The following is a 57,671-nucleotide window of genomic DNA, read 5'->3' on the forward strand; positions in this document are numbered from 1 at the left end:
GGCATCCCCCTCGGTTCGAAGTTGCATATGATAGAGCTTGACCCATGGAGCCCCTGGGGTCATATGCTGGGAGCTCAAGACCTTTAACCGCCATGGCACACTCCTCTGCCCCCTGCTTTCTTGCGAATCTAACCGAACCCTCTGCAAGATCCATTCCTATGCCCTCTCTAAATGCAATCTTCCTGATAAGGGGCTGAAGTACATTAGCGTCCCCAAACCCAATCTTGCCCTCCAAAAAGCCCCGCTCTGATATCTCCATTGCACACGAGATTGTGGCACCTGTAGAAATCGTGTCAAGGCCCAGCAAGTTGCATTCATAGTTGGCCTCAGTTATGGCCTCCAGGTCAAAGATCCCGCACTGCGCACCCAACGCCCAGACAGACTCATATTCTGGTCCCTTGCCAGATCGCCCCGCTGTCTTTGTAACCCGACCACAGGAGATAGGACAATTAAAACAAGCTTCAGGCTTTACGAAGATATTCTCCTTTATACGTTCCCCGGAGATGTTTTCAGCTCTAACGTCGCAGCCTGACTGATTGTTCTTAATCGGGAATAGGCCAAACTCATTGATGATGTTTACTAGCACAGACGTGCCGAACAATCGTAGTGCCTGGCCAGTGATAGGGCCTTGCACAATCTTCCGGAACGCTGATTCAATATAACGTTGGAAACTTTCAGGCTTCGAAACCTCTGCCAACTTGGTTCCTCGCTCTACGACCATCGCCTTGAGGTTCTTGGATCCCCAGACTGCCCCTACGCCGCCCCTCCCAAAAGCCCGATGCTCATCATTCATTATTGAGCTGATTTTGACTAAATTCTCCCCCGCCGGACCGATAGCCAGAACACTTATGCTGTCCCCCTCAGTCGCCCTTAACGCATTGGAGGTCTCTGAGATATCCTTCCCCCAAAGGGTGTCAGCACCCCTCAGCTCAGCCTCATCCGTAGAGATCTTCAGAAAAACAGGGTCCTTAGATCTCCCTGTTATCCAGACGCCATCGAAGCCACAACGCTTTAACTTCACCCCCCAATTCCCCCCGGAGTTCGAGTCGAATATCGTTTCCGTCAAAGGCGAACGAGTAACCAAGGAGAAACGTCCACTGGTAGGAGCCCGACTACCCGTCAGAGGTCCGGTAGCTATGATGGTACTATTATCGGGGCCAATCGGGTCGACGCCCTTTGGATGAGAATCAACAAAGAGCTTAACGCCCACTCCTGTTCCTCCAATATAGTTCTGGGTCAACTCAGCATCTAATCTTTCGACGCCAATTTTTCCTAAGGTGAGATCGACTTTGAGTAGATTAAATCCAGTCTCAGAGCTTGCGTCCATGTTTCACCTACTGATTCTACTTTAAAATAATAAAACTGTTGAATGATCTGAAGCAATACACACCTTAGATAAAGCTAGGCTTTTCAGAAGATTGGTCCGCTCTATTTGAATCATTTGCGAATACCCAACATCTGAAACTATCCGATTTTATTTAAAAAGAGAAAAAACGGTAGGAAAAATCTTACCTTATGCAAGCCAGTGCCTCTTCAAGAGAGACTCTGATCTTAGCCGCGGATTCGTCGTTGATCCCATCGGAGTCGACCAGCCCATCTAGGTCTTCAAAGCAGCCCTCTCCGATCCCGATGAGCTCGCTGATCCCATCAGATTCCATCACTCTCTTGATGTCTTCAAGATAGTAACTCTCCGCCTGTTTCTTACCTACCTCGTCCTTATACTGATTGATGTCCCACTGGAATCCTGGTGCCTTTGCCGCATACTCCTCCTTAGAGACGTCCTCGATTGTCTTCCTAATAACCAACTCCTCGAGGCCCTCCTTCGCCTTCTTAAGTGCCTTCTCCATAGAGCCTAAGTCGTACCTAACCCTCTCTAGCATCTCGCTCCGACTGTTCATGAGGAGCTCCCCTCGGGTCAGATAGCTATCGAAGAGCTTACTGAATATCTCAGACTTTACGCCGCCGGTCCTCAGGAGATCAACCAGTTTGATCTTCATCGAGATGTTCTTTGCCAGATTTTCCATAACCTCTTTGACCACAGGGTCCGGCTCGTACTCTAGCACCGTCACCAGCTCAGCCTCATCGTTTTCTACTATAGGCACTAAGACCTCCTCATCTTCTACAGCTTTGTTCTCTTCAGTTACCCCAATGGTCTCGACAACTGGATCTTCGACCTCCACACTCAAATCGACAATTGGCTCCCTTGCAGCCTCATATTCTACTTGCGGGGTGGAAAGAAGCTCAATATATTCAGGCACCACTGGGCCTTCCTCAACGGAGGTAATATTCTCATCTGCCGGATCAACCGTTATAATGACATCCTCATTGACCACTGTTGGAATCATAGTCTCAGGAATGACCTCGACGTTCTCCTCAGGTGTAACCATGGCTTTAACGAACTCTGGAACAATTTCACTGACATCCTCATTGACCACTGTTGGAATCATAGTCTTAGGAGCGACCTCTACTATCTCATCCGATGTAACCATGGTTTCAATTGACTCCGTAGGCTCAGGGTCAATCTCCACAACCTCATCAACGGCCTCATTTTCAACGACAGCAACGTGCTCTGAAGAGTCCTTCTCCACCGCCGGCTCGCTTTCTACGTTGACCTTATACAGTGGATAACCACAGTTCAGACAATAGAGCGTCTTTGGAACCTCTTCCTTACAGTTAGGACAGAGAAGAACCTCTGGATGTAGATCTGTTTGCAAACAATACCCTCCATTCAAATAATACTGACTGCCTAGAAAATACTCCGAAGGTTCATTTATTAGTTATACACTATCCTTTTACACAAAGAGCTCAAAATCAATACACTTCTTACATAGAAATTAACATAACCTATTAAAAAATCATTATCCCTCATAAAACAATCCCCCAAAAAACACAAAAACCATCAAAACAATTATCACACTTTAAAGAGAAAAAACAAAAAGGACCATTACGAATAATCAATGAAAAAACCCCATACCGCGAGAAACATCCCTACCCGTTAATTTCAAACACTCACTGAACCCATTCGCGCGCGACGGGAATCAGAATACAATCCTATCCTTATGCGAATACACATTAAACCTACGCCCCCGGATGAACCCCACTAACGTGATCCCTGCAGACTCTGCAATCCTGATACCAGACTCCAATGGACCAGACACTGAAGCAATCACTGGTATCCCCATCCTCGTAGCTTTCAACACAATCTCCCCAGATAGCCTCCCAGACGAGACCAACACACAGCTCCGGAAATCCAAGCCCCCGATGACTCCTGCGCCAACCACTTTATCCACAGCATTATGCCTCCCCACATCCTCACTGAAATAAAGCGGATCTCCCTCCAACGAGAATAGCATCGCAGAATGAGTCCCCCCCGTTTTTTTGTACGTTCCGCTTCTCAAGTTGAGCTCTCGCGCCATGAGCCAGATGCCCTCAGCGCCGATCGTCCCCTTCATTGAGGCCGCTGAGAGTCCTAATCCCCTGAGCTTGCTGGGGGAAACCGCGGCCCCACAAGCCGTCGTGATGAGATCAACCTTCCCCATTGTCAGACGCTTGAGGTCCACCTCTTCCCTTAGCTCCACGTAGACTTTTAAGGGTAAGACCTCCACACTAACCAGTTCATCCGTTGATTCGATGATACCCTCCCCCAGGAGATGTCCCACCACCAGCTCCTCTATCATTACGGGGCTAGCCAGCAACGTCCTGAACAGCTCGCCATTGATGAAGATGCAGATAGCTGCATCCGCAGCTATCCTGTCTTCCCTATCCAGAATCTCCCCAGAATCCAACTCAAAACGGCGTATCTTTATCTTGATAGACGATATAGCGTCAACCCCTCTATCTAATGAGGTCTCCCCTAAAAGAGCAGTCACCCGCGCCTAATAATGCCAAGAGACTTTTCAATTAGCTTCATCTTTGCGTCCATCTCACAGATTATGAACTTGTCGATCATCTCTTTAGTAAGCCACCCCCTCTTGGTAACCCAATCAATCATCCTCGCGTTCTTGAATACAACATCACTCATCTTCCGTATCCTCAACGAGTTCTCAAGGGTTTCTCCCATCTCGACTCTCCAAGCTCCATCGAATGCAGAGAGCGATTCCCCCTCAAGAATATGGGAAGCCACCACCTGTCCTGCAATGCTCCCGATCACCAATCCAGTCGGGATTCCCCCACCCACAGTCGGAACGGTATGTCCTCCCGCATCCCCAACCGCGAGTACGTTCCCGACCACCATTTCCGAGATAGGACCACCCACAGGGATACATCCCGCCTTAACCGCCATAGGTTTAGCCCTCCTAAGTTTTGGTGACGCAACAGGATGCTTATCTACTAACCTTCTCTGATAATCTCGGACGTTCAGTCCCCTCTTAACAAAAGGTATCCGAACACCCGTACCTACATTAGCAACATCAGGACCCTTTGGGATAATCCATGCATAAGTCCCGGGTGCGACATCCTCTCCAACATACATATCTACATAATCAGGATCATGTTCGACGTTAACCATCTCATACTGAAATCCGACACCATAATCCATTGGGTTATTTGACAATGGGAGTCCGGCTCTACGGGCCACCAATGAATATGCTCCATCAGCTGCCACGACAACCTTTGACTCTAGCTCGACGAGGCCCGATAGAGTCTTTGCCCTTATCCCTCGTCCCTTTTTGAGTAAGTCTACGACTTTTACAGATGTTGCCACATCCGCCCCTGCCCTCGCCGCCTCATTAGCAAGGTGTTTATCAAAGAGCTTTCTCTCGATCACCACGCCCTCAAACTCGACGCAGATCTCCTTTCTATTTGGGAAAATAAATCTAACATACCTAGTTCGGTTAACAATCACATCCTGAGGCGGATCGAAATATTTGTCTAGATTCTTTGCATCCGGAGTCAGGCGGCGCATCTCATTCAGGGAAGGCACAAACTCCCCACATTTATCTGGTACACCGATCTCCAGTTCTCTCTCTACTAATAAGACATCCAATCCTTTTTCTGCCGCCCCTCTGGCCACAGAGGACCCTGCGGGCCCAGCACCGACCACAATAACATCATACAAGAGCAAAAACCTCCTAACAATCCCCTAATCAACAAACCGCAATTGTCCAGGATGTGGAGTCAAAGGATGACCTCCAGCCTACTTTCAGGGATGAAACTTAAGTAGTATTGATCCATGAGCTGAATGAGAGAGCTTTTGGAATTACCGTCATCTAAACCATCAAGACATTTTATGGCCTCTTTTGCGTAGTCCCTCATCCTATCCATAGATCTTTTGAGCGCCCCCGACTCCTTGTAGATGCGTCGGATCTCCTCGATATCTGCTGACTCATTTTCCCCGAGGTACGGCATCATCAAAGTGCTTATATCTTGCTTGGATATTTCCTCAGATTCTAGGGCGTAGATAAGTGGAAGGGATATGTCTCCATTTAGAAGATCGATCCTCGGCAGATCGCCCTGTTCTACCTCTGCGTATATACCACGGATGTCATCCCTTATCTGATAAGCGTCCCCGAAGTTTCTCCCAAATTCACTGAGTGCCTCATGTTCAACCAATATATCTGTGGAGACAATACCCCCTAGAGCCGCAGCACACTCAAACAAGCTTCCGCTCTTGAGATAGTTGATTTTTAGGTATGTGCTTTCAGCTACCTTTTCCCTCCTGAAGAAGGTTTGGAGGGCCACTCCTTGAACCATTTTGAGGGCGGTCTCTGCGAGCATATGGACCACTTTTAGATTGCCCGTCATACTAGCATATCTTAAACCCAGGCTGAGAAGAGCGTCTCCCGTGAGGACGGCTCTATTAGTGTCGTACTTCATCTGGACCGAGGGGGTGCCCCGCCTGAAAAGGTCCGCATCAATGATATCGTCATGAACCAAAGTGCCGTTATGAATCAACTCAAGGGCGAGGAATGCTTCTCTAGTATCCCTGTAGTCGCCTCCCACGGCTTCAGCGCATAGCATGCATAATATAGGCCGCAGCCGTTTTCCGCCTCCAGTGATAGAATATCTGGAGGGGTCAGCGAGGATTGGATGTATATTTGACAGGTCAAGATCCAGAATTGACTGGTTAACAAATTCTACCTTGTGTCTCAGATCTTCATCGAAATCAAACAAAGTAAATCCCCGGTTCTATTGGTTTTTTCTAAGTCCGTAATTATCCGGCATCCTATCTATTTTAACTTAAGGGTTCGTCGGGGGGGATTTATTCTAATCTTTTTTATTTTGTCCTTAATCCGTTTTTTTATCATGTATCTTTTACCAAATATAGATCTTTGGATATTCCTTACGGAATAATTCTGAAAGGAAATAATTAAATAATGGAATACTGTCTCCCTTGGTATCAAAAGGGGGTATAAACACTCAAAAATTACGTAAAGGGCCTCATCTGCCGGGAATGCGGCGCTGAGTACCCTCAGATTCTAATACACGCTTGCAAGAAATGTTTTGGGCCTCTCGAAGTCTCTTATGATTTTGAAGCAATTAAGATCACCCGGGAAATGATAGCAGCAAGGGATAGGAATCTCTGGAGATATTATGAGTTACTGCCTATCCTAGACAAGTTATCTATCGTCGATATCGGCACGGGATTCTCGACGCTCCATAGATGTGATAATTTAGCCGGTTTGTTAGGGCTGAAAAATATATATGTAAAAGATGATACAGTTAATCCCACTAATTCCTTTAAAGACCGCCCCTCTTCGGTAGCTATCTCTAAAGCGAGAGAATTTGGTGTGGAGGCTGTTGGCTGCCCCTCAACCGGTAATCTGGCCGCTGCAGTAGCTGCTCATGCCGCAAAAGCTGGACTTCCTTGTTACGTCTTCGTTCCAGGAAACACTGAGTCAAACAAGATACTCCAAGCAGCTACTTATGGGGCAAATATCGTGGCTGTAGCTGGGACTTATGATGAGGCAAATCGACTTGCGGCTCAGGTAGCTGAGGAGAGGGGCTGGGCTTTTGCAAATATCAATTTGAGACCTTATTATGTAGAGGGTTCCAAGACCATTGCCTTTGAGGTCTGTGAACAGCTAGGTTGGAGGGCTCCGGATAGCATTATCGTTCCCCTGGGGAGCGGGGCTCTTATGCTTGCGATTAAGCGGGGTTTTGACCAGTTCATGAGGCTGGGACTCATAGAAGAGAAGCGTATCAGGCTTATAGGGGCGCAGGGAGAGGGTTGTGCGCCTATCGTGGATGCGTTCAAGGCGGGTGATGAGGAAATAACTCCGATTGAACACCCAGATACGGTGGCTAAGAGTCTTGCCATAGGAGACCCGGGGGACGGCTATTATGTTCTCAAAGCTATAAGGGAGTCTGGTGGGACGGCCGAGTCAGCCAGTGACGATGAAATTCTAGATGCCATCGATCTCCTTGCATCAACTGAAGGCGTTTTCTCGGAGCCTGCGGGGGGTGTTACGATAGCGGTGTTACAGAAGCTGGTCGCATCCGGTGTGATCAGTGAGGATGAAATCATAGTCTGCTGCGTGACGGGTAATGGATTCAAGTCTGCTGATACCCTTCAAGGCAGGCTAGTGTTCCCCGCAGTGATCCCTCCGTCTCTCAAGGCTTTCCAAGAATCCCATGGGGGGAACGACTAATAGTAGGTGTATCCGTAGAGCTCGCAGGGGAATTGACTCGTATAGCTGGGGAGAAGCGGGTTCTTGTGGAGGCCTGTTTACTGGGTCAGGTGTTAGATACGCTGGCTTCAGGACATGGTGAGGAGTTTAGGGTCCGTTTATTCGATAGTGGAGGGCAACCTAGGCGTTTCATAAATATCTATGTAAATGGGCGAGACTATCGTTTCCTGGATAAGCTAGACACCGTGCTCCATGAGGGTGATGTCGTTGCTCTTCTCCCGGCCGTGAGTGGGGGATAATCCCAGGAATTTTTTTACTTTTAAGTTCTTGATTTGTAAATGTTAAGGATGTATCCAGTGACCTTACGGGGTGAGATAATTGGCTAGGTTCAATATACCGGGGTTCTTAGATGCAGAGATAGAATATTACTCTAGGCAGATCGTTCTTGATAGCATCGGACTTTCGGGGCAAAGGAAACTGAAGAATGCAAAGGTCTGTGTTATTGGCTTGGGTGGGCTAGGGAGCCCCATCGTAATCAAGTTGGCGACAATGGGAGTAGGCCATCTCAGGGTTGTAGACCGAGATATTGTAGCGGCGTCTAATCTTCAGAGGCAGCATCTCTACGGAATGGAAATGTTAGGATATCCCAAGGTGGAGGCGGCTGCTATGAGGGTTAGTGGTCTTAATCCCCACATCGAGGTTGAGCCGATCCCCATGAGTGTGACACCAGGAAATGCAGAGTGGATTGTTAATGGGATGGATGTTGTTGTAGACGGGCTGGACATGATGACTCCACGATACGCTTTGAACCGGGCCTGCGTTAAGTTGGATATCCCTTTTGTGTTTGGTGCGGCTATTACAAATGTTGGAAGTACTTCCACAATTGTTCCCAGAAAGACTCCATGCGTTGAGTGTTTCCAGGGGGGAATCGATGACGATGATTTGCCTACCTGTGCAGTTGCAGGAGTGCATCCGTCGATCCTCAACATCATAGCGAGTATCCAAGTATCTGAAACAGTGAGGTTAATTATGGGGAGGAAACCGAATTTAGCCGGCGCTATAATGTACTGTGATCTGGAAGACCTGTCATTTGAGAGAATTGAACTTGCAAGGGTTTCTTCCTGCCCCGTTTGTGGGTCAAATCCCACCTCTGAACCTGTTCCCCTTAAAAACAACTCATTAGAGGAGATCTGTGGCCGGGATGGGAAACGGGTTTTTGTTTTCTCTCCTGACGAGGACCTATGTATCGATCTGACATCCTTGAATGCAAAGTTAGAGTTATTGAATTTCCATATTACCGTGAAAGCCAAGTTTGGAACGAGTTTTGTAAAAGGGGCGTTGAAGGGGAGCGTGTTGAGCAGCGGGGTGACGGTAATCGAGGGCGTTAACGGGCCCGAGGTTGCAAGAAGGATCAGATCCGAAATCCTATCTATCTAGCCTTTTTCATGGCTGATAGAATAATTAAACCTCCTAGTGCCATTTTATTGCTTTCTGTTGGTCCAACCAAGTTTTCTATGAGGCGTTGGAGATCTTTATTGATTGGGAGGAGCTGATAGGTTTGAAAAAGGATACTCCACGGGTTTTTGTATCCGTGTCTCGTGGCTAAACCCGCGATGAGTGGAACGATATATTTTATGTATAAAGAGAATACTTGCTGAATTATGGGGTTGTCTGGTTTGCCTATGTCAATTATGGTGAGTGACCCCTTGTTTTTTAGGATTCTCCCTATTTCCTCATACATTGTAGGTTTATCTTTTGAGTCTCGCAGGGCATATGATGCCGTAACACATTTCGTGGAGCTGGATCTAATTGGGAGGCGCTCGAATATGCCTCGTATATGATGTGAGCGGTCTTTATATTCGCCCTTTCTAGCGTGTGCGATCATCTTCCGAGAGTAGTCAAGGCAGATGATCTGGCCATCAACGACAGAGTCAAGCATCTTAGTAAAGTTGCCGGGGCCTGATCCTAGTTCAAGGACTACCCCGTTTTGTGGGCCCATTTTTTTAAGGCCTTTGAGCCTGGCTTTGTCATCTTGAAAAAGTGAGATGAGGTGGTTCACTCTGATATAGTCATCGATGATTGCTTCAAGGGCTTCTTCTACCTCGTACCAGATGGACATATCTCCAGGTTCTTCTCTTGTTATTAGCTGATAAGGTTCTCGAGTGTCTCATTTGGATGTACGGGGTCTGTTGAGGTAGAATCTAGGAACGCCTTTTAGCTTGATCCGGCTATGTGAATCCTCAAAATCTGTCTTTTTATGTTGCCTGAAAATTGATCCGTTTTCGACTATGTGAGGCGTTTGAAAAAGGATTTTTCTCTATATATTTTTTGCACCAAACTCTTTTCTTTATTCTACCCTAATCCATATAAGTGCAGTGAATGGTAGGTAGCGCTTTATTAAAGAAGGAAAAGCTGAAAGATGCGTATAATGAGCTATCGTCCAGCTTCGATGAAGTTGCAGGCCCATCTATGATTAGGTTCACTCGCCTCCTCCTGAGGGAAATCAATATACCGGAAAAACCTGTGTGCTTAGATGTAGGATGTGGTACAGGAATCTCGACTTTTGAACTAGCAAAGAAAATTCAAGACGGCGGAAACATCTACGGAATCGACTTTTCAAAGCTCATGATAGTTCAGGCGAAGAATAATGCGGAGAGGCTGGGTCTCGTCGACATCAAATTTTCTACGGGAGACGCCGAGCAACTAGATTTTCCTGACTCAATGTTTGATCTTGTCCTTTCAAATCAGACCCTACCCTTTATTCCCAACAAGCAGAAAGCATTAACGGAAATGCACCGAGTACTGAAGCCCGGAGGAGAAGCTGCATTACTATTTTATGGAGGCTCTGTATACAGGGAGATTCTGAAAATAGCAATGGAGGTCGCAAGCCGCCATCCTGAATATCCCACGTTCATGGAGGCGGTGGTTGAGTTCCGTAACGAACTCATCCAGCTCGAGGATGCTGTTGATCTCTTTGAATCTGCTGGTTTCAAAGACCATATGATATACGGTAGAGACCAAATTCTATTTGTTGATCCATCATTCTGGATGAAGAAAGGAATGTTGTGGGATATGTGGAACTCTGGACTGCCAAAAGATGCAGTCAATAGCATTCAAGATGAGTTGATGGCTGAGTGCAGGAAATTATCAGGTTCTCGTGGGTTTAAACATACTACCTACAATGTTTTAGCTATCGGAGTCAAAGGGAAATAGCCCCTCATCTTTTCTCTATTCTTCAATTAATTCTGATTCTGAGTGGTTTCAAGAAAAAAGGAAATGTAGTTCAAGATCGGGTGCGAGATACGGGCGCATTGTCGTTCCTCTCCCCAAAAGTATGACTTTTTATCTATGCACAGTGCAAGACGATCCTGTAGTTCACGCCGCATAGAATCCCTGTTTTTATGCGTGGAGGATCTTTTTCCATTTACGCGCGATGATCCTCTCCCATCATTCAAATTTATTTAAGCACATTCCCCCCTCCGATCTTATTGGGCTCAAACTTGATATGGAGATGATGAAGCTCTAAGGGCTGGAATTCATATCTGAGTAATCTCCTGGTTGTATTTGTGGTATGGCCAATGTGTCTAATGGTTCCGCTCGCGCTGGTTCTTTTTTTCTTCGTTTTATAAGCCGTAAACTTGTACTTTGATGGAAATGATGGTAATTTGGTTGGGGTGAACTCAAGAAATCCAATTTCAAGGGGTCGTCTCATGTTACTTCTCTTAGGCGGTGTCCTCATGGGTGCCCTATCCTATCCTCTGTTAACCCAGACCGATGAACCTGCTCCGGAGTACGCCTATACCCTCGAAAACACGTTCCCACACGATCCAGAAGCGTTCACCCAAGGCCTCGTGTTTTACGGAGGACGCATCTACGAGGGAACTGGGCTCCGGGGCCATTCCTCAGTACGTATTGTGGAACTTGAGACTGGGGAAATAACTAGGATCCACAAAATGTCCCCCTTTTTCTTCGGTGAGGGTATAACCGTCCACGGGGGCCGGCTCATCCAAATTACTTTGCAGTCCCGAGTAGGCTTCATCTATGACATTAGTAGCCTTGATGTTTTAGGCAGTTTCAAGATAATCTCAGACGGATGGGGTATCACCAGCGACGGCTCTAGCCTTATTCTAAGCGATGGGACCGCCACACTACGTTTCCTCGATCCAGAGACATTCCAGGTAATCCAAACCGTAAAGGTTCAAGACGGCAATAAAGCGGTCACGAAGATAAATGAACTGGAATACATTGACGGGCAGATATTCGCAAACATCTGGCAGACAGACATGATCGCCAGAATCGACCCCCTAAGCGGCTCTGTCCTGGGATGGATCGATCTAGGCTTGCTTAAAGAATTCATCGGTAACGAGACCTCTATCGATGTCCTAAATGGGATAGCCTACGATAGGGAGACGGGACACCTATTCCTCACGGGGAAGTTCTGGCCCCTACTGTTCGAGATTAAGCTCAAGTCATCGAGGTGATCTTACCTCGCATGATAAGCATTTCGTCAAGTTAAATAAACGAAAAAGTAATAGGATTTTTCCCTAGGATACTATTCACGCTTCGTCTACTTGAGGTTCTTCTTGAGTACCTTACCCACCATAGTCATGGGTAACTCGTCTCGGAACTCCACTTCCCTAATCCTCTTGTAAGGTGCTATCTTACCCCTGACAAACTCAATCATCTCCTCTTCAGTCGCCTCGGTCCCCTCCTTGAGCACCAGGAACGCCTTTGGAATCTCTCCGCTCAGATCGTCTGGCTTCCCTACTACCGTTGCGATCTTTACGGCCGGGTGTTTGTAGAGGACTTCCTCAATCTCCCTGGGATAGACGCTATAGCCCCTGAACTTTATGAGATCCTTCTTCCGGTCCACGATGAAGAAGTAGCCTTCCGGGTCCATCCGGGCAATGTCCCCCGTGTGAAGCCAACCGTTCTTCAAAACATCGGCTGTCTCCTCAGGCATGTTCCAATACCCCTTCATCACTTGGGGGCCCTTGATCACCAGCTCTCCGATGTCCCCATAGGGCAGCAGCTCTCCTGTCTTTGTGTCCATGATTCCCGCCTCGGTATCAGGCCAGGCGAAGCCGATGGAGCCAATCTTCACTGTCTCCAAGGTCGGATCTAATGGATTCGCATGAGTCACTGGCGAAGCCTCTGTTAGCCCGTATCCCTCTATCAGGACCCCTCCTGTCAGATCCATGAATTTATTCTGGATCTCCCTGGGAAGCTGCGAGGCTCCAGAGATGCAAAACTTGATGGATGAGAGGTCGTAATTTGATATATCCGGCTGGTTGATTAGGTCGGTGTAAAGAGTGGGGACGCCGCTGAAAATAGTGGCCTTATACTTCTGGATAGCACTTAGCACTTTATTGGCGTCAAACTTGGGAAACAACACCATGGTTGCCGCGGAGGCAATCGCGTTGTTCATAGTCACCGTCATACCATAGATATGATAGAGGGGGATCACGTTGATTTGGATCTCCTCTCGCTCCTGCGCCTTTAACCAGGCGTTGCACATCAGCGCGTTAGAGACTAGGTTATAGTGGGTCAGCATGGCCCCCTTAGGGACCCCCGTGGTGCCCCCGGTGAACTGGAGCAGTGCTAGGTCATCCTTTGGGTTTACCTCGACAGGCTCCGGGCTTGAGGGAGAACCCTTGATCAGATCAAGAAACTGGTGTATATTGGCACCCATCTCCACGTTATAGGTTGGAACTTTCCCTAGCAGAGAACCCAGCACTCCTCTCAAGGAGGGCATATAGTCCTTGATCTTGGTCACGATGATCCTCTCCAGCCCAAGCTCTCCCCTCACGTTCTCCACAGCGGGATATAGCACGTCTAGCACCACCAAGGTTTTGGCCCCGGAGTCATAGATCTGATGGAAAACCTCCCTCTCCTTATAGAGGGGGCTAATGGGAACGACTATGGCCCCTGCCTTTAACGCACCGTAATAACTTATCACGAACTGGGGGATATTGGGGAGCAAAAGGGCCACCTTGGCCCTCCTAATTACCCCCATTTTCTGGAGGGCCGTCGCGAATCTGTCCACCTCCTCCTTGAGCTCACTATATGTGATCCTCTTATCTTGGAAGATAATGGCGATTGCATCAGGGTGCTTTTCCGCTGAATTATCTAAGAAAGTAAAAAGCGGGACCTCGGGATACTCAAGTGTGAACGGGACCCCTTCCGGCCACTTTTCAGGCTTTTCCATTAAATACCCCTTCAACCGTAGAATCTCTAAATTTTCCTATAAAGAATCATCGATTTATAACGGCGGATTAACTCAAAGACTTCAATAAGGGGTGACGGAAGAGTTAAATCGGTTCCTTCGGAGCCTCTCCAAGGTGCATAGTTCTTGAGAAAAGTTGCTGTGATCGGAGTTGGTCATTCGAAGTTCGGGGTCCGGAAGGACGTCAACCTCTCAGAGCTCACCTACGAGGCCGTCAAACCCGCCCTCGAGGACGCCACAGTATCCATACCCGACATCAACTTCGTTTCCTACGCCACCGTCGGGGGGATGTACGAGGAGTCACTCCCTGCCGTAGTCGCCGCGGAGTACAATGGATTTACAGGCGCTGGGCTGGTTCGTTGCGAGGCTGCCTGCGCATCGGGGAGCGCCGCTTTCTACACTTCTTACTTGAACGTAGCCTCTGGTATGTCGGACCTCTCCATGGCCGTTGGAATGGAAAAGATGACAGAGGTGGATACCCCTACCATGATTGAGATGATCGGACGTGCAGGCTCTTATCTCTGGGAGTTCCATAATTTCGGGATGACCTTCCCAGCCTACTATGCACTCTACGCTTCCGCCCACATGGCTAAATATGGGACCACTGAGGAGGACCTCGCCGAGGTCGCAATCAAGGCCCATAGATACGGTGCCATGAACCCCAATGCGCGGTTTCAGAGCGAGACCGACATGGACCAGGTCCTATCCTCATTCCTCGTCGCGTGGCCCCTCAAGCTATATGACTGTAGCCCCATCTGCGATGGCTCTGCCGCTGTTATCCTCGCATCAGAGGAAAAGACTAAGGAGCTGGGCATTGAGACCCCCATCTGGGTTAAAGGGGTGGGTCACTCCTCTGATACCGCGAACCTCAGTAAACGCTCCGACTTCCTAGGACTCAGAGCCAGCGTCACAGCCTCCCAGAAGGCCTATAAGATGGCCGGGATAGGTCCCGGAGACCTTGACGTAGCTAACGTTCATGACTGCTTCACTATCGCCGAGCTCCTTGCATATGAGGACCTAGGCTTAGCCGAGAGAGGCCAAGGAGCAGACCTTCTCCGGGAAGGGGAGACTGAAATTGGGGGCAGGATCCCAGTGAATGTAGACGGGGGACTTAAGGCAAAGGGTCACCCAGTCGGTGCCACCGGCTGTTCCATGATTTATGAACTCACCAAGCAGCTTAGAAACGAGGCCGATACCCGGAACCGGCAGGTCCCTCTCAATAACAACCTAGCCCTTGCCCATAACGTGGGGGGCACGGGCCATTATTGCTATGTCACGATCCTGGAGAGGTGACAAAAGTGTGGAATAGCTGGCCATCGATAAAATCCAAACCACTAAACTTAGAGTTCACTATACCCACCGACAAGATCCATAAGTTCTGGAACTATCTCGAGGCAGGGGAATTTAGGACAACACGCTGCAAGTCATGCGGTTCCCTCACATTTCCTCCCGTAGGAGACTGCCTCAAGTGCACAGACTCGGACATAGAGTGGGTGGAGCTTGATGGCAGGGGAGAAGTGGTGGCATTCACACACGTAATTGCCCGTCCCGTCTCCTTCCAGGAACATCCCCCGTACACTATCGTCATTGTGGATCTTGTTGAATGCCTCAAGGTTCTAGCTTGGATGGAGAGGAGCGAGATCACCGAGGTGAAGGTTGGAATGGACGTCCGTCTGGTGGCTGGGATGACCGTAGACGGGGAGCCTTCCTACTGGTTTGTCCCCAGATAGTCAAAAGTTTTTTTCATTGCATCTTAAAAATATCTCCCAGGATTAATCTAGGGATTAATAGGTCTGTGGCCCAGAAATATGGGCCACGGGATAAGAGCGCTTTTGGTTTTGCCCGCTTAGGGGTTACTCTATTTGACCTAGCCAAGAGGTTATTAAAAAGGCTGTGGACAGTAGAAGCTGGAGTCTCGATAAGTTCGCGGAAAAGAAGATTATACGGAGGAGGCCAAGCGTGAAAACAAAACTTGTCCATTACACCCTAGCACTTAATGTGCCCCACCGCTTTACGTTTGTAAGCTTGTCTTCAGACCCAGAAAGATGTTTTTCTTCCTCTCCATGTCTTTATACATGTAGATTATGAAGACTGCATAGGCTCCACCGATGAGGAGGCTAAGCCCCAGATTCTCTGGTCCCAATCCCTCTATTAGGTATCCTAGGGACAGGAGGAGACTCGTGAAAAGATGAGTAATTATTGTCAGGATATTTGCGGGGACGAGGTCGAAGGACTTTGAATGATACCGGGTTGCATATCCCACTGCTTTAACCGCAAAAGGGATGGTAAGGAAACCGAGCGAGGCATAAATTGGAAGAATTTGATACAACAAAGCCAATGCCAGAGCTCCATATGTCCCTATGAACATCATCATGAATCCGAAAACTGCTCTGTTCCTGCCCAGCCGTACAACTAGGGTGTCCTTTCCTACTGCCTTGTCAGCGACGTAGTCGGGGAACTCGTTAATGTAAAGGACGGCGGCGATAAGGAGCGAGACGGGGATGGATGCCACTAACGGCTCAACCGCCAGAGTCCCAGTCTGAACGTAGTAAGATCCAAGGACCATCAAGACTCCAAAGTTTAACCCGACAACAGCCTCTCCGATACCCCTGCTGGCGAGGTTCAGTGGTGGGGCCGTATAGAAGTAACCCGAGAAGACGCCTATGATGCCCAGGACAAGGATCGTATACCCGATTTTCCAGGATAGAAAAAGCCCTATGCCAGTGGCTAATGCGAAGAGGGCTAAGGCTCCGGAGAGAACTTCAAGGGGTGTTAAGAGCCCCAACTGGATCATTCGACTCCCTCCACTGAAAGGCCTGACGTACTCCCTGTTCACGTTGTCGTTGCCACTTTTATAGTCATAATAGTCATTGATCACGTTGGATCCGGCTTGGACCGCCAGTCCCCCGATTAGGGTCAAGATGAAATAGGTTAGGTTGAATGCGCCATTCCGCATCCAGGCGATGGATGCTCCTAATATGATAGGGACTATGACGGAAACTAGACTCAGGAACCTTAGTGCAGTTGTCCAGTGTCTGAGCTTACTCCTTAGCTGACTGCATTCGTTTGATTCAACCACATTCTCGCTGAATTCAAGCACCGTGGGCGGCTGTCCTTGGACGATTTCCCCAAAGATGCGGTATTTGAGCAGTAGGGGGACCACCTTGATGCAGTCTAATAGGTCCAAGCTTTCTGTCTGTTTTAGATATCCCACTACGGGGGACCTCCCTGCTAGAGCCTTGAAAGCCTCATTTTTCTCAGATCCATCTTTCAAAAGGTAGGCCTTTCCCGTTACCTCGACTTCAGCAGATTCGTTAATGTTCTCCCCTTGATTCAGAATCAAAAGGGATAACGTGGGGTTCTCAGTGATCTGGAGGGTCTTAGGGTCTCCCTTCATAGAGGCGAGATAAATGTTGAAGGATTCATCATTCCAGTAATGCATCATCCTTGACCTGATCTCAGAGCCAGCAGCCGTAGAAACAAAAGCGGTATTCACAACATCCATCGTAGATAAAATTTCATCATGATTATGTAACTCTGTCAAATCCAACACACCAGTAATTATCCACCCAAACCTGTTTAAACTAATAAACTTCGCGCATTTGGATAATGTGAGCTGATGTTAGAATTCGAATGTATGGTAGATTACTGATCGGCTCGCATACAGCATCAAATACACTGAGATCTTAGATGTCGTGAACCATCTGACTATGCACAAAGATTTGGGTTATATGTGGCTGGAGAATAAAACTAATCTGATGAAGGGGCTCGTCCCTCGGGGTAACTTGAACAAGGAAGTAACGGACGTCGTCGGCATCAACCGTCAGCCCCTTTAAAGAGGGTCGGGATGGAATAAAAATCCTCGTTTCCTAAATTATCTCTCAGAGTAGAAGGGGGGTTTCGGAGCCCACTCTCCGTAGTCCCCCTCTCTGAGTAGGGGCTTGTTTGCAGGCCACATTTTGGCGTCAAGGTAGGTGTAGCACTCGGTTCTTACCTGCTGGAGCATGTTGTGGAGCTTTGTCTTCTTCCGATAATCCCTGAGCTCGTCGACGTCGATAGTGGCTCCGATGGTCATCTGACGCCCCTTTGCTGCCTGGGCCAAGGTTCTCCCTAGGTAGTCTACAATCATGCTGAGACCGTACTTTGCCCCGTTGCAGTTTATCCCGTAGAGCATGTTCTCGATGGATCGCATTCTGTTCACTATGGTGTACCAATCATAGGGATCGAACATGAACTGCTGTGGATAGGGGGGAAATATGGTAGGCTTAAGGAGGACCTCTGCCCCGTTAAACGCGAGCTGTCGGGCAACCTCAGGAAAGAACTGATCGTAGCAGATTTGGCAGGCCAGATTTCCCAGCTCCGTTTCTACCACTGGAAACAGGGGGGCCCTGTAGTCGTCGAGAACGTCGTGGGGGCTTGTGGAGAGCTCAAGGGGGATCCAAGGGTTCACTTTGCGGTACTTGAGGATGATCCGGCCCTTAGGGTTCATAATGAAAGCTGTGTTGAAAAAGTAGTTGGGGTGTTCCGGGTCCCTCTCGTGGATTGATGCAGAGACATATGTATTATGCTTTTTCGCCTTCTCTGCGATCTTATCTGTTTCATCCCCAGGCACTAGCACAGCGGTTTTGACCCGTTCCTCCTGGCTTGAGCATTGGGTGTCGAACTCATGCCTCAAGATATTCTCCGGGAGAACAGCGAGCCTGACCGGAAGGATCTGGTCCCAGGTTTCGAGGCTCTCAAAGGTCTCTAGGACATTCTTCAGGTTTTCATTCCCCCGTTTCTTGACGTCGGGAATCTCCTCTGGGTTGATCCTCTTGAACTGGATGATCGCCGCTGTGTATCTGTCAATCAAACAAATTTACCTTCAAGATCTCCGTGAAGCAGAGGACCTCGGTGTCTATGGGTCTTATACCTCCATCATTACTTCACGCTTTACTTTGAATCCCATTTTGATTATAAATCTACGTGCTCTGCTATTCTGTTGCATCTTTATCTCAAATTCTGGCTTGGCTCCTGATGGGAGGGGCCTGGGCAATCTTCTCTTCTAGGGATAAAATATCACTAACGCATCTATATTCTCAACTGAGATCTCCCGCTGGAGCCTAAAGATCTACCTCCTATATCCTGCGCGCGGTGTTCAAACAAATGTCTAAGTGAGGGTATGCTGCTACTTGACTTTCGCGATAATACCAACTTGCTTTTCTATCCCTCCGTGAGATTACAGGACCTTGGCAATAATCTCCGCAATGTCCATGACCTTAACGGAGTGGTCAAGTCCCGACGTCAGCACCGCATCTTCCAGAGTGGATAGGCAGAAGGGACAAGCCGTTGCAATTATCTCTGCCCCCACCTCGACGGCGCCCCTTATCCTCCTCTCAGCAAGTCTTTCCCCTGGTATATCTACCAAAATCCTTCCACCCCCTCCCTCGCAGCAGAGCCCCCTCTCCCTAGATCTATCCAGCTCTAGAAAGTTCAACCCCGGCACGGCCTTCAATACTTTTCGGGGATCTTCATAGATCCCGTTTTGCCTCCCTAGGAAGCACGGGTCGTGGTAAGTAACGGTCTTTTGGAAACTTCTAGAAAACCTGAGCTTCCCTTTGTCAATAAGGGTTGCGAGGAGCTGAGTGTAGTGCTGCGCCTCAAAGCTGGGGTTGCCGTACCTATTCTTGAACATGTTGAAGCAGTGGGGGGAGGTGGTGACCATACTTTTGACGCCGCGCTCCTCAAATAGTTCGGTGTTGTCTTCAACGACCATCTCAAAGAGACCCTTCTCCCCCATCCCGTAGACGGTGTCCCCGCAGCAGGTCTCCTTATCCCCCAAGGTACCATAGTCAACCCCCGCCGAGGAGAATATACTCACAAGGGCCTTTGCTGTCTTCTGACCCCGAGGATCGTAGGCTGGGGTGCATCCTACATAGTAAAGGAACTCGGTTTCCTTCTTGAACTCAGGGACGTCAAGACTTTCCTCCCATTCGGAACGCTTTGCCCTCCCTCTACTCCAGGGGTTCCCATGCTTAAAGACACTCTCCAGTGCGTCCCTCACCGTCGATGAGACCATTCCCCCCTCTACGGCGAGCCCTCGCATCTCCAATATGACCTTATATGGGCTGAGCTCCTTAGGGCATCGGGCCTCGCAGGCGGAGCAGGTGGTGCAGCTCCAGAGGACATCCTCGGGTGGGATCTCAACTCTCCTGTTGAGATTAATCTCCCGCATCAGCTGTCTGATGTTGAGACCCGCCTTAGCAGACACAGGACAGCTCCCTGTGCAGACCCCACATTGTATGCACTTGAAAAGCTTGAACTCATGGATGAATTTCTGGGCTTCCGCCATCTCCTCTAACTCAAGGATGACTTGATTTAATTCTTGTTGCAGGCTTTCACATGAATGTTTTATAGTGTTAGTTACCGAGACCAAAGGATAACGATGGCCGCGGAATCTAAGGTTGGGGTTTACCTCTGCGAGTGCGGGGGAAACATCAGTGATGTTGTGGACGTCGAGGAGATCCGGAACCATGTTAGGGAGTGGGACAATATCGCGGCCATAAGGAAGGATAACTACCTCTGCTCCAAGCCGGCCCAGGAAACAATTCTAGCAGACATCGAGAGGCATGGGCTTGACAGGGTCGTAGTAGCCGCCTGCACTCCCCGGATGCACCTTCATACGTTCCAAGAGGTCCTGAAGAGAGCAGGTCTCAATCCCTACCTCTTAGAGTTCTCCAATATCCGGGAGCAGTGTAGCTGGGTCCATGGACCCCACTTATCCGAGGTGGCTACCCGTAAGGCAGAGCGAATCATACGAGGGAGCTATGAGAGGAGCCTCTACCTGGATCCTCTCGAGGAAACTAGTGAAGGAGCCTCTGAGGAGGTCTTAGTAATAGGGGGGGGCATCGCCGGGATCACTGCTAGCCTCGAGCTCGAGGCGCAGGGCCGGATGGTCCACCTCGTGGAGAGAGAGCCTAGCATCGGGGGGCATGCCGCGAGACTCACCAAGGTCTTTCCTACTATGGATTGTGCTCAGTGTATTATAACCCCCAGGATCGCCGAGGTGGGAAGGAAGGCTAGAATTAACCTCCTCTCCTATTCTGAAGTGCAGTCCGTCTCAGGTCGCCCTGGGAACTACTCTGTCACCGTCCAAAGGAAGCCCCGTGGAGTAGACCCCGAGCTTTGTACAGCATGTTCTATCTGCGCCCGGGTATGCCCTGTAAAGGTCCCTAACGAGTATAACGAGGGGCGATCAGAACGACCCGCGGTATACCTTCAATTCCCTCAGGCGGTACCCTCTATATACACCATCGACTTTAACCACTGCACCAGATGCGGCTTATGCGCCGATAAATGCCCAAGTGACGCCATCCGTCTTGACGACGAGGGCGCCCTCATGACCTTCGAGGTGGGGAGCATCGTATTTGCCACGGGCTTCAGGCAATATCCCGCCGCCGACCTTGCCGAGTACGGCTACGGAGTCTATTCTGACGTCATTACGATGCTTGAGCTGGAGCGCCTCACAAATCTTACTGGACCCACCAGGGGCCGGATGACCCGGTTCAGCAACGGTGAGGATGCCACAAAGATTGCAATGGTGCTCTGCGCGGGATCCCGTGATAAAAACCGGTACATCCCCTACTGCAGCCGGATTTGCTGTATGTATAGCATTAAGCAGGCTATAATGCTCCGGGAAATGCTGGGAAAGGAGGTCTGGGTTTATTATACTGATATCCGCGCTGCAGGCAGGGGCTATGAGGAGCTCTATTGGAGGGCACAGAAGGCGGGGGTCATTTTCGTCAGGGGGAAGGCCAGCGAGGTATGGAGGAACAGCGGCTCAGGGAGGCTAGTGGTTCGAGCAGAGGATACCCTCACCGGAAGAGTCTTGGAGGAGGAGTTTGATACGATAGCCCTCGCCGTCGCGATGATCCCTCCAAAAGGTCTAGAAGAGCTCGCCCAAGCGGCCTCTATCCCTTTAGGGGAAGACGGCTTTGTCCAGGAAAAGCACCCCAAACTCGATCCCATCGAGTCCCTGAAGACCGGGATATATGCGTGCGGATGTTCCTTGGGCCCCAAGGACCTGAGGGATACAGTCACTGACAGCCTCGGAGTGGCTGCCAAAGTTGTTACCTTCCTGGGGAAAGGGAGGGTCTTTGCGAGCCCCGAGAAGGCCTACGTGGACCCGGGAACCTGCGACGGATGCGGCGATTGCGTCCCTGTCTGCCCCGTCGCCGCAATAATCCTTGAGGACAGGAAGGCTGAGATCGATCCCTTCATTTGCAACGGCTGCGGGGGGTGCGTCCCTATCTGCCCACATGAAGCCATCGACTTCAAGAACTCGACGAGGGCTCAGCTCCGGGCTACCCTTAGGGGAGGCCTGATGGATAAGGAGGAGGGAGAGTTGAGGCTCATCGCCTTTGTTGAGAAGACCATCGGGTACACTGGTGTAGACTTCCTTGGCCTCGACAGGGCCCAATATCCCGAGAGCGTAACAGTAGTCCAAGTACCTACCACCGCATTCCTTAGCATAGGCCATATCTTAGATGCCTTCTCCGCAGGAGCTGACGGGGTTATCCTTATTGAGGGAACTAAGGCCATTGACGAGGACTTCATGAAGAAGCGAATAGAAGCGTTTGGGGACGAATTAGAGGACATAGGGGTCGACGGGATGCGCCTTTATTACAGCCTCATTCAGCTCCCAGCCTACAAAAACATTGCCCGAATTTTTGAGAATCACCATTCTACTATTAAAGATCTGGGTCCTCTAAATCTAGATGAGCTTAAGGCTGTAAGATCTCGCCTTGGAATTTAGCTCTTTTATATTGAGAAAGATATACCTCGTTCGGGTGTTTTGATTAGAGATCGTGGTCTGCGTCAAACAGGTCCCGGTCACCGCCGAGGTGGACCTCTTGGTGGACGAATCCGGAAGGAGGATTGATTCCCGTGGCCTCGTCATGGAGATGAACGAGTGGGATGAGTACGCTATTGAGGAAGCTCTTCTCATCAAGGAGAGGATCGGGGGCACTGTTACTGCCATCACCATGGGTCCCATGAGCTCAGACTCTATTCTGAGGCGCTGTCTAGCCAAGGGAGCCGATCACGCCATCCTCCTTAGAGACGAGGCCTTTGAAGGGTCCGATGCCTACGCCACAGCAAAGACCCTCCATGCGGCGATCAGTGGCCTCGAATACGACCTTGTGTTCACCGGGGCCCGATCGGGGGATCACAACTACTCCGCCGTGGGGGGCATCCTTGCAGCACTCCTTGGGGTTGCCCACGCGCAACTGGTAAAGAAGGTCAAAGTCGTGAATAGGTCGCTTATAGTCCACCGGGAGCTAGAGGAGGGCCTCGAAGAGGCCCTTGAGCTGCCTATGCCTGCTCTCCTCGGGATCCAAACAGGGATTAACGAGCCCCGGTACGTCTCCATCATGGGGATCAGGAAAGCAAGGAAGAAAGAGCTCACGGTCATGGACCTCAATAACCTCCGCCTCAATAGGGAAGAGGTCGGGGAGACGGGTTCCTGGCTGAAAGTCCAGCGAATCTACGCGCCCCTCATAGAGAAAGAGACTGAGATCATCACCGGGAGTCCAGAAGATGTAGTAGGGAGGCTTGTCGAGGTTTTCAAGTACAGGGGGCTGATCTAGCTGGTAGGCATTCTCATATTAGCAGAACACAGGAAGGGGTGCCTCAGGGAAATCACCTATGAGCTTCTCGCTAAAGGCATGATGGTCGCCAAATCACGAGGGCTAGAGCTGTCAGTCATACTTCTTGGATCTGGATGCTCAGAGCTCGCAGGTGAACTCGCTTATCACGCGGACAAAGTCATCGTCGTGAACCACCCGAACCTTGCTGAGTTTAACGCCGAGGCGTACAGGAAGGTTCTCGTTAGTTTTATCGCCAATAGGATACCTCGCCTCACCCTTATCGGCCACACCTCCTGCGGCCTAGATCTCGCCCCAGCCCTTGCGATAGAGTTGGGTATCCCTCTTGCTACAGACTGTATTGATCTGAGGCTGGATGGGAGGAGTCTCATCGTCACCCGCCAGGTCTACGGGGGAAAACTGAACATTGAAGGGGTTCTTAAGGAAGCGGATAATTATGTCGCCACCATTCGCCCTGTGACCTTCAAACCAGGGGAGCCCCGGACTCGGCCGGGGGAGATAATTTCTCTGGAATATCCCAAGGATATCAAGCTTGGGACCCGCTTCATAGGCTTCGTGGAACCTCCTCCGGGGGAGGTGGACATCACAGATGCAGAGGTCATTGTTTCTGTTGGAAGGGGCATCAAAGAGGAGAAGAACATCTCTATAGCCAAGAAGCTCGCCGAGGCATTGAAGGGGGAGCTGGGGTGCTCAAGACCAGTAGTGGACAAGGGATGGCTTCCTAAGGAGCGGCAAGTAGGATCCTCTGGAAAGACAGTGAAACCTAAGCTCTACATCGCCTCAGGGATAAGCGGAAGCTTTCAACACATGATGGGAATGAAGAACTCAGAGCTCATCGTCGCAGTTAACAGGGACCCAAAGGCACCCATTTTCAGCATAGCCGACTACGGTGTGGTGGACGACCTTTTCATGGTGCTTCCTGCGCTGACAAAGAAAATATCTAACCTCAAAGGGTCCGAGTAGCCCAGCTATAAAGCCGTTAGGCTGAGGATGGGGATCCTACGTCTCTCTGATCTACCCAGAGGAACTCTCTAATCGCCTGGTCTGCCTCCTCTGAAAATAGCACAAACTCATCCTCATTTTTGTATCCTGTTGGCCTCTCCTGGACCTTTAGAGTGATTTCCTGGGAGACCCCCTTGACTCATGCGTAATACAAAAGCCCATAGTAGATATCCGAGAATAAACTTATTTCTCTCATTAAGTTCTCCCTAGTCTTCATCTCAACGAGAACGTACCCCCTGAGCCCAATCCTATTGATGACATCCGTTGAGTAGCTGATTTTCCTTGCGTTGTTAAAGTCCTGAACTGCTTCTCTAAGTCACTGTAGTAACTTCTCGCCCTTAGCAATTGAAGTTAGATGATCTCTTGAAATTAAACTAATTAACTGACATTGGTTTTTTCAGCTCGTCTGTGTGCCGATTTTCTTGCTCTCCTTTTTCTGGGTCAAAAACCTCCTTGACGCCAGGAGCCCTTTTTTGATGGCCTTCCTCTCTGGGTCCGGGCTGATCCTCTGGAGGATCTGTATGGTGAGCTCATAGAGAATATAGAAGGGGACGCTCATCAGGAGCATGGTGAAGGGAGTAGGGTCTGGTGTTAATATTGCTGTAAGGATTAGGAGCCCCGTAAAGATCCCCTTTCTGTTATTCTTGAGAGTCTCAACCTCTAAGAGGTCCGCCTTCACTAGCAACCAGATGATCACGGGAAAAGTGTAGAAACTCCCAGATCCTAGGATCCCGAAGGCCACCATATCATAGAAATCCTTAACCGCAAAGATTGGGAGAACCCTGCTCTGACTCACAAAATTATACAGCACATTGAACGTCGTGGGGAGGAGGAAGCACCATGCATAGGTGGCTCCCACTCCAAAGAGGAGTAAAACGACAAAGACGAACGAGAAAATCCCCCTCTTTTCGAATTCGTAGAGGGCGGGGTTGACGAACTTGAAAAGTTCCCAGGAGAGGTAGGGCAGAGTGACTAGAAAAGCGATAGTAAAGGCGACAAGGAAATAGATGTAGAATGGGTCGAGCCAGTTAAACGCGATGAGCTCAACTTCCCTGGGAAGCAGGGAATCCTGAATGATCTCAAGGACCCTGCTGATGAGAGGTTGGTAACCAGAGAAGTTTAGCTTAAGGATGCGCGTTAGGTCAGCGGGCGCCGACATTATGACGAAGGTCACTATGGCGAGAGCGGTGAGGGCCCTCCGGAGGCGCGTTGCTAGCTCCTCGAGATGACCCCAGATGGACTGCTTTTGGTTGATGTTCATCTACACTCCGGGGAGGCTAAGCCTCCTTTTTATCAGTAGATTTCACGATGTCCTGAGCGATCTCGGAGACGCTCCTGCCTTCCGTCTCGATGCCCAGCTTCTTGGCCGCCTCGAGAATCGCATCACGGTCCTCATCGTCCTTGTCCTTAACTTTTGCCTTGACATACTTTGCGGGCTCCCTAGTGGCGTCTGTATACTCTCTCACCGCAGAGCCCATAGAGCGGGCCAGCTCGGGGAGCTTCTTCCCGCCAAAGAGCAGGAGAATAATGAAAAGGATAATAATTAGCTCCGAGGGTCCAGTCCTACCAAACGGCATTGTAAATTAACTTCCCTTCAGAGGTATGATAAAAACCTTGCCGATATAAGCTTGCGGTTTATACTTACAAGTTTCCAGACGAGATTTTTCCTATAATAACCGCTAGGTCCGACCAAAATTAATCCAAAACAACTTTCAAAAAATTGTGACTGATTTTTATAAATTGTAAGTGACTAAAGCCTTTTCCTCTAAGATTGAAATATGAAACTCGTTTTTTCGCGATTTGTAGGGGAAAACGATAGGTGAAAAATTTAAAAAGGTCAGTATATGATTAAAGGGGAGTGATTGGCGATGTTATATTTAGGTGATCATGTTGCGTTTTGGATCTTCACAATCACTGAGATCGGGTTTCTTGTCTCTTCCATAGTACTCGCCTGGGTGATAGGTCCAAAGCAACCTAACAAGATTAAGGCAACGATTTTTGAATGCGGACAGGACCCAATTGGAGCTGCAAAGGACTATAAGATTCTCGGGATAACCCGATACTTTGGGTACGCCGTGGTCTTCTTTGCTCTAGACGCCTTCGCCTGGGTGACCTTGACCGCTGCGATGTCCATAAACTTCACCTTTGATACGATTGCCATAGTCTCTGTATACGTATTTATAATCCTAGTAGGGGTCGGCTATTTCCTATCCGAGCTAAAGAAATTGGTGAGATGAATTGACAGAAGATTCCATAGAGCTGAAGAGAGCTCTCGACTGGGTCCCTGGCTCCGGCAGTGTCTATAATATCGTCGATTATCTTGCCGGGTGGGCCCGAAAATACTCTATTTGGCCCATACATTTAGTGACTGGGTGTTGTGGTCCTGAGTTCATGCAGACCTCCGGGGTGGAGTATGACATGGAGCGGCTTGGAATCCTTCCCTTCGCTAGTGTCCGCCAGTGTGACTGCATTATGGTGGTCGGTGTTGTTTCCAGAAAAATGGCTATACGTGTAAAGTACCTTTACGAGCAGATGGGGGAACCAAAATATGTTGTCTCAGTTGGAGCTTGCCCAACGGGAAAGGGGCCTTTCTACGACTCCTATGGGGCCGTCAAAGTCGACGAGTACGTCCCAGTGGATATTTATATACCAGGATGTCCGCCGCGCCCTGAAGCCATAATCCACGGAATGATGCTCCTCCAAGAGAAGATCAAGAACGAAAAGAGGATCGGTGTCAAGGTTGAATGAGGCGGAGCTCGTTGATGCGATATTAACCTCCTATTCTGAGAGCATCAAGTCGGCTTCTGTTCTCCGGACCAGAAGGGTATCTGTTGTCGTAAAGAAGGAGACGATCTTGGAACTGGCTGAGGCTCTGAGGGATGAATATGGCTTTAAAACTCCCTCCGGCGCAGGAGGAGTAGACTACAACAGGGAGAACCGGATGCAGATGGTTTACTACCTGTTTAACCCAGATACTAAGATCACACTAACCTACAAGGTTGACCTACCCAGAGACAACCCGAGTCTCCCTAGCCTTACAGGGGTTTGGGAGGCGATGAGTTTCCATGAGAGAGAGGCCCACGAGATGTTTGGCATAGAGTTCGAGGGCCACGAAAATATGATTCCTCTCCTAATCTCCCCAGATTGGAGAGGGGGTTATCCGCTTAGGAAGGATTTCACGGGGGAGGCGCCTGCGGAGTGAGCGAGCCTGTTATTACTCCCGACATCATGCGGATAAGCTGGGGGCCTCAGCACCCCATGAGTGGCCAGACCCGGCTCATTCTTGATCTAGATGGGGAAAAGATCCACAAGATTACCGCTGACCTAGGCTTTACCCACAGGGGTATAGAAAAGACTCTGGAAAACCGGACCTTCCTTAAAGGAATCGTTCCTATCGAAAGGATGGCGATGATCGATACTCCGAACATCGGCATCGGATATGTCATGGCAACCGAGGAAGTCCTCGGCATTGATGTCCCTGAGAGGGCCAACTGGATCAGGAGTCTCGTCTGCGAGATGTCCCGGATCAGCAGTCACCTTTATGCCTTTGGATTACAGGTCGAAGCTACGGGGTTCTTCCCTGCAGTCTTCCTCTGGACCACCGCGGACAGGGTTCTCTTACTGGACCTCTTAGAGGAGCTCACGGGGGCTCGTTTCAGCTATAACTTTTTCCTCCCTGGTGGAGTGATGAAGGATATCCCAGAGGGATTTACTAACAGAATTATAGAGATCGTCAATTATCTCAGGAGACGATTCACTGACTACTGGGCTGCGATGGTTGAGAACGAGATCTTTGAGAAACGTTGCAAAGGCGTCGGCGTATTGACGCCTAAAGATGCGATCCGATTAGGAGCATGTGGTCCCGTTGTGAGGGGATCGGGTTTACCTATTGACGTTAGGAAGGATGAACCATATGCGGCCTACGGAGACCTAGATTTTGATATTGTCACCGAGTCCGCGTGTGACGTCATGGCCAGGACTAAAGTAAGGTTCCGGGAGATCGGTGAGTCCTTAAAAATTATGGAGCAGATCGCCAATGAGATCCCGGGCGGCCCCATCCGGACCAGATTCCCCCTATTCACACGTTCCCGGCCGGGGGAATCCTATAGTAGGGTTGAGACAAGCCGGGGAGAGATGGGGATCCACATGTTAACCAATGTTGGTATGAATCCCTATAGGGTTAAGATCAACTCCCCGTCTTTGAGACATATGTATGTATTTGAAAGACTGTGTGAGCTGGACCGGATGACCATGGCCGATGTCCCGGTCGTGGTAAACTCGCTTGATATTTGGTACCTAGACGTGGATAGGTGATGATGGTGAATATTATCCAATCTCTTTTGAATTTCGTCGTTGAATTCCTAACCTTCAATGCTAAACCTCTTCTCCAGATCTACGTTTTACCCGGTCTTGCTTTCATTCTATTATTCGGGGTTGTTGCTGTCTGGTTTGAGAGAAAATTTCTCGCCAGAGCAATGCTCAGGGTGGGCCCTTATTACTGCGGTGGACGGTCTGGAGTGTTACAGCTGATTGCGGACTTTGTCAAGTTATTATTGAAGGAAATCATCGTCCCCAAAGACATGAACTTTTTCTTCTTTGCAATTATGCCGGTTTTGATCGCAACGATACCAAGCTTAGCCATCTTATTAATCCCTTTTGATGTGAACTGGGTCCTATGGAATATAGGTGGCTTGGGATTACCCATGTTCTTCGCCATCGCGGGGGTTGCTCCATTGATCCCAGTCTTAGCGGGATGGGCTTCGAATAACAAATACAGTTTCATAGGGGCCTTTAGGGTCGCCTATATGTACATCAGCGCGGAGATCCCTTTGGTTCTATGTGGGGCTGCGGTCGCCATCATGGCTGGTAGCTTTAACCTAGTAAAGATTGTCCAAGCTCAGCAGAATCTGTGGTTTGCGGTGCCCCAATTCATAGGTTTTGTAATCTTTTTCCTTGGCGTCATTATCGAGTCTGAGAGGGCACCTTTCGACATCCCTGTTGCCGAGACGGAAATAGTCTTCGGATGGAGGACAGAGTATAGCGGAATCCTTTTCGGTTTCACTATGTTGGCAGAGTACGTGATGTTCCAGGCTTGGACCCTACTTTTTGTAACTCTCTATCTGGGAGGGTTCAACGGCCCTGTCATCTTCGGCAGTGTTATGCTAAGCCACATTATCTGGATGCTGGTAAAGTTCTCTGTTGTCGTGATTGTCATAATCCTAATCAGATGCGTTTTTCCGAGGTACCGACTAGATCAGATGCTTGAGCTTGGTTGGAAATACCTTACGCCATTGGCGGTGCTCAACCTATTTTTTGTGCTGGCACTAAAACTGTGGGGGATCTACTGATGAAGCTATTCAAAAAAATAATCAAACCGTTCCTTACTGTGGCACCTTATGTGCTCAAGAACAGCCAGACCATCGCATACCCGACGGAGCGTCTCATATTCTCCCAACGGTTCCGTGGACGCCACAAGTTCTACTTCGAACGTTGTATCAGCTGCAACACATGCGTCCGGGTCTGCCCATGCAATTCAATTATTCTCGTCGAGGCGGACGGCCATGAGGGAACGTATCCCCAGATCGACTATCAGACATGTAGTTCCTGTGGGTATTGCGTAGAATTTTGCCCAACGTTCGCCCTTGAGAATACCGATTTTGTGGAATTCTCTGTTAAGAATCGGGCTAACTTAGTTTACTCTCCGGAGATGCTCACTGAGGTCCCCGACCTCAAGGAGGTCCTTCCGAGACTCAAAAGGAGGACAAAGAGGTATATGACGAAGACAGAGGTCAAATACAAGAAGGTGAGCGACGAGTGATAGAACTCCTTCTCGTCCTGGTACTTACAGTTATCAGTGCTGGGCTGTCAGTGACGATGCCCAATATTGTGTATGGAGTCTTCTTCCTATTATGCACCAATGTTGCCCTCGCAATTGCCTATTATATTCTAGGGGCACCCACTGTGGCTCTGTTTCAACTCGCGATCTTTGCAGGAGCTATTGTGGTCTTCTTCATTATCACAGTGATGCTCACAAAGTCTGGCGATATGGAGATAACCGAGGAGGTTGAGGCATGAGTGACCTCTGGGAAAAGTACGGGATGACCATATCCGTTATCATCTTCCTCTCAGGTGTTTTTGCAACCTATATGTTCAACGACGCTCTGAGCTTCCCAGCTTTCGAATACCGATCCTCGGAATCGAGCCTAATTCCTATAGAACCCTATGATGATATCGCAGAGTTGTCTAGTCGTTTCATGTGGGAGAACCGTGCCCTCGACCTTATAGGTCAGGCTTTCGTCATCACGGCTTCAGTGATCTGCTGCTTGACATTGCTTAAGCCAGAGGAGGTTGAGCTTTGATGACCCCCATTAATGCGCTCATTCTCACCACGATTCTGATGATCGTGGTCGGTCTAGGGTGCCTTATGTTCAAGAGGGATATGGTCAGGCTCCTCTTCGGGGTGGAAATCCTATTCAACGCTGCAAACCTGTTTTTTATTGCCTTAGCCACCCAGAACCCGGGCATGATCGATCCCTTTGCTCACTCCGTGGTTAACATGGCCATCGTCCTTGATGGGACAGTAATCGCCGTCGGTCTCACGATGGTGCTCAACGTATACAAACATTACAAAACCATTGACATTAGGAAGCTGAGGCGGTTGAAATGGTAGTAACAGATATGATATCCCAAGGATTCCATCTTCCCTTGCCTTTGGCACTCCTCCTTATCGGAGGCCTAGCCACACCCCTCATCGGTATGGCTGCTGAGAGGATCGGCTTTGCAAAGGTGCGGGAGGCTTGGATGGTGATCGTTTCTGCCGGCTCCCTGAGCTCGGTTTACCTTCTTTATCAAAAGGTCGCCGCAGCCGGGGGAGTTTTGATTGTAGCCATGTGGGGACAGACTCCTCCCCTTGGAGGAATCTTCGAAATAGACATGCTTAGTGTTTTTATGACGGCAAGCATCGGCTTCATAGGGCTCTTGGTTGCCGTATACTCTGTGAGCTACATGGAGAATGAGACTAGGCTCACAGAGTTCTATGCCCTGGTCATATTCATGATGGCCGGCATGACAGGCATTGTGTTGGCAGGGGACCTATTTACCCTGTTCGTTTTCTGGGAGCTGATGGGCCTCTCCAGCTACGTGCTGGTCGCCTTCCTGAAGCGCACCTGGGGGCCAATAGAGGCCGGTTTTAAATATCTCATAATGAGCGCAACAGCAGGAGCCTTCCTTATCCTCAGTATGGCTATCATTTACGGTATGACTGGATCCCTCAACTTCGCGGCCATAGCCAGCACCCTCAGAAACGCCCCGGCCTCACCATGGCTCGTAATCCTCTTTAGCACACTAATCGTAGGGTTTGGCGTAAAATCTGCAATAGTCCCCCTCCATACCTGGCTGCCGGATGCCCACCCAGAGGCCCCCAGCCCTATCAGTGCATTATTGTCCGGAATAGTCATTGAGACGGGTCTATATGCCCTCACTAGAGTCCTGTTTCTAGCATTTAATCCTAGTTTATTCAAATTTCCCATCGCTTTCCTTGCAGTTATCACCATGACCCTAGCCAACGTCATGGCGCTCCGCCAGACTGACCTCAAGCGTCTTCTAGCCTACTCCAGCATCGCTCAGGTTGGATACATGCTCGTCGGTCTGGCCGCAGGGACTGCCTACGGCGTAATGGGACTCCTGCTCCACGTATTCAACCACTCAATAATGAAGGGAATGGCTTTCCTCGCCACGGGATCCCTAGTCCACGAGGCTGGCACCCGGGACATCGAGAGCTTGAGGGGAGTGGGGAAGATGATGCCCTTGACCTCCGTCAGCCTCTTCATCGCGTTACTAGGTCTTGGAGGCGTCCCAGGTACCAACGGCTTTATCAGTAAATACCACCTCTTCAGCGCCGCCTTCGGCTCAGGCCTGGGATGGCTGGGGATTATTGGAGTCCTGAACAGCGCCCTGAGCATGGCATACTACATTAGGGTCATGCAGGTTCTCCTGGGTACGCCCAGAGAGACCTTAAAGGTCCATGAGGCGCCGCTCTTGATGGTGGGCGTGACTGTTATAATGACTCTCATCATAGTCCTCCACGGCATCTGGCCTGCCCACATCATCAACTTTGCGGCTACTGCCTCCGATTCCCTAGTTAATGGGCTCTCCACATTTATCGCGGCGGTGTTAGGCTGATGTTTTACGAAAACACTTTTAATTGGATACAAAAAATGGTAGGAAATATGATGGGAGGACAAATGTGATGAATCCTGTCGCAGCGTTGACTCCACTTGAAACTCTCCTAAAATACCCAGGTCCATGGCTTGCCTGGATCCTCCCCATGATCGGCGCCTTAACTATGCCCCTCTTCGGGAGACTGGGTGATAAGATAAGGGACTACGCGGCCGTTGCTTGGGGCCTAACATCGGTCGTGTCGGCGGCATCCATGATCCCGTGGTTGTTCACTGGCAACTGGCCCGGAGACATCAAATTGACGACTTGGATTACCTTCCCAGGCGGAAATCCCTTATCTGTCGGAGTTTTGGTAGACCCGTTAAGCATAATTATTACCAATGTGGTCGCGTTCATCTCGTTTCTTATCCTTGTCTATTCAACAGAATACATGCAGGGAGACAAGCATCTCACGAGGTTTTGGTTCTTCTTCCTCTATTTCGTCGGGAGCATGCTTCTGCTCGTCCTATCCGATAATCTCATCCAGACTATGCTTGGCTGGGAAGGAGTCGGCATCTGCAGCTATGGCCTTATTGGCTACTACTTTAGGGATGCAAAGAATCGGTGGCTCGGTGGACCACCACCTCACAAGATGTTTCCGCCGTCTCATGCCGGTATGAAGGCATTCGTGGTGACGGGAATCGGGGATGTTTTCATCCTGGGAGCAATATTCGTCATCTTCAACTACGCCGGCACTCTGAACTATGTGGAGCTTATCGAGACCGCACACGTATGGCTACCCCAAATCGCTGCTGTTCCTGGCCTACTCGCCATCACGGCGATCTTTTTCCTCGCTGGCCCCATCGGTAAGTCTGCCCAATTCCCCTTTCATGAATGGCTACCCGAGGCTATGGCAGGTCCCACCTCTGTTTCCGCCCTAATCCATGCGGCCACAATGGTAAAGGCTGGAGTCTACCTCGTCGCTAGGATGTCTCCAATATTCTACTTGGGCACCTGGGAGATGCATATTCCCGAGGCCCAGGTGTTCTTCATAGTAATAGCAATCGTAGGGGCATTCACCACCTTCATGGCTGCCTCTCAGGCACTCGTCTCCGTTGAGTTGAAAAAGATCCTAGCATACTCAACGGTGAGCCAGATCGGCTATATGATGCTGGCCCTCGGAATATCAGGCCTGAGCGAGGGTGCATATGTAGCCGGTATAACGGCGGGGGTCTTCCACCTGATGAGCCACGCCCTTTTCAAGGCAGCTCTCTTTCTTGGCGCCGGATCCGTCATCCATGCGATACATACTATCTACACCTTCAACATGGGTGGTCTCAAAAAATATATGCCCATCACGTTCATCTTGATGATCATCGCGACCGCATCCCTGGCCGGGGTCCCGCCACTGAGCGGGTTCTGGAGCAAGGACGCCGTCTTCATTTCAGCTTTGATCGCCAACACGCCCTTATCGCGGACTTTGCTGGTCGTTGGAGCCATAAGCGCTGCGATGACCTTACTCTATAGTATCAGGTACATGATGATCACTTTCGCCGGCGTCGAGAGCAAACACATTAAGGATATGAAGCATCACGGCCACGAGCCCCACGAGGCTCCGAAGATCATGTGGGTGCCCATTGCCATCCTTGTCGGCCTCGTTTGCGTTGTTGGGCTCTTGGGTTTAATCGGTTTCTTCGTGCCAAGCTTGTCCCCCGAGCTTTTCATTGAGCATCAGATCGATAATATGCTCCATCACATGGAGATACCCCTTCACACCCACCACCTAGAGTTCACGACCACTCTGACCGCCTGGGGCACTTCAGCGGCGATGCTCCTAATAGGTCTAATCCTAGGCTGGATCTTCTATCTTTCAAGGAAAAAGGACTCTTGGGCGTTTGTATCAGGGAATCCCGTCCTCCGTCCCCTTCACACATTCTTCTTCAATCGATGGTACATGAATTCCGCCTACTACGCCGTGTTCGTCTATGGACTTATTGACTTTGCGAAGGTGGTCTATGCAAGCCTTGAGAGCCTGGTCTTCGACAAGATTGGCACTTTCATAAGCGGTTCAATGATTGAATTCGGTAAGGTGCTCAACGTATTTGAGACAAAAGTCTATGTCCCAGGGATAAACCAAGACCTTGTCAACGTCTTCGTGAAGGGCAGCAACACTATGTACGATAACTTGGAAAATCTAATAGACATGGTTTTCAACCGTGCTGTCCCATCCGCTATGACCGGATTCCATAATCGAGTTAAGAAACTCCAGTCCGGAGTCTTATCTCACAACATTATATACATGGTGATCCTATTCCTAGTTCTGATTCTAGGATTCGGATTATCTCTAATGAATGGAGGATAATGAAATGGTAATACCTTACTCCTTAGCTTTGATACTTTTAGTCCCTTTAGTATCTGCACCCATAGTTTACTATCTTGGTAAGCAGATGGGAAAGAAAGTTGGATGGATTGCACTCATCCCATTACTTATCACATTACTATTTGTTACCAACGTTGCTATAAGCATCAAGGACGGTGGATCCTATAACGAGAGTTATGTTTGGGCTCCTGCTTCGGGACTCTCATTCGGTCTGCTAGCTGACGGCTTGAGCATTTGGATGTTACTCACAGTAAATATTCTCGCCTTATTGATTTGCGTTTACTCTGTTCGGTACATGGAGCACATGTTCCAGGAGGAGGAGCACCGCACTGGCGTCTCAACTCCCAACTCGGCCTACTCTTCCTACTACACATTCTACCTTCTATACGCAGTTGGGATGCTCGGCACTGTTTTAACGACGAATTTGATCCAGTTTTACCTGTTCTACGAACTCATGCTTGTGCCCAGCTGGGTCCTCATTAACAACTATGGCTACGGGGAGCGAGAGCGGATCGGAATGATGTACTTCATGTGGACCCATGTAGGTGCAGTAATAATGCTGGCAGGCATCCTCAGCAGCTTCTGGATCACCGGTAGTTTCGAGATCTCGGCCCTCAGCAGTATAGTCGGTAGCCCCCTTGCAGGTTGGATATCCCTCGCAATCCTCTTTGGCTTCTTTACAAAGATGGCGGTTTTTGGTCTCCACATCTGGCTGCCCTACGCCCACGCTGAAGCTCCGACTCCAATAAGCGCTTTGCTGAGTCCAGCAATGATAGGGATTGGTGCCTACGCGGCTGTAAGGCTCGTTATTGCCCCGATGCTCGAGGTTTTCAGTCAATATAAATTGCTATTTTCAGCATGGGCCCTTCTTACCATGGTTTATGGTGGTCTTATGGCTCTAGCTCAGGACGATATAAAGAAGCTCCTTGCATATTCGAGCGTTAGCCAGATGGGCTACATATTCCTCGGACTCAGCAGTGCAACATCCATTGGTCTTACCGGGGCTATCTTCCACTATATCACACATGGCATCTCTAAGGGTATCCTTTTCGCTATTGCTGGAATTCTCATTGTCCAAACGGGGACACGGAGCATTAAAGAACTTGGTGGATTGATAGATCAGATGCCACTTACCGGTGCCCTGTTTATCATTGGCTTCTTCGGTATCTCCGGGATCCCCCCAACGATCGGATTTATGTCAAAATGGACAATCTTCTTGGGTCTCTTTACAGGAGCGCTCGAGCATTCAATTGAGATGATCGTAATATCCGTCATCTCAATCCTCATGACCGTAATTACCCTAGGTTACTCTCTCTGGACTATATGGCGAATTTTCTTCGGTCCCCTCCCAGATCATCTGAAAGAAGTTAAGGAGGCTCCACCAATCATGACAGTTCCCCCTCTAGTCCTTGCAGTTGCGTCTCTGATCCTTGGAATCTTTCCAGGTTTTGTCACAGATTTCCTTGTTCGTGTTTTGGGGGTTTAAATGATGTTTACACCATTATGGATTGCGATACTTGCGCCTATTCTGTTCATGCCAATAGTCTATGCAATCGGCCGAAGAATCGGTAAAAAAGTTAGTTGGATAGCCCTCATCCCTCTCGCTTTTAGCGTGGTCACGTTCATAAACTTCATGCCTACGATCTCTCTAGGGCCTATTGGCGAGTACTTCTTCTGGCTGCCAGGGCTTAGGTTTGGACTACTTCTTGATGGCTTGAGCTTGCCCATTGTCCTTACAGTAGCCATCCTTTCTGCTTTGATCGTCATATATTCTACCGCCTATATGGAGCACAAGGTTCACGAGGAATACCACGAAGATAATAAAAAAGCCTATGCGACCTACTACGCCCTTTACCTCGCTTATGCCACCAGTATGATGGGAGTTGCTCTATCAACTAATCTATTTGAGTTCTACTTTTTCTTTGAGCTGATGATAATTCCCTCCTGGGCTTTGATAAATATATACGGATATGGGGAGAGGGAGAAGATAGCTCTGACTTACCTTCTCTGGTCCATAGTCGGAGCGGTGTTATTTGTCACAGGCGCACTTACCGCCCATGCTGTGCTACATAGTTTCGAGATCTCAGATCTAGCCAAGCTTAACGGTCATCCCCTGTCAACGTTTATTGTTATATCCATGCTCCTAGGTTTCTTTATCAAGATGGCGGCTTTTGGCTTACACATATGGCTGCCCTATGCCCACACAGAGGCACCTACACCCATAAGCGCCCTGCTAAGCCCGGCTATGATCGGCTTGGCCGCATATGCCACAGTCAGGATTCTAGTTCCAATCCAAAGTGCCTTCCAAAGTATTCATTGGATAGTATTGATCTGGGCATTTGTGACTATGGTTTACGGAGGTCTAATGGTTTTAGCCCAGACCGATATAAAGCGGCTCCTTGCCTATTCAAGCATGAGCCAGATGGGCTATCTTATCATCGGCATAGCTAGTAACACACCCCTTGGGATATCTGGGACTATGCTACACTATGTCAGCCACGGATTGGGTAAGGCTGCTCTCTTTTTATCGGCGGGTGCCATAATGCATCAGAGCGGCATCCGCGATATCAGATCACTAGGAGGTCTTGCTGGGAAGATGCCAATTTCGGCCGTTGCTTTTACCATAGGGGTTATGAATATTGCAGGCATACCGCCAACGATAGGATTTATCTCTAAGATGATGGTGTTCATGGGCGCCATAAACCGGGGGTTGGTTACCTCCCCCCTCGATCTGGCAGTAACCTTCGCGGCATTAATTTCAACCGCGCTTACAATAGGATACACAACTTGGACCATACGACGCATTTTCTTTGGCCCAACACCGGAACATCTGAATAATGTAAAAGAGGCTCCAATTACGATGACAGCTCCCTTAATCATAATAAGTGTCCTCTCTGTGGTTCTTGGCATCTATCCTAAAGTCATCCTGGACCCCCTTATTCAGATTGTCCAGGTACTAGTCCCCGGGTAATGAGGAGGATTGAAGAGAAATGATTAATGGTTTGCTGGCGTTTGTGGTTTTCTTACCAATAATATCTGCGCCAATCATCTATGTTCTGAGGAAAAGATTCGGTGAAAGCCTTGATTGGGGGCCGTTCATCATCTTACTCTTCATAACATTGATAACGGCTCCCCTTGTGTTGACGGCTCATAAGCACAACCTCCTTGAAGAATACCTATGGACGACGACACCGGTGAAACTTACGTTTGGACTACTTGGAGATGGGCTGAGCGTTCCAATACTCTTCACAATGATCTTCGTTTTTGCATTCTCCGTGTTATTCTCCATTCCGTATATGAGACGTCGGATGAAAAGAGGGGATATTGTGGAGAGTGATGGTAAATATGCTATTTACTACACCTTTTATTTACTGTATGTGGGGAGCGTTCTAGGGTCTATCCTCTCGACCAACCTCATTGAGTTCTACCTTTTCTTCGAGTGTGCGGTGGTGTTTTCATGGTTCCTTATTTTCATCTTTGGCTATGGTAAACGTGAAAAAATATCTCTGACCTATTTTATCTGGACCAGTGTGGGGGCGCTTTTCCTACTTACAGGGATGTTATTTGCTTACCAGTATATCGGAAGCTTTGAAATCGCTGATCTATGGAGAATATCGGAAAGTCCGATAGGAACTTGGATCGGTTTAGCATTCACCCTAGGGATCCTTGTAAAGATTGGTGCCCTAGGACTCCATGGCTGGCTCCCAAGCACCTATGGAGAGGCCCCTACCCCTGTTAGTGCGGTCCTGGGGGCGACATCCGTTGTGCTAGGGACGTACTCCTTAGCAAGGCTGCTCGTCCCCTTCCGTGAGGTCATGTTCGGGATTAGTGGCTGGCTTGAACTCTGGGCACTACTGACGATTCTCTACGCCGGTGTCATGGCCTTGAGGCAGAGTGACACAAAGGGTTTAGTAGCTTACTTAAGCATGAGCCAGATGAACTATTGCTTTCTAGGCGTTTTTACTTATGTGTTCCACGGTGTCCTTGGGGCTGTTTCATATAGTATCAGCCACGGACTCGCCATTTCCCTGCTCTTTTTGGTATCCGGAGCCATACTGTATAGGACAGGTACACGAAATATGGATGAGCTAGGAGGATTAGCCGAAAAGTTACCCTCATCCATGATCGCAATCCTTGTGGGCTTCCTAACCATTGGAGGTCTTCCACCCTCGGTTGGATTTAAGTCAAAATTTATACTCCTCACTGGCGCCTTTGAGAGAGCTCTTGTTAGCTCCCCTCTCGAATGGATAATTGCGATACTAGCGGCGACAGTAGCTACTATAGTTACAGTCGCTTACGAATTTAAGACAGTATGGAGGGTATTCTACGGCAAGTTACCGAAACAATTCGATGATTTAAGGCAAGAACCCATTCCAATGATCGTAGCTTTATTTGCAATGAGCTCCCTACTCATATTATTCGGCATCTGGCCCATTATCATTACAAAACCACTAGAGGTGTTCTTTGAACATTTACCGTGGGGATAACTGAATGGGTTGAACTAAGATGTTGATAAAATGTGTATATAATGTACATCTGTTTTAACGGTTAAAATAAATAAAACGATTTAACCGATATTGGGACGATTCATGCGCGCGATGAAAAGTATTACAGAAGTTTTTTTAATCAAGAGCCCCTGAGCATCTAAGACATGAGTGTTGCCGTAATAGGACCCCCCTCCTTTATCACCACCTTCGAGTTGATTGGGGCTGCGGGTTTTGAGAGCAGCTCCGGGGATGCTGTAGCGCAGACTTTGGATCGTCTCGTCAACGAGGGTCAATTTCAATTCATAGTAATCCCTGAGCGCTTTGCAATACAGACACGACCCGTCCGGGAGGCTGTTATGAGTAAGGGGGAGATTACGCCTGTCTTCGCCCTCATCCCTGACTTCACGATGGAGACTGGGATGAGAATGGAGGAGCTCCAGGAAGTTGTTTCCCTTGCTATTGGAACACGTTTAGAGCTGTGATGAAATGGGTACGGAAAGTGTATTATCAATAGGAGAGCGCCTCCAGAAACTCTTAGTCAATGCTGAAGTCGAGGCCAAGGCCATGATTACAGAGGCACAGAGCACCACCAACGAGAAGATTACTGCTGCTAATAACGAGGCCTCTAGGAAGAGGGCCATGGCTCAGAGGGGCACCGGGATCGAGGAGCTCCTTAAGGATGAGGAAAAGAAGGCGAAAAAGGAAGCTAAGAAGATCCTTAAGGATTACCAAGTCCAAGCTGAGGCTCTCAAGGACGTTCCGGAAGATAAAGTAAGAGAGGCTATAGAGACGGTGATGAAAGAGGTGCTCCGCCAATGAGCAAATCCACCATGGATCTCGAGGCCAATCTCATCGAAAGAGTTATCGAGCAAAGGAACAAACTCCTAGAGGATGCAGAAAACAAAGTTAGAACGATTAAAAGGTCGGGCGTAGAGGAGGTGGCCCGTATTCTCGCTAACTCTGAGGCGGAGATCCTCAGTATGATCGGCTCTGATCTCAACGCCACGAGAGACAGGATAATTGGGGCAGCCCAACTTGAGGGCAGGAAGGTCATCCTGCTAACCCGCCAGTCCATTCTAGTTGGAATCTTCGATAAAGTTCTAGAGAGGCTCCAAGGTGTGGCAATGGGAGGCGAGGCCACTGTTGACAAAGGTCGGGTCCTCATCTCGCTAATCACAGAGGCTGCCACCGCAATTGGCGGCGAGGAATTCATTATTTCAGCGAACAAGGCTGACCTTGAGTATCTTGAAAAAAACTTAGGTAATATCCATATGGCTTTAAAGAAATCGATAGGTGAGATTAGAATCAGCGTTGACTCGGATCCCCTCAACGTCGTTGGGGGTGTTGTTGTTAGGAATAGCGACGGTAATAAGACCTACCATAACACCTTTGAGGGCAGGCTTGCAAACGTTAGGGCGAGGCTCGAGTCCGAGATCGCCGAAAATCTAGGAGTGCTGTAAATGTCAATTATTGGAACAATCGAGAGAATTAATGGATCCCTCATCGTTGCCCATTTCGACGAGGAGCCAAAGATCGGCGACCTTACCGAGGTCGGGGACCTCAGACTTATGGGAGAGATAGTTAGGCTCAGCGGGGAGACCGCTTATATACAGTGCTTCGAGGCAACTAGCGGTCTCAGACCCGGGGAGCCGGTTGCAGACCTCGGAGTCCCCCTTGTCGCTGAACTCGGTCCTGGCCTTATGGGCCGGATCGTGGACGGCGTGGAGAGGTCAGAGACGGAGCTTTGGGAACTTACGGGGCCCTTTGTCTCCAGAGGGACTAATATCTCGCCCCTCAATAGGGAGGCAAAATGGAGATTTGAGGCTAAGGTCAAACCCGGTGACAAGGTAGAGGGGGGTAATGTCCTTGGGGTTGTCCAGGAGACGGTGTCCTTTGAGCACAGGGTGCTAGTACCCCTTAAACAGTCAGGCACCATCAAATCAATCATGTCGGGGGAGTTCACCGTTACCGACGTCATTGGAGAGATTGCAACCAGCTCAGGCATCGTGCCAATCAAAATGATGCAGACCTGGCCAGTGCGGATCCCTAGACCCATCAAAGAACGTCTCCCTCTGGAGATGCCCCTTATGACTGGTCAAAGGGTCATCGACACCTTTTTCCCCGTGGCGAAAGGCGGTGCAGCTGCAATCCCCGGTGGCTTCGGGACAGGCAAGACGGTTACCCTTCAACAGGTTGCCAAGTGGTCTGACGCTGATATCATAATCTATATCGGGTGCGGGGAGAGGGGAAACGAGATGGCCGACGTAGTTGCCCACTTCCCCGAACTCGAGGATCCCCGAAGCGGAAGCAAGCTCATCGAGAGGACGGTCATCATCGCGAACGTCTCTAATATGCCCGTCTCCGCAAGAGAGGCCAGCATCTATATGGGAGTTACCATCGGAGAGTTCTACAGGGACATGGGTTATGACGTCGCTATTATGGCTGACTCTACGTCACGATGGGCTGAAGCTCTCAGGGATATCTCAGGGCGTCTCGAGGAGATCCCTGCTGAGGCAGGTTTCCCCGCCTACCTCTCGGACCGGATCGCCCAGATTTATGAGAGAACAGGCAGGGGCGTCGTTATGGGGGACGGCAGAAAGTTAGGCAGTCTCACGCTTATAGGGGCCGTATCTCCCCCCGGCGGAGACTTTAGTGAACCCGTGACCACCCATACCCTTAGGTTCATTGGTACCTTCTGGGCTTTGGATACAGACCTAGCTTACAGGCGCCACTTCCCGGCTATCAACTGGCTAAGGAGTTTTACGCGTTACTTGGAAGTTGCTGCTCGATGGTGGGCTAGCCTTGATCCTGGGTGGGAAGAATCAAGGACTCAGGCACTAAGGCTATTAGAGGAGGCCTCGGAGATCGAAGAGACCGCCAGGATAATTGGGGAAAAGGCTCTCCCGGACGAGCAGAGGCTCGTGCTACTACTGGCGGAGATGCTCAGGGAGGGCTTCCTTGTTCAAAGCGCATTTCACGATGTCGACACCTATTGCGAGGCTGAGAAGCAGACTGCCCTACTCAAAGTGTTCATTGAGTTCTACACTAAGGTGGACCCCCTCGTGAAGTCGGGTGTACCCATTGAACAGGTGAGGGAAATGGACATCGTCACCGAACTAATGCGCCTCAAGGAGAGGGCCGGAGTCGAGCCCATAGAGCAAGCGAGTAAGGCGATCCTCAGGCAGAGGGACGCCCTCGCGGAGCGGTATGAGGTGAAACTGTAATGGAAACCGAACAATCAGGGATGATTTACAAGACCACCAGTGAAATCAAGGGCCCGATTCTTATGGTGGAGGGGGTCAAAGGAGTCGCTTTTGATGAGATTGTGAACATCAGGAGACCCACTGGAGAAATAGTGACTGGTTCTGTTTTGGACGTTAGCAGGGACTGGGCAATGGTTCAGTGTTTTGGGGACACCAGCGGGATGGACCTAAACGTCCAGATAAGGTTCACCGGGGAGACTCTAAAGATTCCAATGAGTGAGGAGCTCATCGGCAGGGTCTTCAGCGGCAGCTTCCAGCCCCTAGACGGCATACCTGTCCCACTGAGCACAGACCGGAGAGATGTAAATGGCGGGACCATCAACCCTGCAGCCAGAGATGTCCCTAGCGAGTTCATCCAGACCGGGATCAGCGCCATCGACGGTATGAACAGCCTCGTCCGTGGCCAGAAGCTTCCCATCTTCAGCGAGTCAGGTCTGCCTCACAACGTGATGGCCGCCCAGATCGCACGGCAGGCTACTATCCCCGGCCAAGAGACTGACTTCGCCATTGTCTTTGGGGCCATGGGAATAAAAAATGAGGAAGCAGACTATTTCAGAGCGGAGTTCGAGAAAACCGGGGCTCTGAGCAAGTCCGTTCTCGTTCTCAACCTCGCGGATGACCCACCAATCGAACGTATCGTCACCCCCCGTATCGCCCAGACTATCGCAGAATACCTCGCATTCGACTTGGGGATGCACGTCCTCGTCATCCTAACCGACATGACCAACTACGCGGAGGCACTCCGAACGATCAGCATCGCGAGGGAGGAGGTTCCTACTCGTAAAGGTTATCCAGGCTACCTCTACAGCGACCTCGCTACTATCTACGAAAGGGCGGGCAGGATACAGGGTAGACCAGGCTCTGTAACCCTGATGCCTATACTTTCAATGCCTGCAGGGGATAAGACTCATCCAGTCCCGGACCTTACAGGCTATATCACTGAGGGGCAGCTTATTTTGGAGCGGGAACTTAGCCTCAGAGGAATCTACCCCCCAATGAATCCTCTCCCGAGTCTCAGCAGACTCATGAAAGATGGCATCGGTGAGGAGACCACTCGAGAGGATCACCAGGACGTTTCCAACCAGCTCTACATGGCTTACGCTGAGGGTACAAGAGCCCGCGGTTTAGTCCGAATCGTCGGAGAGGTGGGTCTAAGCGACAGGGAAAGGACGTGGCTAAGATTCGCTGACCGTTTCGAGCAAGAATTCGTGAATCAAGGTCCATACGAGAATAGGAGCATCGAGCAGACCCTGGGAGTAGCCTGGGACTTACTCTCAATTCTCCCCGAGGAGGACCTAATACGCATCAGGGAGAATTATATCACAAAGTACCACCCGGCTCACAAGAGTGAAAAATAGTGTCCGCCACCACTGGAATACGGCCCACTAAGGGCTTCCTCATGGAGATGAAACGGAGGATCGGATTCATCGAAAAGGGCACTGAGTTCCTGAAACTGAAGAGGGATCACCTTGCGAAAGAACTCACATCCTCCATTGACGTTCTAAAGGGGCGGAGGAACAAACTCCTAGAGGAGCTCCAGGTAGCCTACAGGGGTGTTACTGCGGCCTATATCAGCTTAGGTCCAACTGAGGTGACGAGTCAGGCGAGTTCTCTCAAGAGCGGCCTTGAAATAGAGGTTCTCCCTAGAGCTACTATGGGTGTAAGGTACCCATTCATCAAGGTAGACAAAGACCCCCAGATCGCTGGGGAGCTAGACATCACGTTGAATGAGGCAGCAGAGAAGGTAATGGGTATTCTCAAGGACATCATCCAGATCGCAGAATTCGAGGCGAGGGCCGAGAGGATCGCGGACGAGCTGGGAAAGACCAACAGGAAGGTGAACGCATTGGAGAACACCATCATACCGAGATATAAGGCAATCATTAAGTTCATCGAAGACAAGCTCGACGAGGAGGCTTTGGAGGAGCTCGTTAGGATGAAGCTCATTGGAGGTGCGTTAGCGAAACGTCGATGAAAATGGGCCTCCACTATGTAGTGATTAGGAGCCACGCTCTCATAGCTGACCTTTTGGCCCCAGAGGAGATGGGCAAGCTCGCAGAGCAAGGGTCTATCGTGGACTTTATCGAGAAACTCTCGGGGACTATCTACGGCACCATAATAGTCGGGGAGAGGGGCGATCCCTCCATCGCCCTGGAAAAGGAGTTCTATCTCAGGTTCATCGAGAGGATGACTAAAATCGTGGATATCACTCCAAAAAAGATGGGGGCGTTCCTCCAAGCCTACTACTATTTGAGGTTTGAGACCCTCAACCTCAAGAGGATCCTCAGGGGCAAGTTCAGTGAACTCCCTATGGAGACCATCAAAAGTTATCTCGTTCCCATGGAGCCCTACCAAACCCCAGATTATGAGGGGCTGGTGGAGGCAGATAGCATCGAGGAGACCGTGAAGATGCTCCAGGGGACACCCTACGCTGGAATCGAGGCGAGCTTGGAGGTCGCCCGACGGTACGATGCCATTTGGCCCATGGAGCAAGCGCTCAATCAGCTATACGCCATCACCGTGCTTGAGTCTCTGGATTCTCTTTCTAGGACCGATAGATCCCTAGTTAGGAGTATATTGACGTTCGAGGTCAACATCGAGAACCTCCTAAATGCGATTAAGCACAGGAGGCACAGGAAGGATGACTTAGAGGCCAAAAAGATCGAGGAACTCTTTCCTATCACTTTTGACATTGACCTCAAAAAGATCAAGGCCCTAATCCATGCAGAGGATCTCAATGAGGCCATTGATGACCTCGGAGATCCCTATACCAAGATACTCTCCCCAATATACACGGGTGACGTCGCATTGATCAGGGCTAGGGTCCGGAGGTACATCTACGAGATCGTTAGTAATCGCCGAGCCGCGAAGAACTTCGGATTCAATGTGATTATGGCGTACCTGATCTTCAGTGAGCTCGAAAAAGACGACCTCGTCGGGATAGCTTGGGGAATAACTCAGGGGATCACTGCTGACGAAATGACTAAATATCTCTCGGTTTCTGGGCGATGAATCAAGGGGATAATCCCTCTATTTTTTTCTATAATAGAAATAATTCAATATACTAACTGGTTAAAAAAAATAAAAAAGAAAAAAAGGGTGAAATCGTCGCGCCTATCCGCTGCTTAGCAGGATAGCCACGATCAATCCGTAAATGGCCAAACCCTCTCCAAGGGCGATGAAAAGCAGTGACCAGATCGAGAGCTCAGGTCTCTCGGTGATCATCGCCGCGCCTGCCTTTGCAGCCACCATTATAGCTAGTGCTGCAGCAAAGCTAGCGCCAATCATTGTCATCGCTCCTGTCAGGAGAGGCCAAGCCGATTCAGGAATCATGCCACCTTCACCTCCAAAGGTTATCACTAAAACGAAGAGAAGATCTACGACCATCAGGAATGCTCCAAAGGCACTTAGGGCAGTTCCCCAAACGGTGCCTTTTCCCTCAACCTCTGCTGAGGCTCCAATGATTCCTCCCTGCGTAAAACACCATGCGCCCGCCAGCATCGTTACTCCGATCGCGATCACAGGTGGTAATAGGGACACGCTATAATCGTCTCCCCGCATTTCGTTGCGTCTTTAAGGTTCTCATGAACATCAAGTGCATTTTTCCACCTCGTTCTCCTATCAATTACTGCTTATGCATATAACTTTTTTCACACAGAAAGAAAAGAAAAAGTTTTAGTTATTAGACTTTTTTGCGAAACTCATCGCGTAGGGCTTAAAGCGTACTCCTCCACCTTGGAAGAACTTTCCCATAAACTCGTAATAGAGCAGCCTCAGTGACTGTACTGCGCTTGAGACGAACTCAAAGCTCAGTGCGACGACGTTCATAATGACTAGGCCGATTCCCGCAATCCCAAGGGAGTTAGATAGGGCCACTGCGGCGATGGCTAGGCTTGCGTGAGCGAGAGCGAACGCCGCAATCCTGAGGAAGCTGAAGAGGTTAGCTAGTCCCTCGACGAAAGTCAATAAGAGTCCTCCGACCCCCAAGCCTATAGCGTCAACCCCCACCCCGTGCCCGTGGTACACAGAGTGAATCACAGGCTCTATGAAGCTGAGTAACAATCCGACCAGCGCCAGGATGAACCAGGGGCTTCCCATTGCCGCCATGAAGTTCATGCCAATACTGATAAAGTGCATCGCTGTCATATACAGGCCAATTATATAGAGTATCATCCCTAGTCCATGCTCTCCAAGAGCCCCAATCGGATTTCCCTTCTTGATCTCATTGTAAGCACCTAGAATTAGGCCAAAAATAACCTCAATTGTGGCAATCTTGAATACAAGGAGCATCAGAGTCGTGGTTTCGTGCACCGGGTTTGGCATGATAGGATAATGAAACGGTAACACGATGTGGCTAGCGTGGAGCCAGTGAGTGATTCCATGTTCGATCAGGAAGAACGAGTCAAACATAAATCCAAAAATAATTGCCGATAAACCCATTGGCATCATGATACCTCCTAACCTATACATCATCCCCCCTCCAACCTCCTTATTTTTCCGCCAAAGATATACGCCTATCAACAAGAACAAGAGACCCTGGCCGATGTCTCCATACATGAGACCAAACTGGAACGCAAAGACTACTATACTTATGTAGGCTGGGTTCACTTCACTCGCTGAGGGCCATCCTCTAAGATATGTGAGGATCCAAGCGGGCTTTAGGATCGCGGGCATATTTGGCTCCGGATTAGGGATATTTTGATCATCTGAGCTGGGTGAATCTAAGGTGATATACATTTTCTCCCCCACGCTCGCCTCGACATCCTCGATGGCCTGCTCGAGCTCGGTCACTTTATAGTCTGGCACCCAACCTTGAATAACACTGATCACTTTGGTCCGGAGAACGGGAGGTTTCTTATGGGAGAGGATCTTCAGGATCTTGTCGATATATGAGATCCTGCCAATCCCAATGGACTGCTCGCCTTGAATCTTTGCGATTTTGACTGCAGTCTCTTTTTCATAATCCTCCAAGATTACTGCATATTTCCCCTTAAGCTCTTCAACCTTGGAGTTGTGAGCGTCTTCTGCGACTTTTATTTTGTCCTCTTCAGTCTTAATATTATGGCCGTATTTCTCTTCCTGGGTTTTCTTTAGTGCTTCCTCGTATTTTTTGAGGACCTCATTCCGTTTTTTCGGATCCAGCACAAGGAGCACATCTCTATTGTCGAGGATGTCAAATACATCCTCCACCTCAAAAACCAGGAACAGTGCTTCGACCCACTTCCGCCCCTCCTCGGGGCCGAATATAAACAGGAAACTCTTGTTGGGGCCTGCATCCACTTCCTTGAAGAAAATTTTAGGGTATCTTTTGAGATACTCCTTTAGCTTCGGGATGAGTTTGTTTTTAGTGAGGCCTACCGCGAAGCAACTCTTGAACTCTTCCGGTTCTAAGGCTCTCACTGACTCGAGCTTTCCTCTCGCGCCGTTGATCTTTCTGGTTAAAGCATATGCGCTCTCCTTTGCTTCCTCGAACTTTATGGTCTCCTCCGCTATTGAGGACTGTAGCTCAGCAATGATCTCCTCGCGCTGCTGCTGTCGTAACTCTCTGATATCATCGAGTTGCTGTATCAGGCCTTCCAATTCCCCAAGGACACTGTTTATCTCCTCCTCAGGATTGGCGTGGAATCTCCTCAAGTCTTCGTTGCTAGGTAGAACGCTTTCTAATTCTCCCTTACTCAAATCTAGGAGCTTTTGGTAGCTGACATGAACTTTGTCGTAGAGTTCCCTATAATCGACTTGTTGGTCCTCGTCGTAGAGATCCTCAAATCCTGGTCCAGTCGCCTTTTTCAGCTGAGTGACGCGAGCTTTACCCATTGACTCTAGTACTAGGCTCTCGTATTCAGGGGGAGTAATGATAGTAACTTTCTTCATCAAGGCGGTTCACCTATAGAACACCGTTTTTGATAAAAAGGTTTCCTAGCTGCACACAAATGCATGAGGCTCTCAACAACTTGGTCTTTTAACTCCCCTTCGGAAAAACTGTGCAGAAGAAGGTAGGTGACTAGATGGAGACCGCCGTGATTGTGTCTCTCTCAACCCCATTCTAATGAATTTCCTGTAACAGTTTTACAGTTCCTCTTAATCCTGTTCTCCTGTATCCTTCTTTCTTATTGCCGTCAAGCTCTAGCTTCTTCAGGATAGCTATGAGGGCACTAGCCATTGCACGCGCGAAAGTTATGGGAGAAAAGTATATCCTTATTTAGACTCCTTTAATGCAACGGAGATTTCCTGCAGCCCTAATTCGTCGAGAAGCTGTAACGTCATAGGTGCGTCGACCTTTATTGCTCCCTCAATAAGGGTCTCAATGCCACTCTTCGTGGCCAACTGGTCCTGTCTCCAGAGGTAAATTATCTTTTTTGCCAACTCCGTCGGAATCGCGTTCTTCTCCTTAGTGTTCAGCACTATCTCAATAAGTTTTTCCGAGAGGTCCCCATGTAGCGATGAGGGTATTTTTTCAAACTTGGGCTCCATATTATTTCTATATCCTATTTTCAACTGAATTATTTATTGAATTCCTTGTTCCGATCATATGAAAACCCTTTTTTCCCTGATGATTCAAAACAAATATTTAAAATAATTGTGGATTTCTCAGATATCATACTAACCTATTAACTCTATTTAAAATATTTATCATATTTTATGACCTAAATTAACATTTATATATCAATTTTGAGTTATATGGGGAATTCATCAACATGATTATACTTCTCATAAGCTATTTTTATAATATCTATAGAAAAAATTGAATAATATCACTACCCCTTTAAAGTATTGTTAACCTGGTATATCGTGTGAAATGTCCCTCGATGTTATAGACATGAAGATAATCCAAAGTCTAACGGAAGATGCCAGGTCCACATACAAGACCATCGCGGGGGAGGCCGGAGTAAGCGAGGCGACGGTAAAAAATCGCATCGATAAGCTCAAGGAGACAGGCATAATATCCCGGTTCACGACAGTTCTTGACTATTATAAGCTTGGAAGAACCATCAAAGCCTTCATCGGGCTGAAGGTACAACCATCGAAGCTCCAAGACGTCGTGGAGGTCCTTAAGAAAAACTCGGATGTTCATGTTCTCTACAGAACCAGTGGTGACGTAGACCTCCTCCTTGAGGTAATCCTCGAGAAGATGGAGGACTTGAACGCCTTCCTAGAGCGTGAGCTAGTCTACGATGGAATCCTTGGGACCGTAGTCACCATCGTAATCGGTCCCTACAAACGATGTCCCTGGACCTGTATTTAATGCTAGGCCCCCTTTTTCTCTAGAGATTTGTATTGCAAAACCCTCCAAATTGGCTTTATGCCCCCCAATTCTTGCCTTTAAAGTGATCTGTAAACATCCCCTAATTTACTTGGTTGGAACTGCTCATTTCTAAACTTTCCAGGCATTACCTGATTTAGTCAAGATCCTCCAGCTTAGGGTCAAAGTCCCTAAATGATGAACATCCAATTAGCCGAGCTTTATTAGATCTAATTCCCTGAACTCAGGTTTCAGTTCCTTCCTTTTAGTGCTGTGAAGGCGCCCCCGCTCGTTATGACTTGTGCTTGATAAGGAGCGCAAGGATTTCTAGGAGCATTACCTCTCCATTATTTTGACTCTGCTGATCTTCCCCTGTACAGCTTGTATAATTAGTAATACCTTCCCAGATCCATGAAGAAAGTCAGGGACTTGCTATCAACCTCTTCCATGTTCTTGATGAATAAGCTCCTCTATGAATTTTCGTGCGTGCGGTCTTATAGTCAAAAACAGTAAATTTTTCCCACTTCAATCACTAACTGTTTGATGAATATTGCAGCCTAACGAACCGTATTTATACCGAGACCTAAAGTTACAAGGGATGTCCAAGCCCAACTGCGCTGTCTGCGGTAAAAAACTTGAGCCCAACGAGGTCAGGATCAATGAACGGGGCATCATTCGGAGGTCAGCCCTGAAACGATACCTGTGCTTACGCTGTCGCAGAGATGATTACAATCAATATCAGTTATCAATAAATGAACTTATCAAAAAGCGATAATGCTGTTTATTTGAACTACCCTTTTGTATCTATCTTATGAGTCGTCGGGGGGGGACCTATCTCCTTAGTCTTTCTTATTTTCTGGAAGATGCAGTAATCCCTTTTCTTGACATTGTCGCCTTGAATGTTATACTCAAGAGTTTACGCCTTAGACCAGACCGATACTCTTCACCTCAGAAAATGCGGTCAGTTTGATGAATATGACTTTGTCCTTGGCCGGGATAACTCTGGCCAAGGCGTAACTGATAACCCTATTCATTTTCTATCTCGCTTCCAACACTGAGCTGTTTCTTAGGATTTAGGTCTATTAAGGTTCGGATTGAACGACTGGGGGCTTATCGTGTAGGTGCTCGATCTTCTTGATAAGGAAGAAAATAGTGACTGCGTATTGAATGATCAGGAAAAACGTTAATGCTACTACAAGGAGCTTGTTCTTGGGAGCTCTTAACAAGACAATGGGGATAACCGCTATCATCCCTGCCATGGGTAGCAGGAGCACTGATAGGAAGACGATTTTGTTCTTCTTATAGGTCTCGTAGAAGCTAGATTGAGTGCTCATCTTTGAGGGTTCTCCAGAGACCATAGAAAGAGTTACCCGAATAAAAAAATTGGTGCATGACAGAGGGGATTAGACCTTGGCCACGTGCCAAATGGATTCTGAATGTAAAAAGCTATGGCTTTTATTATGGTTCAGTTAAAGGCATCTAGAATCTTTTCTTCTATGATTTCTGACAGCAAAGATAATACCCCCTTCTTGTAATTACCTTCCCGCAACGCGCGTGTTGGCTAACTTGAGTCTGATAGAGTCAAGTCTTCAACTGTCATGTGTAGACATATATGTTGAACAATTAGCCCTATTCATGTCACGTGCTGTTTTTCAACTTTATCTTCCTTAACTCAGCTTCTGCTAGTTGTTCCGCGCGTGAATCAAATGAAAATGGTGAATTATAGTCTAGCTTAGGGGGCAGGTGGAGTCACCGTCAGTTCCTCGTTGATCTCTACCCGATCCCGCAGCGTAACCTCCAAGCCCTTGAGCCTGTTCCTGAGGGTGACTTCTGTGGTCCCTGCTGCGGAGGCGACCTCCTTCTGAATCTTTTTGTCATCCATTTCGATGCAGGCCATGTATAAAGCTGCGGCAGCGATCCCTCTCGGGTCCTTTCCTGACAGGCCCCTTCTCTCTTTGGCCCGCATCAATATATCCACTGCAAACCTCTCGGTGTCCGGCTTCAGGTTGAGTTTTGAGGCGATACCAGAGACAAACTTCATAGGGTCGTCGATAGGCATTTTTAGCTTTAGCTGCCTATGGAGTAGCCTATAGGACCGGGAGACCTCGGAGTGCTCTCGTATGCTGGCCTTGGAGATCCCCTTGAGAGGTCTAGGCACTTTGCGTTGCCGACATGCTGCGTATAAACTAGCCGCGACAAAGGCATCTATGGAGCGGCCGCGGATCAGGTCGGCCTTGAGAGCCTGACGGTAAATGAGGGCTGCACTCTCCTTAACCATTTTGGGTATCGAGAGAACAGTTGAGAGTCTGTCGAGCTCTGCCATGGCGATGCTCAAGTTCCTTCCCCAGGTGTCGTCAAGCTTTGACCGTGTGTCGTATCGCTTAAGCTTCTTCATCATGTTCCTAGTGTCTACTGTGAGCTTGTTTCCACGGGCGTCCCTGCCTCCCTTGAAGCTTGTTGAGAGCCCCATGTCATATATTGTGTATGATCTTGCCATTCCGACCCTAGTTCTAGTCTCCCTTTCGGCGCTAGTAAATGCCCTCCATTCAGGCCCTAGGTCGATAAATTCATCGTTCAATACTAGACCGCATTGACCACAGACCTCCTCTCCGGCTTCTGGGTCTGCGATTATGTTCATGCTACCACACTTTGTACAGCCTCTCATGTTTTTTTTCATTTTTTCACCTTAACTAGCCTTGGAACCGTGATTTTTCTCCGCCAAAATATGATAATATGGATAATTTACCCATACGTAAAATATATATATCTCTCTATGATAAAAACCTTTCGGGAAATAACATGGTCAAACCAAAGGGCAGCACAGGCACCACAAAAATGAAAATCATGGCAATAATCGACTATAACTACGATAATGGCGCAGATTCGTATGGCTACACCATTTGGCAGTCTCTTAAAAACCACTTTCACATTTATCTAACTAACAGCGATGTCAGAAACGTTTATCATCACCTTAGAGAGCTCACAGACCTTGGATACCTTACCAAAGAGGACGAAAAGTTAGATGATCCCTCCAAGAGGTGTTTATACGCCCTTACTGAGGACGGCAAGGGCATCGAGAGCCGTTACTCTCCATATCTAGATATTGTCCGCAGGAGCTCTGGACCGGCAAGGAAATATTAATTCTCGGCCTTCTCTAATGAGCTGGGTAGCGCAAGTAGCTCAAATATTATTGGATCTCCAGGCTTTACATCTCGTAGGATGTCCTTAGGAAGGCTCAGTTCGATGTCTTGTAGGTCCATTGTGACGGTAAGCACCGTTTTCCCCTCCATATCCGCCCTCTCCTTAACAGTGGCGTTGACCTGTGTGAACGGGTGATCCAAGTCGATGGTATTCCTGTTAACGAGAAGCTCGTTGAGGATGAGCTCGATGTGGAGGAACTCCTCGATGAATTGTTGACCCATTTCTGTTAGCTTGAAACCTCCGCCCCCAGACTTCCCCCCTTTGTGGGAGATAACTAGGGGCTGTCCGATTCTCCCCTCGGCTTTTCTGATAAGTCCCCAGGCAAATCTATAGGACATCCCCAACCCCTCTGCCGAGGCCTTGAGGGTACCCAAATCAGAGACCTTCTTTAGCAGCTGGTAGAGTCCCGGACCAAACACCATCCCCTCGTCTGTCTCCAGCCAGAGCTTGAATGAGAGTTTATGCCTGGGGGAGGTCGTCATGGGTCTTCAACAACCTGTGTCATTGTGAGCGGATAGCGTTTTCCCATATATCGGTTAGCTGTTATAATCATTGTCGGAGGAGCTGGAGTGGGATATCTAGGGTTCTACGGTCTCCATGGTTCCATTTGGAATCTCAAATTTAAACTGCATCTCATAAAGCCGTTTATATAGTCCGCCTCTCTTGATGAGTTCCTGGTGGGAGCCCGTCTCTGCTATCCTTCCCTCTTGGATGACAACGATCTTATCCGCTTTTCTAACGGTGCTGAGTCTGTGGGCTATTATGATGGATGTCCTATTTTTGAGGACTATGTCCATGGCACTCTGGATTATTAACTCTGTGTAGGCATCGATGCTGCTTGTAGCCTCGTCCATAATGAGGATACGGGGATTCGCTAAAAGAGCCCTAGCGAGGCTCACTAGCTGCCTCTGGCCTTGGCTGAGGCGGCCACCACGCTCCCTGACCTCAGTTTCATAGCCCTCTGGGAGTCTTTTGATAAACTCATGGGCTCCTACGGCCTTCGTGACCTCGATGACCTCCTCATCTGTTGCTTCGAGTCTTCCGTACTTGATGTTCTCCATGATGCTTCCGGAGAAGAGGTAGGTATCTTGGAGGACGATAGCCATTTGACCCCTAAGAGACTCAATATGGACTCCTCGGATATCCTGACCGCCCACGGTGACTCTGCCCTGCGTTGGGTCATAAAACCTGTAGAGGAGGTTGATTAACGTGGTCTTTCCCACCCCCGTGGGTCCCACAAGGGCAACAGTGGTGTTCGGCTCTATTTCCAGGTCGATGTCTCTGAGAACCGGCTGACCTTCCTCATAGCTGAAAGACAATTTCTCATATACGATCTTTCCCTCAATGGTGTTGGCTTCTACAGCATCCGGAGCGTTAGCCACCGTGATGTCAGAGTCCATGATCCCAAAGACCCGTTCCGCGGCGGCGAGGGCGGACTGAACACTATTCCAAAAGTTGCTTAGGTCCTCAATTGGCCAGAAGAACCTGTTGAGGTATGACATGAATCCGAACAATACTCCCACGCTGAGTGCTCCATTGATCACAGCGCTACCCCCGAACCACAGGACAAGGCAATTACCAATGGCTGTGAAGATGGCAACCACAGGCCAGAACGCCGACATCACCTGCCCTGCTAGGACGTTGGCTTTCATGTTGTCTGTGTTCAACTTTTGGAACTCCATTCTTGTTACTCCTTCTCGACTGAAGCATTGAATCTCTTTCATACCACTGACGCTCTCCTCCAATTTGGCTGAGACGCTGGCGATGGTTCTTCGGGTGGCCCTGTAGACTACTCGGACTTTACGACCCCAAGTGAGGAGGAATCCAATCATAAGGGGAAGTATGGTAAACGTTATAACGCTCAACCGGGCGTCCATCGTTATCATGATTATTATTATCCCCCCCAGGGTGACAAAGTCGGCGATGACGCTGGCCACGCCACTGGTCACGAGCTCCGTAATCCGATCTACGTCATTAATGACCCTGGAGACAAGACTCCCCATCTTCCGTTTCGCGTAGAAATCGAGGCCGAGCTCCTGGAGGTGGCGGAAGATATCCAGTCTCATATCATACCCCAGCTTTGCCCCCAGCCAGTTTATTATGAATCGCTGGATGACTTGCGCTGCAAAAATCAGGAGGTAGACGATAACGAACGCTATGCTTATGAGTGCAAGCCCTCCTGTGTCAAGGTCCGCGATGTATTTGTCTATAGCGAGAGTGAACATGTAAGGAGGGAGCAGATTGATCCCAGTTGATATTATCGTCACTAGGATGAGTAGCACCAGCCTCCTTTTGTGCCTCGTGATGTATTTTAGCATCCTGCTAAATAGGACCCGGTCGGGCACGGTCCTTTTATATTTCTCATCTTCGTCCCCGTGCCCGTGGTGGTGGTGATAGCCCATCTAAGTCCTCCTCCTTTGGGCACCAGAGGACTGAGTCTCGTAAAGCTTCCTATAGATACCGTCTATTTCTAAGAGCTCGTCGTGGGTTCCCTCCTCAGCGATCTCTCCGTCATCAAGGACGATAATATAGTCGGCCTTCCTAATGCTGCTGAGGCGCTGGGTAATAATGAAGGTTGTCCGGTCCTCCAGTAGTTCGTCAATGGCTTGCTGGATTTCGTACTCAGTATGGGTATCAACGCTGCTTGTAGAGTCGTCCATAATGAGAATCTTAGGGTTTTTCAGGAGCGCCCTAGCGATGGCGATTCTTTGCTTCTGGCCTCCAGATAATGTAACCCCTCTCTCTCCAACCCGGGTTTCATAGCCGTCAGGAAGGCTCTCGATAAAGTCGTTGATCTTGGCCCTCTTCGCAGCCTTCCTAATCGAGATGATACTGGCATTCTTAACGCCATAGGCGATATTCTCTCTTAGGGTGGTGGAGAAGATAAAGGGCTCTTGGCGCACGACGCCCATGTTACTCCTCAGGGATTTGATCTTGAAGTCCTGCAAGTCTACGCCGTCCAGATGGATGGATCCTTTGGAGGCATTGTAGAATCGGGGGATGAGATTGATAATACTGCTCTTCCCGGAGCCTGTGGCGCCAAGAATCGCTATTGTCTGCCCAGGTTGGACGGTTAGGTTGATGTTCTTTAAGACCATATTGGTTCCATCGTAGCTGAACCAAACGTCCTTGAATGTTATGCAGCCTTCAATCTCTTGAACGTCGACGGCGTCCTTCCTATCATGTACCTCCACCTCAGCATCAATGATGTCGAAGACTCTGTTTCCCGCGGCGATAGCCCGGACTACCATGGATGTCATGAATCCAATTCTCCTGACAGGCCCCATGAGTTTTGCAAGGTAGAAGTAGAACGCCACAACGCTTCCAACGGTGATGATGCCTGATATGACCTGCCCTCCGCCGTACCAGATAATGAGGACGAAGCCTAGGCTAGAGATGAACGATGCAAGGGGCCCAAAGCGCGCGCGGAACCAGGCCAAATCCATATTAAGGTCGAAGTACTCCATGAGCTCAACGGAAAACTTTTTCTCCTCGAACTCTTCCCTGCTGAATCCTCTCACTACCCTGGTCCCGGCCAAATTTTCTTGGAGGACCGAGGTAATAACCCCGTACTGTTCCCTAAACAGATTCCATAAGGGGCGGACATTTCTTGAAAAGTACGCGGTGGAGAGGAAGACGAACGGGACAACACTCAGAGATAAAAGGGTAAGGGTTGGGTTGATCGAGATCAGGGCGTATAGCACAAGCACTAGGAGGAGAACCGAGGATAAGACCATGCGAACCCCCATTTGGTAAAAGCGTCCCATCATGTTGATATCTCCGGTGGCCCTCGCCATGAGCTGACCTGTCCTTTGCTGATCGTAGAAGCTGAAGCTTTGCTTCAGGAGGCTGTTGTACATATCTTCTCGAATTTTGTAGGTAGCCTCCTGGGCCACTATCGTGGTGGTATACCTTTGCAGGAACGTAAAGAGGCCCGTTATTATTGCAATAACGATCAGGGATAGGCTGAATACGAGGAGGGCTCCAAAAGAAGGATTTGAACCGGAAGCGGCGCTATACCACGAAGCAATGGGGAGTAATATTCTTGAAGGAAATCCGCCAACCCCCCTTTTGAATGCAACTATTTCTCCAGTACTGAGTGCTCTCACCATGTCAATTATGGAGCCAATTATTGCAGGGGAGAGGATATCGAAGACCGTAGTTATGACTATGAGAACAAAAACCACTCTGAGCATCCATGAAACAGCGATATAACCCAAGAGGCGTTTCAGTGTCTCCCTTTGGGTCCTTGTACTGGTCGGAATTCTATCAATTGATCTCCTACCTCCTCCTCTACCGCCGCCTCCTCCACTGCCACGCCGTGCCATATTTTATGTCACTCCTGGAATGTCAGGACTGAGTTCAGCTCATTAAGCGCACTAATGTAATTTTGGTCTTGGGCCAACTTCAGATTGGTTACGAGCTTTACGAGACTGCGATAGATAAATCTCCCAAGCTCATTCGGATTTCCTTGTTTATCTACGGTCTCCTCAAAAGCCCTCT

At 49.0% G+C, this 57,671-nt stretch carries 55 protein-coding genes and 1 pseudogene (1 of these 56 running past the window's edge); 35 read left to right on the plus strand and 21 right to left on the minus strand.

Annotated features, from left to right (window positions below; all coding sequences use genetic code 11):
• From QGG23_05420 to QGG23_05440, 5 genes are all read right to left on the minus strand, one after another.
• Positions 1-1,327 (minus strand): aldehyde ferredoxin oxidoreductase family protein (locus QGG23_05420; protein ID MDP6048865.1); only part of this gene is annotated, 1,327 nt, incomplete at its 3' end.
• 181 nt (positions 1,328-1,508) lie between these two features.
• The gene (locus QGG23_05425; protein ID MDP6048866.1) at positions 1,509-2,714 is read right to left on the minus strand and encodes a hypothetical protein; all 1,206 of its coding nucleotides are present in this window, start codon (positions 2,712-2,714) and stop codon (positions 1,509-1,511) included.
• A 324-nt stretch (positions 2,715-3,038) separates the two neighbouring features.
• Complete coding sequence (gene fdhD, locus QGG23_05430; protein ID MDP6048867.1) at positions 3,039-3,869, minus strand: formate dehydrogenase accessory sulfurtransferase FdhD; 831 nt, start codon at positions 3,867-3,869, stop codon at positions 3,039-3,041.
• Positions 3,866-5,056 (minus strand): NAD(P)/FAD-dependent oxidoreductase, encoded by a 1,191-nt coding sequence (locus QGG23_05435; protein MDP6048868.1) that lies wholly within the window; start codon positions 5,054-5,056, stop codon positions 3,866-3,868. Before QGG23_05435 ends, fdhD begins: the two co-directional genes overlap by 4 nt.
• A gap of 59 nt (positions 5,057-5,115) precedes the next feature.
• The gene (locus QGG23_05440) at positions 5,116-6,111 is read right to left on the minus strand and encodes a polyprenyl synthetase family protein (GenBank protein MDP6048869.1); all 996 of its coding nucleotides are present in this window, start codon (positions 6,109-6,111) and stop codon (positions 5,116-5,118) included.
• A 263-nt stretch (positions 6,112-6,374) separates the two neighbouring features.
• Between QGG23_05440 and QGG23_05445 the strand changes: the two are divergent.
• The 3 genes and pseudogenes from QGG23_05445 (at position 6,375) to QGG23_05455 (ending at position 9,005) form a co-directional block, all read left to right on the plus strand.
• Positions 6,375-7,589, plus strand: a pseudogene (locus tag QGG23_05445) (threonine synthase).
• Entirely contained in the window at positions 7,589-7,867 is a 279-nt protein-coding gene (locus QGG23_05450) for a MoaD/ThiS family protein (protein ID MDP6048870.1), read from the plus strand. The pseudogene QGG23_05445 and the gene QGG23_05450 overlap by 1 nt, the downstream one beginning before the upstream one ends.
• A 79-nt stretch (positions 7,868-7,946) precedes the next feature.
• Entirely contained in the window at positions 7,947-9,005 is a 1,059-nt protein-coding gene (locus QGG23_05455) for a HesA/MoeB/ThiF family protein (protein ID MDP6048871.1), read from the plus strand.
• On the opposite strand, the gene QGG23_05460 is transcribed toward QGG23_05455, so the two are convergent.
• Complete coding sequence (locus tag QGG23_05460; protein MDP6048872.1) at positions 8,998-9,687, minus strand: class I SAM-dependent methyltransferase; 690 nt, start codon at positions 9,685-9,687, stop codon at positions 8,998-9,000. The two genes, QGG23_05455 and QGG23_05460, sit on opposite strands and share 8 nt — an antisense overlap.
• Before the next feature lie 260 nt (positions 9,688-9,947).
• Between QGG23_05460 and QGG23_05465 the strand changes: the two genes are divergently transcribed.
• Positions 9,948-10,781 (plus strand): class I SAM-dependent methyltransferase, encoded by an 834-nt coding sequence (locus tag QGG23_05465; protein ID MDP6048873.1) that lies wholly within the window; start codon positions 9,948-9,950, stop codon positions 10,779-10,781.
• Between the two features lie 497 nt (positions 10,782-11,278).
• The gene (locus QGG23_05470; GenBank protein MDP6048874.1) at positions 11,279-12,049 is read left to right on the plus strand and encodes a glutaminyl-peptide cyclotransferase; all 771 of its coding nucleotides are present in this window, start codon (positions 11,279-11,281) and stop codon (positions 12,047-12,049) included.
• A gap of 86 nt (positions 12,050-12,135) precedes the next feature.
• On the opposite strand, the gene QGG23_05475 is transcribed toward QGG23_05470, so the two are convergent.
• Positions 12,136-13,776: a long-chain fatty acid--CoA ligase gene (locus tag QGG23_05475; GenBank protein MDP6048875.1), complete on the minus strand. Its 1,641-nt coding sequence runs from the start codon at positions 13,774-13,776 to the stop codon at positions 12,136-12,138.
• Between the two features lie 144 nt (positions 13,777-13,920).
• Between QGG23_05475 and QGG23_05480 the strand changes: the two genes are divergently transcribed.
• Together QGG23_05480 and QGG23_05485 are read left to right on the plus strand one after the other, a co-directional pair.
• Positions 13,921-15,087: a thiolase domain-containing protein gene (locus QGG23_05480; GenBank protein MDP6048876.1), complete on the plus strand. Its 1,167-nt coding sequence runs from the start codon at positions 13,921-13,923 to the stop codon at positions 15,085-15,087.
• Positions 15,088-15,092: 5 nt separating this feature from the next.
• Complete coding sequence (locus QGG23_05485) at positions 15,093-15,524, plus strand: Zn-ribbon domain-containing OB-fold protein (protein MDP6048877.1); 432 nt, start codon at positions 15,093-15,095, stop codon at positions 15,522-15,524.
• Positions 15,525-15,805: 281 nt separating this feature from the next.
• Here the strand turns inward: QGG23_05485 and menA are convergent, their stop codons facing one another.
• Entirely contained in the window at positions 15,806-17,347 is a 1,542-nt protein-coding gene (gene menA, locus QGG23_05490) for a 1,4-dihydroxy-2-naphthoate octaprenyltransferase (protein ID MDP6048878.1), read from the minus strand.
• A 157-nt stretch (positions 17,348-17,504) separates the two neighbouring features.
• Between menA and QGG23_05495 the strand changes: the two genes are divergently transcribed.
• Positions 17,505-17,630 (plus strand): hypothetical protein, encoded by a 126-nt coding sequence (locus QGG23_05495; protein MDP6048879.1) that lies wholly within the window; start codon positions 17,505-17,507, stop codon positions 17,628-17,630.
• Between the two features lie 38 nt (positions 17,631-17,668).
• On the opposite strand, the gene QGG23_05500 is transcribed toward QGG23_05495, so the two are convergent.
• Positions 17,669-18,646, minus strand: a complete 978-nt coding sequence (locus tag QGG23_05500) for a nitrilase-related carbon-nitrogen hydrolase (protein MDP6048880.1) — start codon at positions 18,644-18,646, stop codon at positions 17,669-17,671.
• Between the two features lie 366 nt (positions 18,647-19,012).
• Positions 19,013-20,125, minus strand: a complete 1,113-nt coding sequence (locus tag QGG23_05505) for a (Fe-S)-binding protein (protein ID MDP6048881.1) — start codon at positions 20,123-20,125, stop codon at positions 19,013-19,015.
• 93 nt (positions 20,126-20,218) lie between these two features.
• Between QGG23_05505 and QGG23_05510 the strand changes: the two genes are divergently transcribed.
• From QGG23_05510 to QGG23_05520, 3 genes are read left to right on the plus strand one after another with little or no spacing between them, the layout of a single operon-like run.
• Complete coding sequence (locus tag QGG23_05510; protein MDP6048882.1) at positions 20,219-22,588, plus strand: 4Fe-4S binding protein; 2,370 nt, start codon at positions 20,219-20,221, stop codon at positions 22,586-22,588.
• 52 nt (positions 22,589-22,640) lie between these two features.
• Positions 22,641-23,420, plus strand: coding sequence for an electron transfer flavoprotein subunit beta/FixA family protein (locus tag QGG23_05515; GenBank protein MDP6048883.1), 780 nt, complete (start codon positions 22,641-22,643; stop codon positions 23,418-23,420).
• 15 nt (positions 23,421-23,435) lie between these two features.
• Positions 23,436-24,401 carry an electron transfer flavoprotein subunit alpha/FixB family protein gene (locus tag QGG23_05520; protein ID MDP6048884.1) on the plus strand — a complete coding sequence of 322 codons (966 nt, stop codon included), beginning with the start codon at positions 23,436-23,438 and terminating at the stop codon, positions 24,399-24,401.
• A 436-nt stretch (positions 24,402-24,837) separates the two neighbouring features.
• Here the strand turns inward: QGG23_05520 and QGG23_05525 are convergent, their stop codons facing one another.
• Positions 24,838-25,701 (minus strand): twin-arginine translocase subunit TatC, encoded by an 864-nt coding sequence (locus QGG23_05525; GenBank protein ID MDP6048885.1) that lies wholly within the window; start codon positions 25,699-25,701, stop codon positions 24,838-24,840.
• 16 nt (positions 25,702-25,717) lie between these two features.
• The gene (locus QGG23_05530; protein MDP6048886.1) at positions 25,718-26,017 is read right to left on the minus strand and encodes a twin-arginine translocase TatA/TatE family subunit; all 300 of its coding nucleotides are present in this window, start codon (positions 26,015-26,017) and stop codon (positions 25,718-25,720) included.
• Positions 26,018-26,308: 291 nt separating this feature from the next.
• On the opposite strand from QGG23_05530, the gene ndhC reads away from it, so the two are divergent.
• The 21 genes from ndhC (at position 26,309) to QGG23_05635 (ending at position 45,739) form a co-directional block, all read left to right on the plus strand.
• Positions 26,309-26,677: an NADH-quinone oxidoreductase subunit A gene (ndhC, locus tag QGG23_05535; protein ID MDP6048887.1), complete on the plus strand. Its 369-nt coding sequence runs from the start codon at positions 26,309-26,311 to the stop codon at positions 26,675-26,677.
• Position 26,678: 1 nt separating this feature from the next.
• Complete coding sequence (gene nuoB / locus QGG23_05540; protein MDP6048888.1) at positions 26,679-27,188, plus strand: NADH-quinone oxidoreductase subunit NuoB; 510 nt, start codon at positions 26,679-26,681, stop codon at positions 27,186-27,188.
• Positions 27,172-27,642 (plus strand): NADH-quinone oxidoreductase subunit C, encoded by a 471-nt coding sequence (locus QGG23_05545; GenBank protein ID MDP6048889.1) that lies wholly within the window; start codon positions 27,172-27,174, stop codon positions 27,640-27,642. Before nuoB ends, QGG23_05545 begins: the two co-directional genes overlap by 17 nt.
• On the plus strand, positions 27,639-28,754 hold the full coding sequence (locus QGG23_05550) for an NADH-quinone oxidoreductase subunit NuoD (protein MDP6048890.1): 1,116 nt from the start codon (positions 27,639-27,641) through the stop codon (positions 28,752-28,754). Before QGG23_05545 ends, QGG23_05550 begins: the two co-directional genes overlap by 4 nt.
• Positions 28,754-29,788, plus strand: coding sequence for an NADH-quinone oxidoreductase subunit NuoH (gene nuoH / locus QGG23_05555; GenBank protein ID MDP6048891.1), 1,035 nt, complete (start codon positions 28,754-28,756; stop codon positions 29,786-29,788). The genes QGG23_05550 and nuoH overlap by 1 nt, the downstream gene beginning before the upstream one ends.
• Entirely contained in the window at positions 29,788-30,258 is a 471-nt protein-coding gene (locus QGG23_05560; GenBank protein ID MDP6048892.1) for a 4Fe-4S binding protein, read from the plus strand. Before nuoH ends, QGG23_05560 begins: the two co-directional genes overlap by 1 nt.
• Positions 30,255-30,515 carry an NADH-quinone oxidoreductase subunit J gene (locus QGG23_05565; protein MDP6048893.1) on the plus strand — a complete coding sequence of 87 codons (261 nt, stop codon included), beginning with the start codon at positions 30,255-30,257 and terminating at the stop codon, positions 30,513-30,515. The genes QGG23_05560 and QGG23_05565 overlap by 4 nt, the downstream gene beginning before the upstream one ends.
• A complete protein-coding gene (locus tag QGG23_05570) occupies positions 30,512-30,799 on the plus strand; it encodes a hypothetical protein (GenBank protein MDP6048894.1) in 288 nt (95 codons plus the stop codon). Before QGG23_05565 ends, QGG23_05570 begins: the two co-directional genes overlap by 4 nt.
• Positions 30,799-31,110 carry an NADH-quinone oxidoreductase subunit K gene (locus QGG23_05575; protein MDP6048895.1) on the plus strand — a complete coding sequence of 104 codons (312 nt, stop codon included), beginning with the start codon at positions 30,799-30,801 and terminating at the stop codon, positions 31,108-31,110. Before QGG23_05570 ends, QGG23_05575 begins: the two co-directional genes overlap by 1 nt.
• Entirely contained in the window at positions 31,104-32,621 is a 1,518-nt protein-coding gene (locus QGG23_05580; protein MDP6048896.1) for a proton-conducting transporter membrane subunit, read from the plus strand. Before QGG23_05575 ends, QGG23_05580 begins: the two co-directional genes overlap by 7 nt.
• A gap of 67 nt (positions 32,622-32,688) precedes the next feature.
• Positions 32,689-34,959: an NADH-quinone oxidoreductase subunit L gene (locus tag QGG23_05585; protein MDP6048897.1), complete on the plus strand. Its 2,271-nt coding sequence runs from the start codon at positions 32,689-32,691 to the stop codon at positions 34,957-34,959.
• A gap of 4 nt (positions 34,960-34,963) precedes the next feature.
• Positions 34,964-36,463: an NADH-quinone oxidoreductase subunit M gene (locus QGG23_05590; GenBank protein MDP6048898.1), complete on the plus strand. Its 1,500-nt coding sequence runs from the start codon at positions 34,964-34,966 to the stop codon at positions 36,461-36,463.
• A complete protein-coding gene (locus QGG23_05595; GenBank protein ID MDP6048899.1) occupies positions 36,464-37,948 on the plus strand; it encodes an NADH-quinone oxidoreductase subunit M in 1,485 nt (494 codons plus the stop codon). It abuts the gene before it with no gap.
• Between the two features lie 19 nt (positions 37,949-37,967).
• Positions 37,968-39,464: a complex I subunit 5 family protein gene (locus QGG23_05600; protein MDP6048900.1), complete on the plus strand. Its 1,497-nt coding sequence runs from the start codon at positions 37,968-37,970 to the stop codon at positions 39,462-39,464.
• Between the two features lie 164 nt (positions 39,465-39,628).
• Positions 39,629-39,946 carry a V-type ATP synthase subunit F gene (locus QGG23_05605; protein ID MDP6048901.1) on the plus strand — a complete coding sequence of 106 codons (318 nt, stop codon included), beginning with the start codon at positions 39,629-39,631 and terminating at the stop codon, positions 39,944-39,946.
• A gap of 4 nt (positions 39,947-39,950) precedes the next feature.
• Positions 39,951-40,283 carry a hypothetical protein gene (locus QGG23_05610; GenBank protein MDP6048902.1) on the plus strand — a complete coding sequence of 111 codons (333 nt, stop codon included), beginning with the start codon at positions 39,951-39,953 and terminating at the stop codon, positions 40,281-40,283.
• Complete coding sequence (locus QGG23_05615) at positions 40,280-40,924, plus strand: V-type ATP synthase subunit E (GenBank protein MDP6048903.1); 645 nt, start codon at positions 40,280-40,282, stop codon at positions 40,922-40,924. Before QGG23_05610 ends, QGG23_05615 begins: the two co-directional genes overlap by 4 nt.
• Positions 40,925-42,688 carry a V-type ATP synthase subunit A gene (locus QGG23_05620; GenBank protein ID MDP6048904.1) on the plus strand — a complete coding sequence of 588 codons (1,764 nt, stop codon included), beginning with the start codon at positions 40,925-40,927 and terminating at the stop codon, positions 42,686-42,688.
• Positions 42,688-44,085 (plus strand): V-type ATP synthase subunit B, encoded by a 1,398-nt coding sequence (locus QGG23_05625; GenBank protein ID MDP6048905.1) that lies wholly within the window; start codon positions 42,688-42,690, stop codon positions 44,083-44,085. Before QGG23_05620 ends, QGG23_05625 begins: the two co-directional genes overlap by 1 nt.
• Positions 44,085-44,702, plus strand: a complete 618-nt coding sequence (locus QGG23_05630; protein MDP6048906.1) for a V-type ATP synthase subunit D — start codon at positions 44,085-44,087, stop codon at positions 44,700-44,702. The genes QGG23_05625 and QGG23_05630 overlap by 1 nt, the downstream gene beginning before the upstream one ends.
• Positions 44,699-45,739 (plus strand): V-type ATPase subunit, encoded by a 1,041-nt coding sequence (locus QGG23_05635; protein ID MDP6048907.1) that lies wholly within the window; start codon positions 44,699-44,701, stop codon positions 45,737-45,739. Before QGG23_05630 ends, QGG23_05635 begins: the two co-directional genes overlap by 4 nt.
• A gap of 102 nt (positions 45,740-45,841) precedes the next feature.
• On the opposite strand, the gene QGG23_05640 is transcribed toward QGG23_05635, so the two are convergent.
• The 3 genes from QGG23_05640 to QGG23_05650 all read right to left on the minus strand — a co-directional run bounded on the left by QGG23_05640 (position 45,842) and on the right by QGG23_05650 (position 49,198).
• Positions 45,842-46,267, minus strand: coding sequence for an ATP synthase subunit C (locus tag QGG23_05640; protein MDP6048908.1), 426 nt, complete (start codon positions 46,265-46,267; stop codon positions 45,842-45,844).
• 135 nt (positions 46,268-46,402) lie between these two features.
• Complete coding sequence (locus QGG23_05645) at positions 46,403-48,598, minus strand: V-type ATPase 116kDa subunit family protein (protein ID MDP6048909.1); 2,196 nt, start codon at positions 48,596-48,598, stop codon at positions 46,403-46,405.
• Positions 48,599-48,922: 324 nt separating this feature from the next.
• The gene (locus tag QGG23_05650) at positions 48,923-49,198 is read right to left on the minus strand and encodes a hypothetical protein (protein MDP6048910.1); all 276 of its coding nucleotides are present in this window, start codon (positions 49,196-49,198) and stop codon (positions 48,923-48,925) included.
• A 325-nt stretch (positions 49,199-49,523) separates the two neighbouring features.
• Between QGG23_05650 and QGG23_05655 the strand changes: the two genes are divergently transcribed.
• Both QGG23_05655 and QGG23_05660 read left to right on the plus strand, forming a co-directional pair.
• Positions 49,524-49,970, plus strand: coding sequence for an Lrp/AsnC family transcriptional regulator (locus QGG23_05655; GenBank protein MDP6048911.1), 447 nt, complete (start codon positions 49,524-49,526; stop codon positions 49,968-49,970).
• A 595-nt stretch (positions 49,971-50,565) separates the two neighbouring features.
• Complete coding sequence (locus QGG23_05660) at positions 50,566-50,742, plus strand: hypothetical protein (GenBank protein MDP6048912.1); 177 nt, start codon at positions 50,566-50,568, stop codon at positions 50,740-50,742.
• 307 nt (positions 50,743-51,049) lie between these two features.
• On the opposite strand, the gene QGG23_05665 is transcribed toward QGG23_05660, so the two are convergent.
• Both QGG23_05665 and QGG23_05670 read right to left on the minus strand, forming a co-directional pair.
• Positions 51,050-51,301: a hypothetical protein gene (locus QGG23_05665; protein MDP6048913.1), complete on the minus strand. Its 252-nt coding sequence runs from the start codon at positions 51,299-51,301 to the stop codon at positions 51,050-51,052.
• Between the two features lie 398 nt (positions 51,302-51,699).
• Positions 51,700-52,644: a TFIIB-type zinc ribbon-containing protein gene (locus QGG23_05670; protein ID MDP6048914.1), complete on the minus strand. Its 945-nt coding sequence runs from the start codon at positions 52,642-52,644 to the stop codon at positions 51,700-51,702.
• 122 nt (positions 52,645-52,766) lie between these two features.
• Here QGG23_05670 and QGG23_05675 point away from each other — a divergent pair, with 122 nt between their 5' ends.
• The gene (locus QGG23_05675) at positions 52,767-53,108 is read left to right on the plus strand and encodes a helix-turn-helix transcriptional regulator (protein MDP6048915.1); all 342 of its coding nucleotides are present in this window, start codon (positions 52,767-52,769) and stop codon (positions 53,106-53,108) included.
• Here QGG23_05675 and QGG23_05680 read toward each other — a convergent pair.
• The 4 genes from QGG23_05680 to QGG23_05695 form a co-directional block, all read right to left on the minus strand.
• Positions 53,105-53,650 (minus strand): LysR family transcriptional regulator, encoded by a 546-nt coding sequence (locus QGG23_05680; GenBank protein MDP6048916.1) that lies wholly within the window; start codon positions 53,648-53,650, stop codon positions 53,105-53,107. The genes QGG23_05675 and QGG23_05680 overlap by 4 nt on opposite strands.
• Positions 53,651-53,746: 96 nt before the next feature.
• A complete protein-coding gene (locus QGG23_05685; protein MDP6048917.1) occupies positions 53,747-55,570 on the minus strand; it encodes an ABC transporter ATP-binding protein in 1,824 nt (607 codons plus the stop codon).
• On the minus strand, positions 55,571-57,496 hold the full coding sequence (locus QGG23_05690) for an ABC transporter ATP-binding protein (protein MDP6048918.1): 1,926 nt from the start codon (positions 57,494-57,496) through the stop codon (positions 55,571-55,573).
• Between the two features lie 8 nt (positions 57,497-57,504).
• Positions 57,505-57,671: the 3' portion of an ArsR family transcriptional regulator gene (locus QGG23_05695; protein ID MDP6048919.1), read on the minus strand. It continues 430 nt past the right edge of the window; the window shows 167 of its 597 coding nt (coding positions 431-597); its start codon lies beyond the right edge, outside the window; it ends in the stop codon at positions 57,505-57,507.

It is taken from the genome of Candidatus Bathyarchaeota archaeon, assembly GCA_030739585.1.
In the GTDB taxonomy this organism is placed as follows: Archaea; Thermoproteota; Bathyarchaeia; order TCS64; family TCS64.

Bases quoted from the DNA above. Each gene is read 5' to 3' on its own strand.
- QGG23_05470 (MDP6048874.1), top strand. From the start codon at position 11,279: ATGTTACTTCTCTTAGGCGGTGTCCTCATGGGTGCCCTATCCTATCCT.
- QGG23_05665 (MDP6048913.1), bottom strand. From the start codon at position 51,301: ATGAGCACTCAATCTAGCTTCTACGAGACCTATAAGAAGAACAAAATC.
- QGG23_05650 (MDP6048910.1), bottom strand. From the start codon at position 49,198: ATGGAGCCCAAGTTTGAAAAAATACCCTCATCGCTACATGGGGACCTC.
- QGG23_05525 (MDP6048885.1), bottom strand. From the start codon at position 25,701: ATGAACATCAACCAAAAGCAGTCCATCTGGGGTCATCTCGAGGAGCTA.
- QGG23_05635 (MDP6048907.1), top strand. From the start codon at position 44,699: ATGAAAATGGGCCTCCACTATGTAGTGATTAGGAGCCACGCTCTCATA.
- QGG23_05510 (MDP6048882.1), top strand. From the start codon at position 20,219: ATGGCCGCGGAATCTAAGGTTGGGGTTTACCTCTGCGAGTGCGGGGGA.
- QGG23_05625 (MDP6048905.1), top strand. From the start codon at position 42,688: ATGGAAACCGAACAATCAGGGATGATTTACAAGACCACCAGTGAAATC.
- QGG23_05690 (MDP6048918.1), bottom strand. From the start codon at position 57,496: ATGGCACGGCGTGGCAGTGGAGGAGGCGGCGGTAGAGGAGGAGGTAGG.
- QGG23_05600 (MDP6048900.1), top strand. From the start codon at position 37,968: ATGATTAATGGTTTGCTGGCGTTTGTGGTTTTCTTACCAATAATATCT.
- QGG23_05660 (MDP6048912.1), top strand. From the start codon at position 50,566: ATGTCCAAGCCCAACTGCGCTGTCTGCGGTAAAAAACTTGAGCCCAAC.
- QGG23_05620 (MDP6048904.1), top strand. From the start codon at position 40,925: ATGTCAATTATTGGAACAATCGAGAGAATTAATGGATCCCTCATCGTT.
- QGG23_05475 (MDP6048875.1), bottom strand. From the start codon at position 13,776: ATGGAAAAGCCTGAAAAGTGGCCGGAAGGGGTCCCGTTCACACTTGAG.
- QGG23_05530 (MDP6048886.1), bottom strand. From the start codon at position 26,017: ATGCCGTTTGGTAGGACTGGACCCTCGGAGCTAATTATTATCCTTTTC.
- QGG23_05460 (MDP6048872.1), bottom strand. From the start codon at position 9,687: ATGTCCATCTGGTACGAGGTAGAAGAAGCCCTTGAAGCAATCATCGAT.
- QGG23_05655 (MDP6048911.1), top strand. From the start codon at position 49,524: ATGTCCCTCGATGTTATAGACATGAAGATAATCCAAAGTCTAACGGAA.
- QGG23_05680 (MDP6048916.1), bottom strand. From the start codon at position 53,650: ATGACGACCTCCCCCAGGCATAAACTCTCATTCAAGCTCTGGCTGGAG.
- QGG23_05645 (MDP6048909.1), bottom strand. From the start codon at position 48,598: ATGAAGAAAGTTACTATCATTACTCCCCCTGAATACGAGAGCCTAGTA.
- QGG23_05685 (MDP6048917.1), bottom strand. From the start codon at position 55,570: ATGGGCTATCACCACCACCACGGGCACGGGGACGAAGATGAGAAATAT.
- QGG23_05505 (MDP6048881.1), bottom strand. From the start codon at position 20,125: ATGGCGGAAGCCCAGAAATTCATCCATGAGTTCAAGCTTTTCAAGTGC.
- QGG23_05615 (MDP6048903.1), top strand. From the start codon at position 40,280: ATGAGCAAATCCACCATGGATCTCGAGGCCAATCTCATCGAAAGAGTT.
- QGG23_05465 (MDP6048873.1), top strand. From the start codon at position 9,948: ATGGTAGGTAGCGCTTTATTAAAGAAGGAAAAGCTGAAAGATGCGTAT.
- QGG23_05560 (MDP6048892.1), top strand. From the start codon at position 29,788: ATGAAGCTATTCAAAAAAATAATCAAACCGTTCCTTACTGTGGCACCT.
- QGG23_05570 (MDP6048894.1), top strand. From the start codon at position 30,512: ATGAGTGACCTCTGGGAAAAGTACGGGATGACCATATCCGTTATCATC.
- QGG23_05585 (MDP6048897.1), top strand. From the start codon at position 32,689: ATGAATCCTGTCGCAGCGTTGACTCCACTTGAAACTCTCCTAAAATAC.
- QGG23_05670 (MDP6048914.1), bottom strand. From the start codon at position 52,644: ATGAAAAAAAACATGAGAGGCTGTACAAAGTGTGGTAGCATGAACATA.
- QGG23_05495 (MDP6048879.1), top strand. From the start codon at position 17,505: ATGCACAAAGATTTGGGTTATATGTGGCTGGAGAATAAAACTAATCTG.
- QGG23_05575 (MDP6048895.1), top strand. From the start codon at position 30,799: ATGACCCCCATTAATGCGCTCATTCTCACCACGATTCTGATGATCGTG.
- QGG23_05590 (MDP6048898.1), top strand. From the start codon at position 34,964: ATGGTAATACCTTACTCCTTAGCTTTGATACTTTTAGTCCCTTTAGTA.
- ndhC (MDP6048887.1), top strand. From the start codon at position 26,309: ATGTTATATTTAGGTGATCATGTTGCGTTTTGGATCTTCACAATCACT.
- nuoH (MDP6048891.1), top strand. From the start codon at position 28,754: ATGATGGTGAATATTATCCAATCTCTTTTGAATTTCGTCGTTGAATTC.
- QGG23_05595 (MDP6048899.1), top strand. From the start codon at position 36,464: ATGATGTTTACACCATTATGGATTGCGATACTTGCGCCTATTCTGTTC.
- QGG23_05605 (MDP6048901.1), top strand. From the start codon at position 39,629: ATGAGTGTTGCCGTAATAGGACCCCCCTCCTTTATCACCACCTTCGAG.
- QGG23_05580 (MDP6048896.1), top strand. From the start codon at position 31,104: ATGGTAGTAACAGATATGATATCCCAAGGATTCCATCTTCCCTTGCCT.
- QGG23_05675 (MDP6048915.1), top strand. From the start codon at position 52,767: ATGGTCAAACCAAAGGGCAGCACAGGCACCACAAAAATGAAAATCATG.
- QGG23_05610 (MDP6048902.1), top strand. From the start codon at position 39,951: ATGGGTACGGAAAGTGTATTATCAATAGGAGAGCGCCTCCAGAAACTC.